At 60.2% G+C, this 56,323-nt stretch carries 56 protein-coding genes (1 of these 56 cut by a window edge); 12 read left to right on the top strand and 44 right to left on the bottom strand.

Features of this window, described 5'->3' with window-relative positions:
- Positions 1-93 precede the first annotated feature (93 nt).
- The 5 genes from araH to ACQY47_RS21925 all read right to left on the bottom strand — a co-directional run bounded on the left by araH (position 94) and on the right by ACQY47_RS21925 (position 5,127).
- On the bottom strand, positions 94-1,059 hold the full coding sequence (gene araH, locus ACQY47_RS21945; RefSeq protein WP_017138344.1) for an L-arabinose ABC transporter permease AraH: 966 nt from the start codon (positions 1,057-1,059) through the stop codon (positions 94-96).
- A gap of 19 nt (positions 1,060-1,078) precedes the next feature.
- A complete protein-coding gene (gene araG, locus ACQY47_RS21940) occupies positions 1,079-2,578 on the bottom strand; it encodes an L-arabinose ABC transporter ATP-binding protein AraG (protein ID WP_428551800.1) in 1,500 nt (499 codons plus the stop codon).
- On the bottom strand, positions 2,575-3,555 hold the full coding sequence (locus ACQY47_RS21935; protein WP_017138346.1) for a substrate-binding domain-containing protein: 981 nt from the start codon (positions 3,553-3,555) through the stop codon (positions 2,575-2,577). Before ACQY47_RS21935 ends, araG begins: the two co-directional genes overlap by 4 nt.
- A 22-nt stretch (positions 3,556-3,577) precedes the next feature.
- Positions 3,578-4,399, bottom strand: a complete 822-nt coding sequence (locus ACQY47_RS21930) for an SDR family oxidoreductase (RefSeq protein WP_428551797.1) — start codon at positions 4,397-4,399, stop codon at positions 3,578-3,580.
- Positions 4,400-4,647: 248 nt separating this feature from the next.
- Positions 4,648-5,127 carry a GNAT family N-acetyltransferase gene (locus tag ACQY47_RS21925; RefSeq protein ID WP_026013792.1) on the bottom strand — a complete coding sequence of 160 codons (480 nt, stop codon included), beginning with the start codon at positions 5,125-5,127 and terminating at the stop codon, positions 4,648-4,650.
- Between the two features lie 189 nt (positions 5,128-5,316).
- On the opposite strand from ACQY47_RS21925, the gene ACQY47_RS21920 reads away from it, so the two are divergent.
- The 3 genes from ACQY47_RS21920 to ACQY47_RS21910 all read left to right on the top strand — a co-directional run bounded on the left by ACQY47_RS21920 (position 5,317) and on the right by ACQY47_RS21910 (position 7,244).
- Complete coding sequence (locus tag ACQY47_RS21920) at positions 5,317-6,513, top strand: MFS transporter (RefSeq protein ID WP_428551794.1); 1,197 nt, start codon at positions 5,317-5,319, stop codon at positions 6,511-6,513.
- A gap of 86 nt (positions 6,514-6,599) precedes the next feature.
- Positions 6,600-6,926 (top strand): hypothetical protein, encoded by a 327-nt coding sequence (locus tag ACQY47_RS21915; protein WP_099486637.1) that lies wholly within the window; start codon positions 6,600-6,602, stop codon positions 6,924-6,926.
- A 51-nt stretch (positions 6,927-6,977) separates the two neighbouring features.
- On the top strand, positions 6,978-7,244 hold the full coding sequence (locus ACQY47_RS21910) for a hypothetical protein (protein ID WP_428551791.1): 267 nt from the start codon (positions 6,978-6,980) through the stop codon (positions 7,242-7,244).
- Between the two features lie 132 nt (positions 7,245-7,376).
- Here the strand turns inward: ACQY47_RS21910 and ACQY47_RS21905 are convergent, their stop codons facing one another.
- The 21 genes from ACQY47_RS21905 to ACQY47_RS21805 form a co-directional block, all read right to left on the bottom strand.
- Positions 7,377-8,105: a class I SAM-dependent methyltransferase gene (locus tag ACQY47_RS21905; RefSeq protein ID WP_017138352.1), complete on the bottom strand. Its 729-nt coding sequence runs from the start codon at positions 8,103-8,105 to the stop codon at positions 7,377-7,379.
- A gap of 25 nt (positions 8,106-8,130) precedes the next feature.
- A complete protein-coding gene (locus ACQY47_RS21900) occupies positions 8,131-9,048 on the bottom strand; it encodes a PfkB family carbohydrate kinase (RefSeq protein ID WP_428551787.1) in 918 nt (305 codons plus the stop codon).
- Entirely contained in the window at positions 9,041-10,507 is a 1,467-nt protein-coding gene (locus ACQY47_RS21895; protein WP_017138354.1) for a purine-cytosine permease family protein, read from the bottom strand. The genes ACQY47_RS21900 and ACQY47_RS21895 overlap by 8 nt, the downstream gene beginning before the upstream one ends.
- A gap of 193 nt (positions 10,508-10,700) precedes the next feature.
- A complete protein-coding gene (locus tag ACQY47_RS21890; RefSeq protein ID WP_099548160.1) occupies positions 10,701-11,702 on the bottom strand; it encodes an ADP-ribosylglycohydrolase family protein in 1,002 nt (333 codons plus the stop codon).
- The gene (locus ACQY47_RS21885; protein ID WP_017138356.1) at positions 11,699-12,412 is read right to left on the bottom strand and encodes a GntR family transcriptional regulator; all 714 of its coding nucleotides are present in this window, start codon (positions 12,410-12,412) and stop codon (positions 11,699-11,701) included. The genes ACQY47_RS21890 and ACQY47_RS21885 overlap by 4 nt, the downstream gene beginning before the upstream one ends.
- A 70-nt stretch (positions 12,413-12,482) precedes the next feature.
- A complete protein-coding gene (locus ACQY47_RS21880) occupies positions 12,483-13,043 on the bottom strand; it encodes a DUF1285 domain-containing protein (protein ID WP_428551782.1) in 561 nt (186 codons plus the stop codon).
- 19 nt (positions 13,044-13,062) lie between these two features.
- Entirely contained in the window at positions 13,063-13,668 is a 606-nt protein-coding gene (locus ACQY47_RS21875; RefSeq protein ID WP_017138358.1) for a DUF4823 domain-containing protein, read from the bottom strand.
- 209 nt (positions 13,669-13,877) lie between these two features.
- Positions 13,878-14,846, bottom strand: a complete 969-nt coding sequence (locus ACQY47_RS21870) for a GTP 3',8-cyclase MoaA (protein WP_017138359.1) — start codon at positions 14,844-14,846, stop codon at positions 13,878-13,880.
- A gap of 140 nt (positions 14,847-14,986) precedes the next feature.
- Positions 14,987-15,655 (bottom strand): TetR/AcrR family transcriptional regulator, encoded by a 669-nt coding sequence (locus tag ACQY47_RS21865; RefSeq protein WP_428551777.1) that lies wholly within the window; start codon positions 15,653-15,655, stop codon positions 14,987-14,989.
- Positions 15,656-16,101: 446 nt separating this feature from the next.
- A complete protein-coding gene (locus ACQY47_RS21860) occupies positions 16,102-16,887 on the bottom strand; it encodes a TatD family hydrolase (protein ID WP_138449119.1) in 786 nt (261 codons plus the stop codon).
- A 63-nt stretch (positions 16,888-16,950) separates the two neighbouring features.
- Entirely contained in the window at positions 16,951-17,940 is a 990-nt protein-coding gene (locus ACQY47_RS21855; RefSeq protein ID WP_428551773.1) for a DNA polymerase III subunit delta', read from the bottom strand.
- Complete coding sequence (gene tmk / locus ACQY47_RS21850) at positions 17,933-18,565, bottom strand: dTMP kinase (RefSeq protein WP_017138363.1); 633 nt, start codon at positions 18,563-18,565, stop codon at positions 17,933-17,935. Before tmk ends, ACQY47_RS21855 begins: the two co-directional genes overlap by 8 nt.
- 19 nt (positions 18,566-18,584) lie before the next feature.
- Complete coding sequence (gene mltG, locus ACQY47_RS21845; protein ID WP_428551769.1) at positions 18,585-19,721, bottom strand: endolytic transglycosylase MltG; 1,137 nt, start codon at positions 19,719-19,721, stop codon at positions 18,585-18,587.
- A 1-nt stretch (position 19,722) separates the two neighbouring features.
- Positions 19,723-20,538 carry an aminodeoxychorismate lyase gene (gene pabC, locus ACQY47_RS21840; protein WP_428551766.1) on the bottom strand — a complete coding sequence of 272 codons (816 nt, stop codon included), beginning with the start codon at positions 20,536-20,538 and terminating at the stop codon, positions 19,723-19,725.
- Complete coding sequence (gene fabF / locus ACQY47_RS21835; RefSeq protein ID WP_428551763.1) at positions 20,538-21,782, bottom strand: beta-ketoacyl-ACP synthase II; 1,245 nt, start codon at positions 21,780-21,782, stop codon at positions 20,538-20,540. The genes pabC and fabF overlap by 1 nt, the downstream gene beginning before the upstream one ends.
- 128 nt (positions 21,783-21,910) lie before the next feature.
- Complete coding sequence (gene acpP / locus ACQY47_RS21830) at positions 21,911-22,147, bottom strand: acyl carrier protein (RefSeq protein ID WP_016973676.1); 237 nt, start codon at positions 22,145-22,147, stop codon at positions 21,911-21,913.
- Between the two features lie 192 nt (positions 22,148-22,339).
- Positions 22,340-23,083 (bottom strand): 3-oxoacyl-ACP reductase FabG, encoded by a 744-nt coding sequence (gene fabG, locus ACQY47_RS21825; RefSeq protein WP_015885432.1) that lies wholly within the window; start codon positions 23,081-23,083, stop codon positions 22,340-22,342.
- A 21-nt stretch (positions 23,084-23,104) separates the two neighbouring features.
- The gene (gene fabD / locus ACQY47_RS21820; RefSeq protein ID WP_099548165.1) at positions 23,105-24,043 is read right to left on the bottom strand and encodes an ACP S-malonyltransferase; all 939 of its coding nucleotides are present in this window, start codon (positions 24,041-24,043) and stop codon (positions 23,105-23,107) included.
- Between the two features lie 126 nt (positions 24,044-24,169).
- Positions 24,170-25,180, bottom strand: a complete 1,011-nt coding sequence (plsX, locus tag ACQY47_RS21815; protein ID WP_428551758.1) for a phosphate acyltransferase PlsX — start codon at positions 25,178-25,180, stop codon at positions 24,170-24,172.
- A 4-nt stretch (positions 25,181-25,184) separates the two neighbouring features.
- Complete coding sequence (gene rpmF, locus ACQY47_RS21810) at positions 25,185-25,367, bottom strand: 50S ribosomal protein L32 (protein ID WP_004371305.1); 183 nt, start codon at positions 25,365-25,367, stop codon at positions 25,185-25,187.
- 13 nt (positions 25,368-25,380) lie between these two features.
- On the bottom strand, positions 25,381-25,911 hold the full coding sequence (locus ACQY47_RS21805; protein ID WP_005790551.1) for a YceD family protein: 531 nt from the start codon (positions 25,909-25,911) through the stop codon (positions 25,381-25,383).
- Between the two features lie 105 nt (positions 25,912-26,016).
- Between ACQY47_RS21805 and ACQY47_RS21800 the strand changes: the two genes are divergently transcribed.
- Positions 26,017-26,595 carry a Maf family protein gene (locus tag ACQY47_RS21800; RefSeq protein WP_017138368.1) on the top strand — a complete coding sequence of 193 codons (579 nt, stop codon included), beginning with the start codon at positions 26,017-26,019 and terminating at the stop codon, positions 26,593-26,595.
- A gap of 133 nt (positions 26,596-26,728) precedes the next feature.
- On the opposite strand, the gene ACQY47_RS21795 is transcribed toward ACQY47_RS21800, so the two are convergent.
- The 3 genes from ACQY47_RS21795 to rluC are packed head-to-tail and all read right to left on the bottom strand — an operon-like array spanning position 26,729 to position 29,342.
- Positions 26,729-27,712 carry a S49 family peptidase gene (locus ACQY47_RS21795; RefSeq protein WP_017138369.1) on the bottom strand — a complete coding sequence of 328 codons (984 nt, stop codon included), beginning with the start codon at positions 27,710-27,712 and terminating at the stop codon, positions 26,729-26,731.
- A 24-nt stretch (positions 27,713-27,736) separates the two neighbouring features.
- Positions 27,737-28,396, bottom strand: coding sequence for an HAD-IA family hydrolase (locus tag ACQY47_RS21790; protein WP_017138370.1), 660 nt, complete (start codon positions 28,394-28,396; stop codon positions 27,737-27,739).
- Positions 28,383-29,342 carry a 23S rRNA pseudouridine(955/2504/2580) synthase RluC gene (rluC, locus tag ACQY47_RS21785; RefSeq protein WP_169985036.1) on the bottom strand — a complete coding sequence of 320 codons (960 nt, stop codon included), beginning with the start codon at positions 29,340-29,342 and terminating at the stop codon, positions 28,383-28,385. Before rluC ends, ACQY47_RS21790 begins: the two co-directional genes overlap by 14 nt.
- Before the next feature lie 756 nt (positions 29,343-30,098).
- Here rluC and rne point away from each other — a divergent pair.
- Entirely contained in the window at positions 30,099-33,275 is a 3,177-nt protein-coding gene (rne, locus tag ACQY47_RS21780; protein ID WP_428551751.1) for a ribonuclease E, read from the top strand.
- Positions 33,276-33,448: 173 nt separating this feature from the next.
- Here rne and ACQY47_RS21775 read toward each other — a convergent pair whose 3' ends face one another.
- From ACQY47_RS21775 to ACQY47_RS21765, 3 genes are all read right to left on the bottom strand, one after another.
- The gene (locus ACQY47_RS21775) at positions 33,449-34,036 is read right to left on the bottom strand and encodes a nucleotidyltransferase family protein (RefSeq protein WP_428551748.1); all 588 of its coding nucleotides are present in this window, start codon (positions 34,034-34,036) and stop codon (positions 33,449-33,451) included.
- Positions 34,036-35,022, bottom strand: a complete 987-nt coding sequence (locus ACQY47_RS21770; RefSeq protein WP_017138373.1) for an XdhC family protein — start codon at positions 35,020-35,022, stop codon at positions 34,036-34,038. Before ACQY47_RS21770 ends, ACQY47_RS21775 begins: the two co-directional genes overlap by 1 nt.
- 138 nt (positions 35,023-35,160) lie before the next feature.
- Positions 35,161-36,492, bottom strand: a complete 1,332-nt coding sequence (locus ACQY47_RS21765) for a dicarboxylate/amino acid:cation symporter (RefSeq protein ID WP_017138374.1) — start codon at positions 36,490-36,492, stop codon at positions 35,161-35,163.
- Between the two features lie 338 nt (positions 36,493-36,830).
- Between ACQY47_RS21765 and ACQY47_RS21760 the strand changes: the two genes are divergently transcribed.
- Positions 36,831-37,829, top strand: coding sequence for an AraC family transcriptional regulator (locus ACQY47_RS21760; protein WP_428551744.1), 999 nt, complete (start codon positions 36,831-36,833; stop codon positions 37,827-37,829).
- Between the two features lie 122 nt (positions 37,830-37,951).
- On the opposite strand, the gene ACQY47_RS21755 is transcribed toward ACQY47_RS21760, so the two are convergent.
- Genes ACQY47_RS21755 through ACQY47_RS21745 form a run of 3 tightly spaced genes read right to left on the bottom strand, consistent with a single transcriptional unit; the run spans position 37,952 to position 40,299 of the window.
- Positions 37,952-39,298, bottom strand: a complete 1,347-nt coding sequence (locus ACQY47_RS21755; RefSeq protein WP_058420767.1) for an ATP-binding protein — start codon at positions 39,296-39,298, stop codon at positions 37,952-37,954.
- Entirely contained in the window at positions 39,295-39,972 is a 678-nt protein-coding gene (locus ACQY47_RS21750; protein WP_017138377.1) for a response regulator, read from the bottom strand. Before ACQY47_RS21750 ends, ACQY47_RS21755 begins: the two co-directional genes overlap by 4 nt.
- An 18-nt stretch (positions 39,973-39,990) precedes the next feature.
- Entirely contained in the window at positions 39,991-40,299 is a 309-nt protein-coding gene (locus tag ACQY47_RS21745; protein ID WP_428551739.1) for a hypothetical protein, read from the bottom strand.
- A 138-nt stretch (positions 40,300-40,437) separates the two neighbouring features.
- Here ACQY47_RS21745 and ACQY47_RS21740 point away from each other — a divergent pair, with 138 nt between their 5' ends.
- On the top strand, positions 40,438-41,154 hold the full coding sequence (locus ACQY47_RS21740; protein ID WP_428551736.1) for a 4'-phosphopantetheinyl transferase family protein: 717 nt from the start codon (positions 40,438-40,440) through the stop codon (positions 41,152-41,154).
- An 89-nt stretch (positions 41,155-41,243) separates the two neighbouring features.
- Here ACQY47_RS21740 and ACQY47_RS21735 read toward each other — a convergent pair whose 3' ends face one another.
- Both ACQY47_RS21735 and ACQY47_RS21730 read right to left on the bottom strand, forming a co-directional pair.
- A complete protein-coding gene (locus ACQY47_RS21735; RefSeq protein ID WP_428551733.1) occupies positions 41,244-42,854 on the bottom strand; it encodes an ATP-binding protein in 1,611 nt (536 codons plus the stop codon).
- Complete coding sequence (locus tag ACQY47_RS21730; protein WP_099548170.1) at positions 42,851-43,576, bottom strand: response regulator; 726 nt, start codon at positions 43,574-43,576, stop codon at positions 42,851-42,853. The genes ACQY47_RS21735 and ACQY47_RS21730 overlap by 4 nt, the downstream gene beginning before the upstream one ends.
- Before the next feature lie 716 nt (positions 43,577-44,292).
- Between ACQY47_RS21730 and ACQY47_RS21725 the strand changes: the two genes are divergently transcribed.
- Positions 44,293-47,187 carry a ribonucleoside-diphosphate reductase subunit alpha gene (locus tag ACQY47_RS21725; protein ID WP_428551729.1) on the top strand — a complete coding sequence of 965 codons (2,895 nt, stop codon included), beginning with the start codon at positions 44,293-44,295 and terminating at the stop codon, positions 47,185-47,187.
- 85 nt (positions 47,188-47,272) lie between these two features.
- Here ACQY47_RS21725 and ACQY47_RS21720 read toward each other — a convergent pair whose 3' ends face one another.
- The 5 genes from ACQY47_RS21720 to flgB all read right to left on the bottom strand — a co-directional run bounded on the left by ACQY47_RS21720 (position 47,273) and on the right by flgB (position 51,498).
- Positions 47,273-48,358: a hypothetical protein gene (locus ACQY47_RS21720; RefSeq protein WP_428551726.1), complete on the bottom strand. Its 1,086-nt coding sequence runs from the start codon at positions 48,356-48,358 to the stop codon at positions 47,273-47,275.
- Positions 48,359-48,544: 186 nt separating this feature from the next.
- Entirely contained in the window at positions 48,545-49,855 is a 1,311-nt protein-coding gene (flgE, locus tag ACQY47_RS21715; protein WP_017138383.1) for a flagellar hook protein FlgE, read from the bottom strand.
- A gap of 31 nt (positions 49,856-49,886) precedes the next feature.
- On the bottom strand, positions 49,887-50,618 hold the full coding sequence (flgD, locus tag ACQY47_RS21710) for a flagellar hook assembly protein FlgD (RefSeq protein ID WP_017138384.1): 732 nt from the start codon (positions 50,616-50,618) through the stop codon (positions 49,887-49,889).
- A 16-nt stretch (positions 50,619-50,634) separates the two neighbouring features.
- Positions 50,635-51,087: a flagellar basal body rod protein FlgC gene (gene flgC, locus ACQY47_RS21705; RefSeq protein ID WP_017138385.1), complete on the bottom strand. Its 453-nt coding sequence runs from the start codon at positions 51,085-51,087 to the stop codon at positions 50,635-50,637.
- Between the two features lie 3 nt (positions 51,088-51,090).
- On the bottom strand, positions 51,091-51,498 hold the full coding sequence (flgB, locus tag ACQY47_RS21700; RefSeq protein ID WP_003214246.1) for a flagellar basal body rod protein FlgB: 408 nt from the start codon (positions 51,496-51,498) through the stop codon (positions 51,091-51,093).
- 325 nt (positions 51,499-51,823) lie between these two features.
- On the opposite strand from flgB, the gene ACQY47_RS21695 reads away from it, so the two are divergent.
- Positions 51,824-52,603, top strand: a complete 780-nt coding sequence (locus ACQY47_RS21695; protein ID WP_428551720.1) for a hypothetical protein — start codon at positions 51,824-51,826, stop codon at positions 52,601-52,603.
- Positions 52,604-52,690: 87 nt separating this feature from the next.
- Here ACQY47_RS21695 and cheR read toward each other — a convergent pair whose 3' ends face one another.
- Positions 52,691-53,518 (bottom strand): protein-glutamate O-methyltransferase CheR, encoded by an 828-nt coding sequence (cheR, locus tag ACQY47_RS21690; protein WP_017138387.1) that lies wholly within the window; start codon positions 53,516-53,518, stop codon positions 52,691-52,693.
- Positions 53,519-53,562: 44 nt separating this feature from the next.
- Complete coding sequence (locus ACQY47_RS21685) at positions 53,563-54,495, bottom strand: chemotaxis protein CheV (RefSeq protein WP_017138388.1); 933 nt, start codon at positions 54,493-54,495, stop codon at positions 53,563-53,565.
- Between the two features lie 95 nt (positions 54,496-54,590).
- Between ACQY47_RS21685 and flgA the strand changes: the two genes are divergently transcribed.
- From flgA to ACQY47_RS21670, 3 genes are all read left to right on the top strand, one after another.
- The gene (gene flgA / locus ACQY47_RS21680) at positions 54,591-55,349 is read left to right on the top strand and encodes a flagellar basal body P-ring formation chaperone FlgA (protein ID WP_428551716.1); all 759 of its coding nucleotides are present in this window, start codon (positions 54,591-54,593) and stop codon (positions 55,347-55,349) included.
- A 159-nt stretch (positions 55,350-55,508) separates the two neighbouring features.
- Complete coding sequence (gene flgM / locus ACQY47_RS21675) at positions 55,509-55,835, top strand: flagellar biosynthesis anti-sigma factor FlgM (RefSeq protein ID WP_017138390.1); 327 nt, start codon at positions 55,509-55,511, stop codon at positions 55,833-55,835.
- Between the two features lie 48 nt (positions 55,836-55,883).
- Positions 55,884-56,323, top strand: the 5' portion of a protein-coding gene (locus ACQY47_RS21670) for a flagella synthesis protein FlgN (protein WP_017138391.1). The gene runs 31 nt beyond the window's last position; only the first 440 of its 471 coding nucleotides appear in the window; the start codon lies at positions 55,884-55,886; its stop codon lies beyond the right edge, outside the window.

Genomic DNA, 56,323 nt, shown 5'->3' with positions numbered 1-56,323 from the left:
CGATGGCGGTGGGTCAGCCAACGAATATTAAGCTGACCCACCGCCATCGCAGGCAAGCCAGCTCCCACATTTGGATCTTCACAGCGCTAGGGTTCAGCGTTGCTTCATGCGGTCGATGATGACCGCCAAGAGCAGGATCGAGCCCCGGATCACATACTGGTAAAACGTGTCGATGTTCTTCAGGTTCATCGCGTTCTCGATGATCGCCAGAATCAACACCCCGGCAATCACATGGCGGATCATGCCGATACCGCCGCTCAACGACACACCGCCCAACACACACGCCGAGATTACCGTCAGCTCGAAGCCCTGGCCGATCATTGGCTGGCCCGAGGTCATGCGCGAGGCGAGGATCACCCCGGCCAATGCGCCGATCAAGCCGTGCACGGCAAAGATGATGATCTTGGTGCGGTCGACATTCACCCCGGCCAGCAACGCCGCTTCCTGGTTGCCGCCGATGGCCATGGTGTTGCGCCCGTAGGTGGTGTAGTTGAGCAGCCAGCCGAAGAACACAAAGCACAACACGGTGATGATAATCGGCACCGGCACGCCCATCAGTTGGCCGTTGCCGAACACGAAGAAGCGTTCGTCCATCACGCCGACCGCCTTGCCGTTGGAAAAGATATAGGCCAGGCCGCGCACGATCTGCATGGTCGCCAAGGTTGCGATCAACGCGTTGATGCGCAGCTTGGCGATCACGATGCCATTGATCAGCCCCACTACCAGGCCCATGGCCAACGCAGCGGACACGCCGAGTACCACGCTGTCGGTGTCACGAATCACAATCCCCGCGACCACACCGGCACAGGCGATCACCGAGCCGACTGACAAGTCGAAATGCCCCGACGCCAGGCAGAACAGCATGGTGCACGCAGCGATGCCCACCGTCGAAATCGCCAGGCCCAGCCCGCGCATATTCAGCGGCGAGAGGAAGTTGTCGATAAACAGCGCGCTGAGCACAAAGATGCTCAATGCCGCGAGCAGCATCACCCAGTCATCGAGAAATTTGCGTTGGTTGAAGCCCGGCCAAAAGCCCTTTGCAGTTTTTACCTGTGACATACCTATACCCTCGAATTCTTCAAGCCCGCGAACGCGGGAGAGCCAGTTGCAACAGCTTCGCTTCATCCGCCTGGTCGCGGGTCAACTCGCCAGTCAGCGCGCCTTCACTCAACACCAGGATGCGATCAGAGATGCCCATCACTTCCATCAGGTCGCTGGACACCACAATCACCGCAATGCCGCTGGCCGCAAGGTTATGAATGATCTGGTAGATCTCCGACTTGGCGCCGATATCGATGCCGCGTGTGGGCTCATCCAGCAGCAACACTTTCATCGGCATCGACAGCCAGCGGCCAAGAATGGCCTTCTGTTGATTGCCGCCGGACAGGTACATGATTTTCTGCTCGGCGTTCGGCGTTTTGACTTTCATCGCCTTGATCTGCTTATCGGCGTTGCCCTTCTCCCAGCCTTCACGCAACAGCCAGCCAAAGGTCGAATGCGCGCCACGCGCACTGATGTTGATGTTCTCGGCCACGCTGGACAGCGGGATGATGCCTTCCTTTTTGCGGTCCTCCGGGCACAGCAGCACACCGGCGGCGATGGCATCGCGTGGTGAATGTAATGGCAGGGCTTGCCCAAACAATTCCAACTGCCCGGCCGTTGCGCGTTCCAGGCCACTGAGCAAACGAAACAGCTCGGTACGCCCGGCGCCCACCAGCCCGAAAAGGCCGAGAATCTCGCCCTTGTGCACCTGCAGGCTGACCGCTTCGCGCAGGCCAGGCCCAAGCAAACCGTTAACCTTGAGCGCCACCTCACCGCGTTCGCGCGGGCGGTAATCGTAGATATCCTGGATATCGCGCCCGACCATGCAGGTCACCAACTGGTCGTGAGTCAGTGTGGCCATGTCGTCAAAAGTGCGCACATAACGGCCGTCCTTGAACACCGTCACCGCATCGCAAATACGGAACACTTCTTCCATGCGATGCGACACATACAGCACCACTTTGCCCTCATCGCGCAGGCGCGTGATGATCGCCATCAGGCGGTCGATTTCCCGCGCCGACAGGCTGCTGGTGGGTTCGTCAAAAGCAATCACATGGGCACCACGGGACAACGCCTTGGCGATTTCCACCAGTTGGCGCTGGCCGAGGGACAAACGCCCAAGCTTCTCTTGCGGATCGATTTCATCGGCCAGGCCTTTAAGGCACGCCAACGCCTGCTTGCGCAGCTGGCCGCCGTTGACCACGCCGAAACGCGACGGCAAATGCCCGAGAAACAGGTTCTCGGCCACGGTCATTTCCGGCACCAGATGCAGCTCCTGGTGAATCACCGCCACGCCGTTGGCGATGCTGTCGGCGGCGTTCTTGAACGCCATGACCTGCTCGCCGATCTGCACCGTGCCGCTGCTGGGCGTGTAGGCACCGCCGAGGATCTTGAGCAGCGTGGACTTGCCCGCGCCGTTCTCGCCCATCAGCGCATGCACCGAGTGCGGCCGCGCTTCAAAGCTGATTTGCGCCAGCGCCTTGACCCCGGGAAACTCCTTGCCGATGCCGTTGAAACGCAAGGCCGCGCCGGTCATTTCCACAGACCGATTTTGCTCAACTCTTCCTTGAAGTTGGCGCGGGTGATGAGGGTTACGTTATCCAGGGCGGTGAACTTGGCAGGCTCGGTGCCTTTAGTGACCCACTCGAACATCGCTGTGGCGGTTTTGTAGCCGGATGCATCGGGGCTGAGCAGCATTGAGCCGTAGAAGCCGGTGTCGGTTTTCTTCAACTCTTCAATCGCATCAGTGCCATTGATGCCCACGCCAATCACATTGGCCGCCTTGAAGCCGGCGCTTTCGGTGGCGCGCACGCCGCCCAGCACGGTGCTGTCGTTCATGCCGCCGATGATCAGGTTTTTCGCGGTGCCCGGCAGCTTTACCAGCGCCGAGTTGGTGGAATCCATGCTGCCTGGCACGTCGAGGGTTTTCTGCGCGCTGAACAGGATGTGGTCAGCGGGCAAGCCGGCGGCCTTGAGGCCTTCGACCGAACCGTCGGTGCGTTTTTTGCCGGTTTCCAGCTCGTCAAAGGTGTTGATGACGGCGTAGGTGTCCTTCCAGTCCCAGTTACGATGCTTGGCTTCGGCGGCCATGGCCTCGCCTTGCTTCTGGCCGATCTTGTAGGCATCCAGGCCCACATAAGGCACGTCTTCCATGGGCTTGCCCTTGGCATCGACGAAGCGGTCATCCACCGCCAGCACTTTCAAGCCGTTGAGCTTGGCCTTGGCCATGATCGCTGGGCCGAGGGACACGTCCGGCGGGCAGATCACAAACCCCTTGGCGCCGTTGGCGGCGAGGGTGTCGATGGCGGACAAGGTTTTCTCGCCGTCAGGCACGGCGATCTTGATCACGGTGAAGCCCTGGTCCTTACCGGCCTTTTCGGCAAAGGCCCATTCGGTCTGGAACCAAGGCTCTTCGGCCTGCTTGACCAGGAAGCCGATCTTCACTTCTTCGGCCGCGGCAAAACCGCTGAAGGCCATCGCCAGCGCCACGGCGCCTAACGTCTTCTTGAACATGAACCACCTCTCTTGATTGTTGTTAGTCGTGGTACATCACGGAACGCCCGCCATCGATCATCAGGCAGGTTGCGTTGATAAAGGGCGCCTCGTCGGTGGCCAGAAACAGCGCCGTCATCGCCACCTCGACCGGTTGGCCGATGCGCTTGGGCGGGTGCAAATCGAAGGCGCGCTGGCGCTCGGCATGCGGGTCAGGGAACCCGTTCCAGTAATCGACGTTGAGCTGGGTTTCGATGTAGCCCGGCGCAATGGCATTCACGCGGATGCCTTTGGGCGCATATTCAATGCCCAGGGCGCGGGTCAAGCCGAGCAGGCCATGCTTGGCAACCGGATAGGGAAAGCAGCCGGGAATAATGTGGCTGGAATGGGTGGAGGCGATGTTGATGATGTTGCCGATGCCCTGCTCGATCATGTGCGGCAGCACGGTGCGGCAGCCGAACCAGGCACCGTCGAGGTCGATGGCGAAGCAGCGGCGCCAATCGTCGTCGGTCATCTCCAGCGGGTCACGGAACACGTTGACGCCCGCGCAGTTGATCAACACATCCACACGGCCAAAGCGCTCGACAGCCAGGTTGACCAGCGACTGCCATTGCTCTTTGGAGGTTATATCGACGGCCTGCGCGACAATCTCAGCGCCGCGTTCGCGCCAGTGGGCGGCGACTTGCTCAACCTTTTCGGCCTGGATATCCGCAATCACCAGCCGTGCCTGCTGGGCCTGGAAGCAGGCGACGATCGCCTCGCCTATCCCTTGAGCGGCACCGGTGATGATCACCACTTTGTTTTTCAGCCGCTCGCCATAGGTGGGTTCGGGCACGGCGGGTAATGACAACGGTTGGGGCTGCATCGCTTCACCTGTTTTATTTTTGGTAGTGAGTGCTGATGCCGCCGACTATAAACCCATCTTTTGAAATATCTCAATATATAAATTTGCATCCCATATTGTGAGACTTAACACAAAAAAAGTGGGAGCTGGCTTGCCTGCGATACAAGCACCTCGGTACAACTGAAATACCGAGGTGCTTGTATCGCAGGCAAGCCAGCTCCCACCCAAGCCCTCACACATTGGGCCTTCAGTGTTTTTGAAAGAGGGTTTCAGCCCTGGGCAAAGTCGCGCAGTGCATTACCCTCCATGCGATAGCGCACCCACTCCTCCTGCGGCTGGGCGCCGATGGACTTGTAGAAGGCAATCGCCGGCTCGTTCCAGTCCAGCACGCTCCACTCGAAACGCCCGCAACCGTTGTCGCAGGCGATCTTGGCCAGGTGCCGCAAGAGCTTCTTGCCCGCCCCGCCGCCACGTTGCTCGGGGTTGATGTAGAGGTCTTCGAGGTACAGGCAGTTGCTGCCCAGCCAGGTGGAGTAACTGAAAAAGAACACCGCAAAGCCAATCGGCAGGCCATCCCGCGAACAGATCAGGCCATGGGCGGTGGCGCCCTCGCTGAACAGGCTGCGCTCGATATCCACCACACTGGCGATCACTTCGTGCCGGGCCTTTTCGTACTCGGCAAGTTCAGTGATGAAAGTCAGGATCTGCGCAGCATCGCTGGGCACGGCAGGGCGAATCTCGATGGTCATGGGCGGGCCTTGGGCAATGTCAAAGGCCACATACTAAGGCGCTTTGATGACTGATTGCAGTGCAATTTGTTTACTCCGGCCACGCGTAAAGCAAGTACCACCAACCACGCAACATTCGCCATGCACGGGCATGGTAAACAGTCGGGCATAACGCTAATAACTGCATGCTGATAACTGCAAGGTCGCCCGATGCCTTCCACACCCGCCGTGAATACCAAACTGTTCGCCTTTTTCTGCCTCGCCAGCTTCTTGCTGTCACTGTCCTATGGCTCGACGTTTTTGCTGTCGCTGCTGATCCACTCGCGCGGCGGCAATGAACACGACGCCGGCAGCGTGATCTCCATGGCGATGCTCAGTACGTTCGTGGCAGTGCTGTTCTGCGGGCACTTGGCCGATGCGGTCGGTGCGGCGCGCGCCATTGCGGGCATGGGCGTATTGTTGGTGGTGGCGTGCCTGGGGTTTGCCCTGACACCCGGGTTTGGCCAGGGCTTGATGCTGTTCGGTCTGTCGCTTGGGTTGGGCTGGGGCGTGTTCTACACCTTGGGGCCGATCATCGTGACGCTGTTGGTGCAATCGGCGCAGCGGGCCAAATATTTTGCGCTGCTGTCGGGCAGTATGTTGAGCGGGATCGGCTCCGGCCCTTTGCTCGGCCGTGCCGCCGACGCGCTGGGCCTGCCGCTGACAGCAGCCTTCTATATCGCCGGCCTGGCCAGTCTGGTCGGCGTCCTGATGTTCTGGCGAATGGGCGCACAACTTAACCATCACGCGAATGCGCCCACCTCGAAGATTTCCTGGGCGTCCAGCCGCCGCGTGCTGTCATCCAAAGCCGCGTTTGCGATCCTGATGGTCGGCCTGGGCGGCTGTGTGTTTGGTGGGCTTTCATCGTTTCAGACCAGCTATGCCGCCGCGCATGGGTTGGACTATTCGCTGTTCTTCGGCGGCTTCCTGAGCGCCGCCATTACCAGCCGGCTATTGATCGCGGGCTACGTGGTCAAGCGCGATGCGTACCGGGCCGCGTGCGCGCTGTCCGGGATCATGCTCGGCTCGATCGCGCTGTTTGCGTTTGGCGTGAGTGGCAACCTCAGTTACCTGTTGGCAGCCGCCACGCTGGGCGTGGGTTATGGCCTGACGTATTCGGTGATCAATGGGCTGGTGGCCAATGAGGCGCCGCCCGGTACGACGTCACAAGCCTTGCTGCTGTTCAGCCTGGCGTACTTTGTCGGGGTGTTCGGCTTTCCGCTGCTGGCGGGCAAAATCATTGTCGACTCTGGGCTGCCGACGCTGCTGGCGAGTGTGTTGGCCGTGGCCTTATTCAACTGGTTGATCACGGTGGCGCGACTGATCTGGCGCCAGCGTTCGGCTAACAAAATCTTACAGGTGAATTAGCACCGTTCGTCGCCATCAAGGCACGAACCGCAAACTGGGGCGGACCAATAAGGGGTAAGGACATTAATCATATGGAGACACCCCTCATGAAGAATTCCAAATTTGCTGCCCTCGCCCTCACCGGCCTGCTGTCCGCCGCCTCATTGAGTGCCGTTGCCGCCACCTCATCCACCGGCACCACCAACCCTGCTACCAAGGAGTCTCAGGATTCGATGGGCACAGGGATGGAAACCAACGGTGGCGCGATTATCGATAACGGCGCAGACCCTCGCACCAAAGGCGCCGATACCCAACGTCAGGCACCGGCTGCAGTCGGTAACGGCAAAATGGGCCCTGGCGTCAATGAAGAACCCAAAATCAACAAAGGCGATGACAGCAACATCCCGGGCGCCCCGAAACAACCTGCGCCTTGATGCATCGATAGCCGCACCGACACCCGATCATTTCCCAGTGAAGAGGTACGCATGAACGTCGATAGAAACCTTGAAAAAGAAGTCCTCACCCGCCTGCTGCACGCCCACCCCAACGGCCTGGGCAAGGAGGTGCTGGATAACTACCGCGGCGAAAAGGTGGTGGCCAGTGTGCTGGCATTTCTGCAAGACCGCGGGTTTATCAAGGATGGGCATGTGACCACCGACGACGCCGGTGAATATTCGTTGAACCTGCCGATCAAGCTGACCGCCTCGGGCGTTGACGAGGCGCGCAAGCTGGAAAGCGAAGGCATCGTTTGAACTAGACGAAGATCAAATGTGGGAGCGGGCTTGCCCGCGATGGCGTCGCATCAGTCACTCTTTTTGTGGCTGATCTACCGTCATCGCGGGCAAGTCCGCTCCCACACTTTGATGTGCAGTGCACAGCGCACATCAGCACTGAGCCGACACTAGCAGCATCATTGGACGCTCTTGTTCTTCTGCCAGTTCGGGCCTCGCCATCAGGTCCGCTTTGCTCGGCCCCCATTCTTCAATGTGGTTGAGCGTAAACCCCGCCTGTATCAGCAGATTGAGCAACGTGCCCAAGGTGCGGTGCTGCTTGATCACGCCATCGGCCAGCCAATGGGTCACCCGTGGCCCTTCCAATTGATAGCCGTCCACCGGCCAACTTTTGCGCCCCTGGTCATCAACCAGCCACCCCGGATTACGCGGCGCCATGAAGATCGGGTGCTCGATGGAAAACACCAGGCGCCCGCCCGGTACCAGGGCCTGGTGGATGCGCGCAAATAGCCCCTGGAGGTCGACGATGTAATGGAACGCCAGGGAGCTGTAGGCCAGGTCGAATGCGCCCGCCGGCAGGTCGAGCTGTTCCAGGTCGGCGATTGCATAGGTGATGGTCGCCGCCGAAGTCATTTCAGTGGCCCGCGCCAGCATCTTCTGCGACACGTCCAACCCCAGCACCTGCGCAGCGCCCTGTTCCTCGGCCCAGCGGCTGAACCAGCCATAGCCACAGCCCAGGTCCACCACCTGCAAGCCACGCATCGGCGGTAGCAAAGCCTGCAAGGCAGGCCACTCCGGCGCACCGGCCAGGCCTTCGACCGAGCGGCCCATCTTGCTGTAGCCCTCGAAGAAGGCCGGGGTGTCGTAGATATTCTGGGTCATGGGCTTATTCCGTGCGGGTAAGCGCCTATTTTGCCAACAACGCATCCACTTCGTCAGTACCGGGTGAAGTCGCCGGCCCCCAACGCGTTACCGCCAAAGCGGCTGCCGCATTCGCGCGACGCGCTGCTTGCGAGGGTTGCAAGCCCTTGGCCAGCCCCGCCAGAAACACACCAGCATGGGCATCGCCCGCGCCGTTGCTGTCCACCGCCTGCACCTTGAAACCCGGCACATGCTCGGCCTTGCCCTGGCGACTCACCCAGCAGCCATTCGGCCCATCACGCACCACCAATAATGCTTCGGCCGGCAAGTGACGGTTGAGTTCGCGCAGCGCTTGGGCCAGCGTACTGGCGCCGCTAAACGCCAGGGCTTCCGGGCCATTGCTGGTCCAGATATCGATGCGCGGCAGCAAGGCAACCATCAAGGCCGAGTCCGGCGCCTTGACCAACGGCCCCGGGTCGAACACCACGGTGATTTCACCCGGCAGCACCAGCAGCCAATCGAGCAATGCCTGGGCCTTGCCTTCGAGCAACAGGCTGTAGCCGCTGACGTACACATAGTCGTCCGCGCGCGGCACCACGCCCGCCAGGTCCTCTGCGCTCAAATCCCCTTCAGCGCCGATATGCGAAATGAACGTGCGCTCGGTACTGGCCTCGGTCAGCGACACACACAAACCGGTGTCCTTGCCCTCGCTGGCCGGCTGGGCCATTTCCACGCCTTCGGCCTGCATCGCGGCGCGCGCCAGGTCGCCGAAGCGCCCGTGGCCATGGCGGCCGAGGTAAACCACCGGCAAACCATTGCGCCGGGCGGCAGCCATCACGTTGAAGCCCCCGCCGGCTTCGAAACTGGCCGATTGCGCCAGCACATCGCCGCCGGTTGCAGGCAGTGTGTCGAGGGCCATGACCAGGTCGACGATGACCTGGCCGGTGTGCAGCAATCTAGACATTAGCGCGCTCTACCAAAGCCGGGCGACGGTCAGCTGCGCCGCCCAGTACTGCATAAATCCCACCGGCCACCAGGAAGGTGACGATCCAACCCAGGCCATTGTGGCCCAGCCAGGAGTCGGACAAAGGCCCGGCGAACCAGATATTTTCGGCGGTGGTGCCGATGGTGGTGAAGCTGAAACCCAGCACAATCGCCACAGCCCAGGCGCCGAATGCACGCCATTCCACGCCGCCGCGATACCAGTAGGCGCTGCTTGGGCTTACGTCCAGCAGGTCTTTGGGGCTGTAGTAGTGACGGTGAATCAGGTCGACCACAAAGATCCCGACCCAGGCAGTGATGGGCACGGCCAGTAGCGAGATGAAGGTGATGAACGGGCCGTAGAAACTGTCGGCGATCAGCATGAAGTAAATAGAGCCGGCGAAGATCGCCACGATATCGACGATCACCGCGTGCACGCGCTTGACCTTAAGACCCAAGGTCAAGGTGGTGAGACCGGCCGAGTACACCGAGAGGTTATTGGAGAGCAACAGCCCGCCGAACGCGGTGATCAAGTACGGCACGGCCATCCAGGTCGGCAGCATGTCGCGGATCGCGATGATCGGGTCGGTGGCCGACGCCAGGTCGTTGTTGCCCACCGACAGCAGGCCGCCGAGGGTGATCAACAGCACCAGCGGAATGCCCGCACCAAATGCGGCAGACGCCACCAGACGCACGGCCTTGACGCTGCGGTGCTGGTAGCGCGACATGTCGGCACCGGCGTTGGCCCAGCCGATACCGGTACCGGCGGCCATGGTGCCGACGCCAATGATCATGGCGCTCAGCGGCGCCGGGGTGGCGTTGAACACCGCGCTCCAGTCGATGGTGGCGCAGAGGAAGCCGCCCACCAGGATATTCAACGCGCCGAACACGTAGGTGGCCCACTTCTGGATCACCAGCAAGGTGGCGTGGCCGAGGCCGGATACCGACAGGGTCAGCAGCACGAAAATCGCGATGAAGATCAGTGTGAGTACTGGCGCACTTTTGGCTTCGACCGGCGAGCCGAACAGGATCGAACACAACGACAGCAGCACAAAGGCGGCCGTGGTGGTGTTGACGGTTTCCCAACCCAGGCGCGACATCAGCGAGACCAGCGTGGGGCCGATATTGCCGCGCACACCGAAGATCGCGCGCGACAGCGTCAGGCTCGGCGCGCGGCCGCGACGGCCGGCAATCGAGATGATGCCGACCACTGCGAAAGAGCCGGCGGCGCCGAGAATCGCCACAATGATCGCCTGCCAGATCGCCAGGCCACGAAACGCCACCAGGGTCGCGCCGAGCGGCAAGCCGAGGATGCTGATATTAGCCGCGAACCACACCCAGAACAGTTGCAGCGGATGGCCATTGCACTCGCCTTCGGGGACCGGTTCGATTCCGCGTGTTTCCAATTGCCCGGCACTTTGGCCGGAAGAAGTGCTGCTCATGAGGGGTGCTCCTGGTGCCTGTATTGTTGTGGTTGTGGCAGATAGTCAAAGCTTAAAGCGGTCGTCCTGACTCAAACACGATTTAAGGTGGGGGCTGGCTTGCCTGCGATAGCGGTCTTTCAGTGAGTGCATCAGTGGCTGGCACACCGTTATCGCAGGCAAGCCAGCTCCCACATTTTTTGATCGGTGGTGATCAGCGCAATTGCAGCAGCCCCTGCACCAGTGGTTGCAAATCCAAACCATTGACCTGCTTGACCTGCTCAATCATCGCCTCAGGCCAGCACTGCATCCCAAGACACGCGCCCAACATCGCGCCCAACATGGCGGCAATGGTGTCGGTATCGCCGCCAAGGCTGGCCGCCAGGCACAGCGCCTCGACGGCATTCATGTCGCCCACCGCCACTTGCTGGGCGAGGGCAAACGACACCACCACCGATTCCTGAGAAGCGACCGAGGTGCCGATCAGTTCGTAAAGCAGGTCGGCAAACAGGGCTTTGTCGCCGCTGCCGACGCTCAAGGTGCGTGCCCAACTGATGCGCGTGGAAATCCGCCCACCGGCGATCCAGTGGCCATGGCCTTCGGCCTGCTGCGCGAGCTGGGTGCCAATGTTCAGGGCTTCACCCAAATCCACACCGTTGATACCTGCCGAAACCACTGCCGCCACCGCCGCCGCGCTGGAAATGCCCAGGTTGGTGTTATGGGTGACCTGGCAGGCCTGGATCACCGCCTGGATAAACTGCGCCGGGTCGCTGACGTCGGCGGCAATGCCGACCGGCGTGATGCGCATCGCGGCGCCATTGGTGGTGCCGTAGCGCCCGGATTCTTCCGGGGTGTGGCCGGCGAGGATCATGTCGATGGCGCGCTTGGTCGACGGCCCGAGCAAGTCCTGGGAACCTTTGGCACGCATCGCCGCCTCCCACTCGATCAGGCGTTGGGCGAGTACCGTGGGCTCGATCTTGCCCTGCCCTTGCACCAGCAACTCACCGACCAGGATCGCCTGCTCGGTGTCGTCGGTGATGGAGCCTGCCGGCATGTTCGGCGCGATGGGTTGATCGGCGCCAGCATCTTGCAGAGCGGTGATCGCCCCGAAGCGCTGTTGCACCTGCTCGCGACTCAATGACTGGGTGGGCATGCCCAATGCATCGCCCAGGGCCAGGCCGTAGAAGGCACCGAGGGCGCGATTTTGCGCGGTCATTTCGAAGCTCCAAACTGCAGGTGCAGGCGAAAGTGCAAAGGGTCGAGCAAGCTTTCGACATACTCCATGAGACGCTCGCGGCGGTCGTAGGTAGTGCGCGAGGCTTTGAGAAACACCGTACCGGCTGGGCGGCCGAGCAACTCGGCGTCTTCATCGCTCAAGGGCTCGGCACCGATCCACTGATCCCCTTCGGCGCCCACGTAGCCGTAAGCGGCCAGGGTGATGGTGAGGGAGTTGTCGATCAGGCCGACACGGGGCAGGCTTTCCAGGCCACCGGTAGCAGGCATCAACGAACGCTCCAGAGAAACGGCGGTGCCATCGGTGGTGCGCCGACGGCGGTCGAGGGCAATAAATTGGTCGCTGCCAAAACGGCTGAGCAGGTCCGGTCGGGTCACGGCTTCCAGCCGCAGGATGTCGGTGGTGACCAGTGCGCCGGTATCAGCCAGCGCCTGTGCCCAGCCACTGCGTTGGTCGAGCACCATGCCATCAAAGGTGACGATGGAGCCTACGCCGCTTTGCGTGGCGATGTAGTTGCGCCGTTTGAGCTCAGCCAGGGCTTCGCGCAAGGTGCCACGGCTGACCGCAAACTCCTCGGCCAGTTGATGTTCGCCCGGCAACAGGAAACCGTCGGCCATCACTCCACCTTCGATACGGCGGATGAGTTCGTCGACGACGCGTTTTTTCTTATCAAATCGGACATGTCTAATCATGTACAAATTGATAACCGAAAGCGCCCGACAACAGCAAGCGAATTATTTCAGGGTGATGAAAAAGCCAGTCTCAGGGTTCGAGGCCAATGCGGAAAAATTCCCCGCCGCTCCAGACACCAAGCCAGTTCTGACCGTTGATCGGACGGCTGACCGCCAGTTCGACCAACTGGTAAAACACGTTGCGATGCACCAGAGCTTCAAGGTTGGTGCGCACTCGCAGGTAGGGCGCGGGTTCTTGGGTGATCGGGTCGATTACCACGCGCAAGGGGTGTTCAAGGCCCGCTTCAATGTCCTCGTCGACATTGGTGGTGAAGCGCAGCACCTGGCTTTCGCCCTGCCCTTCGACTTCCAGCGTTACCGCGACAAAGGGCGCATCATCGACGCTGATACCGACCTTTTCCACGGGAGTGACCAGGAAATACTCATCGCCATCGCGGCGAATGATGTTGGAGAACAACTTGACCATCGGCTTACGCCCGATCGGCGTGCCTTGGTGAAACCAAGTGCCGTCACGGGCGATGCGCATGTCGATGTTGCCGCAGAAATCCGGGTTCCACAGGTGTACCGGCGCCGGCCCCTTGCCCTTGGGCAGTTGGGCCAATAGATCATTGGCCTTGGCGGAATCGGTCATAGGGTTCTCCTCTGGATTTTTATTGATCACCCATCCCCAACAGGCCACGGGCGTATTGGGCCAGCGGGCGGGCAATCAAGTCTTCTGGCTTGTTGTCGTGGAACGTCAGTAAACCGCCACGACTGCGAATGCGTGCAGTATCAATCAAATACTGGGTGCTGGTCTCGATCAACATGATCTGGATCACGCCGCTGTCCAGGCCGACACGGTCCAACGCTTGCTGGTCGGTCCACTCATCGGCATTGCCAATACGGTCATCGGCTGCCGCAAAGCGGCAATAGAGCAGGTAGTGAGCGCCTGCCGCACGGGCTTCGGCCATGGCTTGTTCGAGGCCTTCCGGCTTACGGGCGCGGCGCACCATCGGGAAATATTCGACAAAGCCGTTGAAGGCTTCTTCGGCCACCACGTTGGGACGCGGGTAGGCGCTGCCAGGCGGCACAAAGGCGCCCTGGGCGATGAATACAAAGGAGTCCGGCTGTATGCGCACCGAGGCGGTACGGCGGGTATCACTGTGGTCCAGCAGCCCGGCGTCGCTCATCTGATAGCGGGTGCCTTCGGCCATATCGCTGACGGTCATGCAGCCACTCAGCGCCACTGACGCCAGCAACAAAACCAGACTACGCATCCTAATCCTCCAGAAGCCGGTGACGGAAAACCGGCGAATGGGCACTTAATGCAGAATCCGCGCCATTCAAGAACGATGCATAACCAAATGTGGGAGCTGGCTTGCCTGCGATGCAGACACCCAGGTACATCAAGTACACCGAGGTGATGCAATCGCAGGCAAGCCAGCTCCCACAAAAAGCCTGCTCCTACATTCGATTGTGTGCGGTGTTAGCCGCCGATGATCTTCATGACCGTGGCACCGCCAGAGAAGGCCACTTCCTGCTTGTCACCCAGCGCTTTCATCAGCAACCCTTGCAATGCCGGCAGCGCCTGATGGCGCGGTTGGTCCAGCAGGTCGCCCACATAGTGGCGGTTACTCGACGACAAACAGCCATGCAACCAACCGGTAGACGACAAGCGCAGGCGCGAGCAGGTGCGGCAGAACGGCACGCTTTCATTTGCGATCACGCCAAAGAAGCCCTTGCCCGGCACTTCATAGCGCACCGCCGTGGCATCAATCGGCGCGTTGGCTTGCAGGTATTCGTGATGTTCGCCGATCAGGCTGAGCAGTTGCTGCAAGCTGACGAACTGCTGCAGGAACGCATTGGAATCCTTGGCCAGGTGGCCCATGCGCATCAGTTCGATAAAGCGCAGCTCGTAGCCACGTTCCAGGCAGTAATCGAGCAGCGGCATCACCTGGTCGAGGTTCTGCCCGCGCAACGGCACCATATTGACTTTGATCTTGATGCCGGCGGCGCGGGCCTGGTCCATGCCATCGAGCACGGTGGCCAGGTCGCCGCCACGGGCGATGCTGCGGAAAGCGTCAGCATCCAGGGTATCGAGGGACACGTTGATGCGCCGAATACCGGCGTCGACCAGCAGTGGCAACTTGCGCGCCAGCAGTTGGCCGTTAGTGGTCAGGCTGATATCACTGAGGCCCATGCCGCCCACGGCGCCCATGAAGGCTTCCAGCTTGGGGCTGACCAGCGGTTCACCGCCGGTGATGCGCAAACGCTCAATGCCGGCAGCTTCGATCAGATAGGCAACGCCACGCGCCATGGCCTCGGCCGAGAGTTCGTCCTGGGCAGCCACCAGCCGCTTGCCGTTTGGCACGCAGTAGGTACACGCGTAATTGCAGGCTGAGGTCAGGCTGATCCGCAAATTGCGAAATCGCCTGCCTTGACGATCAACGATCATGGAACACTCCGGCAGAGGATGGTTCAGGCGCGCTAAAAGCTGACTGAAAAATCAGCTTTTAGCAAGCGTCCTTGCCTGAGTATATTCCTGGGGTACTGCAAGCGGCAGCAAATCATTGCGCCATCACTGTCGGGAATAGCTTAAACAGCGGGAGCGTCGCCGCTCTTGGGCTCAGCGCTCGGCAGCTCATTGCTGTGCTTGCGCTTGTTGCCCATGCGTACGCCGATGTCCATCAGGAACTGGAAGAAACCTTCCTGATCTTCCAGCACATTGCTCCAGAACGGCGAGTGGTACAGCGCAACGGCGCCATGTACCAATGCCCAGGCGGCGCAGTAGTGGAAATACGGCGGTACGTCTTCCAGCTTGCCTTCGCTGATGCGGCCCTTGATCAGCAGGGTGAGGCGCTCGAAGTTCGAGGCGCGGATCTTGTGCAGCTCCTCGACCATTTCCGGCACCTGATGCCCCTTGACCACCTTTTCTTCCAGGCGGTCAAACAGGCGGTAGCGCTGCGGGTCACGCATGCGGAACTCGAAATAGGCGCGTGACAGCGCCTCCTTGTCCTTGTCCACATCAGCCGAATGCAACAGCTCGTTCAAATCGCGCTCGTAGTCGAGCATCAGCCGCAGGTAGATCTCGGCCTTGGATTTGAAGTGTTTGTAGATCGTGCCTTTGCCGATACCCACGGCATCCGCAATCATCTCGACGGTGACGCTGTCTTCACCTTGTTCGAGGAACAACTTGAGCGCGGTGTCGAGAATTTCCTGCTCACGGCGGCGAAACTCACGGACCTTACGGGGTTCTTTGTGCATGAGGAAGAGGTCTGCAGAGGTCGGAATTAGGGAGGGTTACGCAGGGCCACGGATACGTGGCGATACGATTTACCCGATGCGAGGGATTATCCCGACTGAACGGTCGTTGGGCAACGCCTATGTGAACCCACCGCGCACTTTAGTTTCAGCGCGCCAACGAATGGCCGGGTATCAGTCAGAAATAATACGCAACAACTGCAGCCGTGCATCCGTTCAATGAGAACTCAAGCGAAGCGCGCGTATTCCAAATCTGTTTAAAAAACGACCAATCGCGACTGGACTGAATCGGATACTGATCAATACTTGAACTGTCGGCGTGACATCTCCCCCAAGTGACGCGTCGACCTGGGTACCGACGGACTGTGTGCCCTTGTTTTACTCCTAATGGTCTTAGCCCGGATTCACCCCCCAGAACCCGGGTTTTTTTTGCCTGCGATTTGGTCGCCTCAACCGGCCACGTGCGCCAGCGGAAACAGACGCTTGAAGTTCTCGGTGGTCTGCTCGGCAAAGCGCTCAACGGATTCGCCGCGCAGCATCGCCAGGTAATCGGCTACATCACGCACGTATTCCGGCAGGTTTGGCTTGCCGCGATGGGGAATCGGCGCAAGATAAGGCGAATCCGTTTCCACCAGCAGGCGGTCGGCCGGCACCTGACGCGCCACGTCACGCAAGGCGTCGGCGTTGCGGAAGGTGACGATGCCCGACAGGGAGATATAGAAACCCAGGTCCAGCGCGGCCTTGGCCATGTCCCAGTCTTCGGTAAAGCAATGCAGCACGCCAGCCTGGGGCAAGGCAGCTTCGCGCAACAGCGTGAGGGTGTCAGCGCGAGCGCCTCGGGTGTGGACGATCACGGGTTTGCCAGTCTGCCGGGCCGCTTGCAGGTGCAGGCGGAAGGAGGCTTGCTGCAGCTCGGCGGCTTCAGGCTCGTAGTGGTAATCCAGGCCGGTTTCGCCAATCGCCACCACGCGTGGGTGGTTGAGCTCGTTCAAGAGCCAATCCAGGGCCGGCGCTTCACCCGGCTTGAGGTCCAGCGGGTGGATACCGACCGAACAATCGACATCGGCATATCGATCAGCCAAGGCTTTGACGTCGGCGGCATTCTCCGCGCTCACGCCGATGCACAGGAAGTGCCCTACCCCACGCTGGCGTGCCGCTTCCAGGGCGGCGTCGAGGGAGCCGCCGTGTTGGGCGAGGTCGAGGCGATCAAGGTGGCAGTGGGAATCTACGAGCATAGGAAAGTACGACTTAATTCATGGAAAGTGTCTGACCAACGATACACCCGTCGGCCACGGAAATTAACGCCGGCCGAGCAAGCCAACCCATTGCACCAGCAGTGCTTCGAGCAACAGCACGCGGTTGAGGTTGGCCTTGCCGAGGACTTTCTGGCGCTGGGCCAAAATCCAGTCCTGGATGTTCAGCACCTTGTCCTGGGCGCTTTTTTGCGCCAGGTACTGCACCACTTTGCGCATGTCCGGCAGGCCGAGGCCATTTTCGTCCTGGGTTAACTGGTAGCGCAGGATCAGGCTCGACCAGTCACAGAACCAGTCGAACAGCAGCAGCAACGGGACATCTTTCCAGGCGCCTTCGGCCAGCTGCGTGGCGGACTGTTCCTGCTTGAGCAGCTTCTTGACGCCATCCACCACCAGTGCGCGTTGCTCACGCACGCCTTGGGCCTGCAGCTTAACCGCCGCCAAGGGTGAACCGGCAGCCAGGGTCAGCAACTCGACACGCTCGTCGGCAGAACATTCCGGCAGCGCCTGCGCCAGCCATTGCAGGCTCATGGCCTCGCTCGGCAGCGGGCAGGCCTGCTGCACGCAACGGCTGCGGATGGTTGGCAACAAGCGGCTGGACTGGTGGCTCACCAGCAGCAGCACAGTGTCGCCCGACGGCTCTTCCAGGCTCTTGAGCAAGGCATTGGCGGCGTTGATGTTCATCGCCTCCACCGGCTCGATCAGTACTACTTTGCGCCCGCCCATTTGTGCGGTCTGCACCACAAAGCTGACAAGGTCACGCACCTGGTCGACCTTGATCGCCTTATCGGCCTCTTCAGGTTCGAGCAGGTAGTTGTCGGGGTGGCTACCGGCCTTGAGCAACAGACAGGATTTGCACTCGCCGCAGGCTTCCAGGTTGATCGGTTGCTTGCACAGCAGGCTGGCCATCAGGCGCTCGGCCAGGGCGCGCTTGCCAATACCGATGGGGCCGTGCAGCAAATAGGCATGGGCATGCTGGGCGCGCCCGGCCAATTGCTGCCAGAGGCTGTCCTGCCACGGGTAGGCTTCAGCCACGGGCGCGCTCCAGAAGTTCGGGCAGCAGAGCATCGATGGCCTGCTGTACCTGCGCCAGTGGCTGGGCTGCGTCCAGTAAGGAGTAACGCGCAGGCTCAGCCTTGGCGCGCTGCAGGAACGCGCTACGGACCGCATTGAAGAATGTCGAACCTTCCAGCTCGAACCGATCCAAGCGCCCACGGGCACTGGCGCGAGCCATGCCGACTTCGATCGGCAGGTCGAACAGCAGGGTCAGGTCGGGGCGCAAGTCGCCTTGGACGAAAGCCTCCAGACTGGCGATGCGCTCAAGGGACAAGCCGCGCCCGCCGCCCTGGTAAGCATAAGTGGAGTCGGTAAAACGGTCGCAAATCACCACCGCGCCCCGTGCCAGGGCCGGGCGAATCACTTCGGCCAAATGCTGGGCGCGGGCGGCAAACACCAACAGCAGCTCAGTGTCCGGGTTCATCTGTTCTTCACCCGTTGCCAGCAACACTTCACGAATGCGCTCGGCCAGCGGCGTACCGCCTGGCTCACGGGTCAACAGCACCTCGATGCCTTCAGCGCGCAAACGCTCGGCCAGGTAATCGCGGTTGGTGCTTTTGCCGGCGCCTTCCGGGCCTTCCAGGGTAATAAACAAGCCAGTCACAGGCAGTCCTTAGTCAGAGTCATTGCGGGCTTTGCGGCGCAGCGGCGTCCGGCGCTGGCTCGGCGTTTTTTTCAACCGGCGCGGCATCGGCCGGTGGTGTCGCGTCTTCCGGCGGTTTTACCGCCGGTGCCGGGCTGGACCGGTAATCGGCGCGGCGCTTGAGCTGGAACTCACGCACGGCGGCATTATGCGCATCCAGGTCATCGGAGAAAATATGGCTGCCATCGCCCCGGGCGACGAAGTACAGGCTGCTGCCGGCCACCGGGTTCAAGGCGGCATGGATCGCCTCGCGGCCGACCATGGCGATCGGCGTCGGCGGCAGGCCGGCAATCATATAGGTGTTATAGGGGTTGGCTTCCTTGAGGTGCGCGCGGGTCAGCTTACCGGTGTAGCGCTCGCCCAGGCCGTAGATCACCGTAGGGTCGGTCTGCAGCAGCATGCCGATTTTCAGGCGGCGCACGAACACCCCGGCGATCTGGCCGCGCTCTTGCGGCACACCGGTTTCCTTTTCTACCAGGGAGGCCATGATCAGCGCCTGGTAAGGGTCGGTATACGGTGCATCGGCGGCGCGTTGGCTCCATTCCTGGGCCAGTACATCATCCAGGCGGTTGTAGGCTTTTTTCAGGAATTCGACATCGGTCATGCCGCGCACGAAGCGGTAGGTGTCAGGAAAGAATCGCCCTTCGGGAAACACGCCAGGGTGGCCGAGCTTGTCCATCACTTCGTTGTCGCTCAGCCCCGACAGGGTCTGCACGATCTTTTCGTGTTTGGCCAGCGCTGAACGCACCTGGCGGAAGTTCCAGCCTTCCACCAATGTCAGGCTGTATTGCACCACTTCACCACGCTGCCACAAGCCGATCAGGCCTTCGGCCGTCAGGCCTGGGGTCATGCGGTATTCGCCGCTGTGCAGCGGCTGGCCTTCGAGGTTGAAGCGCCAGTACAGGCGCAACCAGAAGGCGTCATCCAGCACACCTTCGGTTTCAAGGCGATTGAAGGTGCCCGTCGGGGTTGCCCCGGCGGGTACATCCAGCAATTGTTCCTGGGTCAGATTCAGGGGCTGCTTCAGCGCAGAGTCGAGCTTCCAGGCCGAGAAGCCCAGCAGCAAGCCTGCCGAGACCAGGCTGATCTGCAGCAGTAAAACCAGTTTTCGTATCAACTCAAATTTCCAATAGCGCGCGAACAATGCCCTGCAGTTTACGGGTGAGCGGCCCAACCGACCAGCTCATCCCGGCGCAACCACGTACGGGCCAAATGCCATAAACGCTGTTGCACACGAAAACTTCGTCGGCCTGTTGCAACTGGTCCATGCTGATGTCGGCCACGGCCACCGGGATGCCCAGGGTTTGCGCCTGCGCCAGAATCTCCGCGCGCATGACACCGGCAACCCCGCAACGATTCAGATCAGCGGTTAGTAACAAGCCATTGCGCACCATAAACAGATTGCTGAACACCCCTTCGATGACGCGGCCGGACATATCCAGCATCAAACCCTCGGCATGTTCGGCGTCCTGCCATTCGGCGCGGGCGATCACCTGTTCAAGACGATTAAGGTGCTTGAGACCGGCCAGCAACGGCTGCTCGGCCAAGCGAGTGGCGCACGCAAACAGGCGGATGCCATCGGTTGCATGGGCCAGGGGATAACCCGCGGGCGGATTGCCCTGCAAGATACGGCGCACCGGAGCGCCAGGAGTGATGCCATACCCGCGCAGGCTGTTGCCACGGGTGAGGATCAATTTGAGTACACCATTGCCCAAGGCTGCGGCATAGGCCAGCACTTCGCTGCGGATCAGCGTGTGGTCCGCAACCAGGGCCAGGCGCCTGCAACCCGCCTCCAGGCGTTGCAGGTGGCGGTCGAGCAGCACCGGCTGCCCGGCCTTGACGGCGATGGTCTCGAACAGGCCATCGCCATACGCCAGGCCACGGTCTTTCAGGGGCACGTTGTCCGCTGGCTGACCGTCGACCCAGCTGTGCATCACTCGGCGAACCGGCGGAACACCAGTGAACCGTTGGTGCCACCGAAACCGAACGAGTTGGAGATCACCACGTCGATCGGCATCGGCTGCGCTTCGTGAGGCACGAAGTTGAGGTCGCAGCCTTCGTCCGGCTCATCAAGGTTGATGGTCGGCGGAGCGACCTGATCCTTGATGGCCATGACGCTGAAGATCGCCTCGACCGCGCCCGCCGCACCCAACAGGTGGCCGGTCATGGACTTGGTGGAGCTGACCGCCAGCTTGTAGGCGTGCTCACCGAACACCGACTTGATGGCTTCGGCTTCCGCCAGGTCGCCCGTCGGGGTCGAAGTGCCGTGGGCATTGATGTACTGCACCTGGTCGGGGTTGACCTTCGCATCGCGCAACGCGTTGGTGATGCAACGTGCAGCACCGGCACCGTCGGACGGCGGCGAGGTCATGTGGTACGCGTCACCGCTCATACCGAAGCCGATAAGCTCGGCGTAGATAGTGGCACCGCGCGCCTTGGCGTGCTCCAACTCTTCCAGCACCAGGGCACCCGCGCCGTCAGCCAGTACAAAGCCATCACGGCCCTTGTCCCACGGACGGCTGGCACGGGTCGGCTCGTCATTGCGCGTCGACAGCGCACGGGACGCGCCGAAGCCGCCCATGCCGAGGCCGCAGGCAGCCATTTCGGCGCCACCGGCGATCATCACGTCGGCTTCGTCATAGGCGATGTTACGCGCCGCCATGCCGATGCAATGCGTGCCGGTGGTGCACGCCGTGGCAATGGCGTAGTTGGGGCCCTGTGCGCCCAGATGGATCGACAGGAAACCGGAAATCATATTGATGATCGAGCCCGGCACGAAGAACGGCGAAATTCGACGGGGGCCGGAATCGTGCAGCGTGCGGCTGGTTTCTTCGATATTGGTCAAACCGCCAATACCCGAACCCATGGCCACGCCGATGCGCTCACGGTTGGCGTCGGTGACTTCCAGGCCGGCATTACGCACCGCCTGAAAACCGGCTGCCAGGCCGTATTGAATGAACAGGTCGAGCTTGCGGGATTCTTTGATCGAGAGATATTCCTCGACATTGAAGCCCTTTACCGAGCCGCCAAAACGGGTGGAATAGGCTGAAAGGTCCGTGTGTTCGATCAGACCGATACCACTGTGGCCAGCCAGAATGCCCTGCCAACTGCTCGGCACATCCGTACCCAGTGGCGACAACATACCCATACCGGTGACTACGACGCGTCTACGCGACACAGCACTCTCCTTTTTCTAATGACGACACTTTGCTTCGCAGCTTACTTTTCATCACCGCTTAAAGAAAAAACCGCACGCCGTTACAGCAGTGCGGTTTTTCCCTGACAGCAAGCGACGACTACAAACTATTACGCCTGGTGGGCAGTAACGTAGTCGATAGCAGCTTGAACAGTAGTGATTTTTTCAGCTTCTTCGTCCGGGATTTCGGTCTCGAATTCCTCTTCCAGAGCCATCACCAGCTCAACGGTGTCAAGGGAATCGGCACCCAGGTCTTCAACGAAGGAAGCGGAGTTGGTCACTTCTTCTTCTTTAACGCCCAGTTGCTCGGCAACGATTTTCTTGACGCGCTCTTCGATGGTGCTCATACCTTGTTTAACTCCTAATGGACAAATTCAGGCAGCTGGCCAGTGGGTAAGTGTATAGAAAGCCTTTTCAGCTTTTCAACTGAAAGCTTCACCCTCGTACCCGACCGACCACCTGCCTATAAATTAAGTTGCAGCTTTATAACGGATTTTAGACAGCTCGTATGACATTTTTTTGAAGCGATCCGTCACAATTTAACTCATGTACATCCCGCCGTTCACCGGGATTGTAGCCCCAGTCACGTATGCCGCACCGTCGGATGCCAGGAAAGTGACCACATTTGCGATCTCTTGAGCCTGGCCCAGACGGCCCAGCGGAATCTGGGTCAGCAACGCTTCACGCTGTGCTTCCGGCAGTTCGCGGGTCATATCGGTGTCGATGAACCCTGGGGCCACCGAGTTGACCGTAATCGAACGCGAACCGACTTCACGGGCCAATGCACGGCTGAAACCTTCCAGACCGGCCTTGGCCGCGGCATAGTTTACTTGGCCTGCGTTGCCCATGGCACCCACTACGGAGCCAATATTGATAATTCGGCCCCAACGCGCCTTGGTCATGCCGCGCAAAACGCCCTTGGACAGGCGAAACAGACTGTTCAAGTTGGTATCGACCACGTCGTACCACTCGTCGTCTTTCATGCGCATCATCAGGTTGTCACGGGTAATACCGGCGTTGTTCACCAGAATAGCCGGTGCGCCGAACTGTGCAGTGATTTCAGCCAGCACAGCAGCAACAGACTCGTCGCTGGTCACATTCAGCTCAAGACCGGTGCCCTGCACGCCGTTTTCCTTCAAGGTCGCAGCAATACGCTCAGCGCCCGAAGCGGAAGTGGCGGTGCCGATCACAACGGCGCCTTGACGGCCCAGTTCCAGGGCGATCGCCTGGCCAATGCCACGGCTTGCGCCAGTAACCAGTGCAACTTTACCTTGCAGACTCATGCAGGCTTCTCCTAAAGGGTTTCAGGCCAGTGCCGCGCGCGCGGCAGCGAAGGCATCCGGGGTATTGAGGTTGGCAGTCGACACGCCATCGGCGCAGCGCTTGTTCAGGCCGGCCAGGACTTTGCCCGGGCCGCACTCGACCAACTCAGTGGCACCATTGGCAGCCAGGGTCTGTACCGACTCAACCCAGCGTACCGGCTTGTAAAGCTGCTCCAGCAGGTCGCGCTTGAGGGTGTCGAGGTCGGCGGCAACGGCCGCACTGACGTTCTGCACCAGCGGGATCTGCGGCGCTTGCCAATTGATGGCGGCGATGGACTCGGCAAAACGCTCGGCAGCCGGGCGCATCAGCTCGCAGTGGGACGGCACGCTCACCGGCAACGGCAAGGCGCGCTTGGCACCACGGGCCTTGCAGCCTTCAATGGCGCGCTCGACAGCGGCCTTGGCGCCAGCGATGACCACCTGGCCAGGGGAGTTGAAGTTCACCGCGCTGACCACTTCGCCCTGGGCCGCTTCGGCACAGGCTTCGATCACCACAGCATCGTCCAGGCCGAGGATAGCGGCCATGCCGCCCTGCCCGGCCGGAACAGCTTCTTGCATCAGCTGACCACGACGCTCGACCAGCTTGACCGCTTCAGAGAGGGTCAGGCTGCCGGCGGCCACCAAGGCGCTGTACTCGCCCAGGCTGTGACCGGCCACGTAGGCCGGGCGCGCGCCGCCTTCGGCCAGCCACAAGCGCCACAGGGCGATCGAGGCGGTCAGGATCGCCGGCTGGGTTTTATCGGTTTGATTGAGTTGCTCTTCCGGCCCTTGCTGGGTCAGTGCCCACAGGTCGTAACCCAGGGCATCGGAAGCTTCCTTGAAAGTTTCCAGGATCAGTGGATGTTGCGCGCCCAGCTCGGCCAACATACCGAGGGACTGCGAACCCTGCCCTGGAAAGACGAATGCGAGGGATGTAGACATGTAACAAGCCCCTAATGATCTGGTCGTCAAAAATGCTCGCACCGACGGTGGGCGCGAACGAAACTGACAGATTGGATGGTCAATTGAACTGGCCGGTCACATTTAAGCACTCCCGGGCCGATTCGCCTAAGGCAACAGATCCTCAAGACGCCCGTGCAAGCGTTGCGGCAGGTTTTCCTGGATCTCGATCAATGCCCGCGCAATCGCACTTTGAAAGCCCTGCACACCTGCAGAGCCGTGGCTTTTTACCACAATGCCCTGCAGCCCCAGAAAACTCGCGCCATTATGCCGTGCCGGTGCCAGGTCGGCCTGCAGGCGGCGCATCAACGGTAACGCCAGCGCGCCGACCATGCGTGAGGCCAGGTTCTGCTTGAACAAGGCCTCGATACGCGTGGCAATCATGGTCGCCAGGCCTTCGCTGGACTTAAGCAGGATATTGCCGACAAAACCGTCGCACACCACCACATCCGCCTCGCCTCGGTACAAGCCGTCACCTTCGACAAAACCGATGTAGTTCAAGCCCCGTGCGCCCTGCAACAAAGTCGCAGCCAGCTTGACCTGCTGATTGCCCTTGATGTCCTCGGTGCCGATATTGAGTAACGCCACACGTGGCCGGACCACACCCAACGCCTCAGCGGCCACCGAGCCCATCACCGCGAACTGGAGCAGGTGCTCGGCACTGCAATCGACGTTTGCACCCAGGTCCAGCAGCTGGCAATAGCCTTTCTGCGTCGGAATCGCCGCCACCATCGCTGGCCGATCAATCCCCGGCAACGTCTTGAGCACATGCCGCGACAACGCCATCAACGCCCCCGTATTGCCGGCACTGACACAGGCTTGCACCTTGCCATCACGCAACAACTCAAGGGCCACCCGCATTGAAGAGTCGGGCTTGCCACGCAAGGCAGCCGCGGGCTTTTCATCCATGCTGATGGTTTCGCTGGCCGCAGTAACTGTCAGGCGCGCGCGATCCACCGCCGGATGGCTGGCAATCAGTTCTTCAAGTAGGGAATGTTGACCGACGAGGGTCAGGTGCAGCGAGGGCGTAGCGGACAGGCTGGCAACGCAGGCCTGAACAATGCTGCGGGGACCGAAGTCCCCGCCCATTGCGTCAATCGCGATGACTTGAGCAGACAAGTGATTACTCGTCAGCGCCCTTGTCGATCACTTTACGGCCACGGTATACGCCTTCTGGCGATACGTGGTGACGCAGGTGAACTTCACCGGTGGTTTTTTCTACGGACAGAGTGCTTGCCGTCAGGGCATCGTGCGAACGACGCATGTCACGGGCAGAGCGGGATTTTTTGTTCTGCTGAACAGCCATAATTGATTAACTCCTAAACGTTTGGGTCACGCTTTAACTGCGCCAATACACTGAACGGGTTGGACCGCGTTACCTCGTCCTCGCTCGGCTCGGCCTCGTCATCAAGGCCCTCCGGCTGCTGGCATTCTTCCGGATGATGAGCAGGCACAATGGGCAAGGCGAGCAAAAGCTCCTCCTCGATCAGTGCATGCAGATCCAAAGGATCTTCGCCCAGTTCCAGCACGTCATAACCTTTCGGCAACGACTGGGTATTCGCACCCTCTTTCACCACAGCATAACTGCATTCGCTGTGGATCGGCAGGGTGACCAGCTCAAGACAACGCTGGCAAACCATTTTGACTTCGGTGTCGATAAAGCTGTGGATTACCACAGACTTACGTTCATCTCGTTCAAAAACGAATTTAGCCTGCACCGTACCGACAGTGTCGGAAAGCGGGTCGCAGAGTCTCTCCAAATCGGCCAGCAGCACTTCACCTTGAAGGGTGGTGCCACGATCAGCCAATTTGCGCGGGTCAACGTGAGGTGGAATCGGGTCATTCAACATAGGCGCAGCATTATAGGGATGCACCCAGCCATGTCAAAGGAAATTCAGCCCTGTGCGTCAGCTGGTCGCCCCGCTAGAATCGGCGGCTGCCTCGAGGAGACACCCATGCTGCCTTTATTACTCGCTTCCAGCTCGGTTTATCGCCGGGAATTGCTGGCCCGCCTGCACCTACCGTTCATCTGCAGCTCGCCGGATATCGACGAAAGCCATCGCGCAAATGAATCGGCCATTGAGCTGGTCAAGCGCCTGGCGCAAGAGAAAGCCCGCGCCCTCGCCGCCAGTCATCCAGGGCATCTGATTATCGGCTCGGATCAGGTGGCCGCGCTCGATGGCCGCATTATCGGCAAACCTCATACCTTTGAAAACGCCCGCGAGCAATTGCTGGCAGCCAGCGGCAAACGCGTGAGTTTTTTAACTGGCCTGGCGCTGCTCAACAGTGAGACGGGCCACTGCCAGGTAGATTGCGTGCCGTTTACCGTGCAGATGCGCGAACTGGATGTAGAACGCATCGAGCGTTATTTGCGTGTGGAACAGCCTTATGACTGCGCAGGCAGCTTCAAGGCCGAAGGGCTGGGTGTGAGCCTGTTTCAGAGTACCGAAGGGCCGGATGCGACCAGCCTGATCGGCCTGCCGCTGATTCGACTGGTGGACATGCTCCTGGCTGAAGGCGTGCAAATCCCCTAGGCCCACCCCAAAACCACTGTGGGAGCTGGCTTGCCTGCGATAGCGGTGGGCCAGTCACTTTCAATGTCGACTGACCCGGCGCTATCGCGGGCAAGCCCGCTCCCACATTTTGAACTACGACGAAGCTGATATTTCAGCGCAGCGTCGGGCCCTGGAAGCCCATGTAGTAGGCCAGCTTCTGCGCCACACTGGCGCCGAGTTTCTTGGAGAAGCGATCAAACGGCGATTCCTGAACAGTGAAGTCCACCAGCTCCTTCTCGCCAATCACATCGCGCGCCACCGAACTGGCACTGCCCAAGCCATCGATCAAACCCAATGGCAACGCTTGCTCACCGGACCACACCAGGCCGGAGAACAGCTCCGGATGGTCTTTGTCTTTCAGACGATCGCCGCGCCCCTGCTTCACGCTGGCAATGAACTGACGATGGGTGGTGTCGAGCACGCCCTGCCAGAACTGGGTTTCATCGGCCTTTTGTGGCTGGAACGGATCCAGGAAAGACTTGTGCTCACCCGAGGTGTAGGTGCGACGCTCCACCCCCAACTTCTCCATGGTGCCGACAAAGCCGTAACCGGCCGCTGTCACACCAATGGAACCGACGAGGCTGGCCTTGTCGGCATAGATCTGGTCAGCGGCGCTGGCGATGTAATAGGCACCCGAGGCGCCCAGATCGGAAATCACCGCGTACAGTTTGATGTCCGGGTGCAGCCCGCGCAGGCGGCGAATCTCGTCATACACATAGCCAGACTGCACAGGGCTACCGCCTGGGCTGTTGATGCGCAGGATCACGCCCTTGACCTTGGGATCTTCGAAGGCTGCACGCAGGCCGCCGACGATATTATCGGCGCTGGCGGACTCCTTATCGGCAATCACCCCGTTCACGTCGATTAAGGCGGTGTAGTTGTTGCCACGGGTGGCGCTTTTTTCCATGTCCATCAGCGGGCTGAACAACGCCAGCATGGCGATAAGCCAGATAAACGTCAGCAGCTTGAAGAAAATCCCCCAACGCCGTGCACGGCGCTGTTCCTGAACACTGGCCAGCAGGGTCTTCTCCAACAACTTCCAGCTTTTATCATCACCGCTTTCGGCCTTTTCGGGCGCTTTCCACTCGTCACTCATGCCATTAACCCCAGCAAAGACTTATCAGGCCCGGCTGAGCCAGGCTTGCAGTTCAGAAAAATGATCAATCGTCAGCCTGGGCTCGTATGCCTGCAAGGCTTCGGCTGCCTGAGCACCGTAGCTGACCGCCACGCTGTCCATGCCAGCATTGCGTGCCATCATCAGGTCGAAGGAAGCGTCACCCACCATCAACGCCTGACGCGGCGCTACGCCGCAATGCGCCAGGATCTGCTCCAGCATCAGAGGGTGAGGTTTGCTGGCGGTTTCATCCGCTGCACGGGTGATACTGAAATAATCTTCAAACCCGTGAGCCTTGAGCACCCGATCCAGCCCGCGACGGGCCTTGCCGGTGGCCACGGCCAAGTGATAACCCTCGGCGCGAAACGCTTCCAGGGATTGCCTTACGCCGTCAAACAGCGGCGAAGGCGTGGCCTCCAGCGCGATGTAGTGATCGGCGTAATGATCACGAAAGGTCACCAGCTGCGCATCGCTGATCCGGGGGTACAAGGTACGGATCGCCTCGGGCAGACCCAGGCCGATAATGCCTTTTACCGCCAGATCAGTGCATAACTCGAAACCCGAACGGGTCGACGCCGCGTGCATTGAGTCGACGATGCGCCCAATGGAATTGCACAGCGTGCCGTCCCAATCAAAAATCAGCAGCTTGTAGTCAGGGTGCGACACTCAAACGCTCCACGGTCTTGGCCCACATCTCATCGACCGGCGCCTGCAACTTCAGCTCGCCGCCATCGGGCAGCGGTACGGTGAGCATGTAGGCGTGCAGGAACAGGCGTTTGCCGCCCAGGTCACGAATTTCCCTGGAGAAATCCTCATCGCCGTACTTGGTGTCACCGGCGATGCAGTGGCCCGCATGCAGGGTGTGCACGCGAATCTGGTGGGTACGCCCGGTCACCGGCTTGGCCTCAACCATCGTGGCGAAGTCACCGAAGCGGCGCAGCACCTTGAACAGGGTCAGGGCTTCTTTGCCCTCCTCGTCCACTTCGACCATGCGCTCGCCGGAGCGCAGGTTGCTCTTCTGCAACGGCGCACGCACGCTCTTGATGGAGCTGGCCCAGTTGCCACGCACCAATGCCATGTAGCGCTTGTCCACGCCATCGCCACGCAAGGCGGTGTGCAGGTGACGCAACATGCTGCGTTTTTTGGCGATCATCAGCAGGCCGGAGGTGTCGCGGTCCAGGCGGTGGACCAACTCCAGCTCCTTGGCATCCGGGCGCAACTGACGAAAGGCTTCGATCACCCCGAACGTCAGGCCACTGCCGCCGTGAACCGCAATGCCGCAAGGCTTGTTGATCACGATCAGCTTGTTGTCTTCGAAGACAATCGACGCTTCCAGGCGCTGCAACAGGCCCTGGGCCAATGGCACCGGCTCGTCACGCTCAGGCACGCGCACCGGCGGCACACGGACGATATCGCCCGCCTGCAGCTTGTACTCGGGCTTGATCCGGCCTTTGTTCACGCGCACTTCACCTTTACGCAAGATGCGGTAAATCAAGGTCTTGGGCACGCCTTTGAGCCTGGCCAGGAGAAAATTGTCGATGCGTTGGCCGGCATATTCCGGCGAGACCTCGAGCAGCTGGACGCTGGGGGTCTGGGGGGCGGTATTCGTCATGGCGGCGATGATAACAATTTTTTATGGAATTGAAGCACTTAATCATTGCTGCTATAGTCGCGAACGCCGCCAAAAGCGGCCTGGACAGAGGACTTGCGGCAAACTGCCGGCCCTGACCATCGCAATTCATCAGGACGCGAGGCCGTCCTACGGGGCTTTTGCCACCCTGGAAGGCTCAGGATTGTAACAAGCGCAGGTGACATGAGGCCTGAAGCGAGTGCAGAAAGCAGAGTGAATACTCGCGTTCTGCGCCGATATTTACGGCCAGTTCACAAAGTGCAGTCAGTCTTGAGCCAGACCACGGCGAATGCTTCGGAAACAACGCCTGTTAAGAGCTGAGTGAGAGCGCAGTCGCCCACACCTAGTCTTGTTTAGCCATGAGCGTGGACTCCCCATTGGAGTACACGGTAAATGCCAACCCGCTGCGGATTCTGCGCGCGGCAGCACCCGAATTATCAGGGATACGTGTAGGGTGGAGATGCACAACCGTCGGACCGTGTAGCATTAGGCTTATAAGACGCTTCATCTCGTCCACAGTCGCCGGTTGATTCCTCCTCCTGACCTTAGCTTTTGTTGAAGTGGTGCCTTTGTCACCACCGCTAACAAGCAGGACGCGTCCGTCGCGATACCGGCCCAATTGGCTCGTTATTGCTGGACACTGGAGTGGCCAACCACTCTTGACGCACCTGACACCGACCGTGAGAAGTCGTGTGTGCCGAACGCCGTTTCCGGCAGCCCGGAAACCGACGGTACAACATGAAAAGAATGCTGATTAACGCAACTCAACCCGAAGAGTTGCGTGTTGCACTGGTAGATGGCCAACGCCTCTATGACCTGGACATCGAATCCGGTGCGCGCGAGCAAAAGAAGGCCAACATCTATAAAGGCCGTATTACTCGCATCGAACCAAGCCTTGAGGCTGCCTTTGTCGATTTCGGCTCCGAGCGCCACGGCTTCCTGCCCCTCAAAGAAATCTCCCGCGAATACTTCAAGAAAGCCCCCGAAGGCCGCGTGAACATCAAGGACGTCCTGAGCGAAGGCCAGGAAGTCATCGTTCAGGTCGAAAAAGAAGAACGTGGCAACAAGGGCGCTGCCCTGACCACCTTCATCTCCCTGGCCGGCCGTTACCTGGTGCTGATGCCGAACAACCCGCGTGCCGGCGGCATTTCCCGTCGCATTGAAGGCGAAGAGCGCAACGAACTGCGTGAAGCGCTGAACGGCTTGATCGCTCCTGCCGACATGGGCCTGATCGTGCGCACTGCAGGCCTGGGCCGCAGCAGCGAAGAAATGCAGTGGGACCTCGACTACCTGCTGCAACTCTGGACCGCCATCAAAGAAGCCTCCCTGGATCGTTCCGCGCCGTTCCTGATCTACCAGGAAAGCAACGTGATAATCCGCGCCATCCGCGATTACCTGCGCCAGGACATCGGCGAAGTGCTGATCGACAGCGTTGAAGCCCAGGACGAAGCCCTGACCTTCATTCGCCAGGTGATGCCGCAGTACGCCAGCAAGATCAAGCTGTACGAAGACAGCGTTCCGCTGTTCAACCGTTTCCAGATCGAAAGCCAGATCGAGACCGCCTTCCAGCGCGTGGTCGAACTGCCTTCCGGCGGCTCCATCGTGATCGACCCGACCGAAGCCCTGGTGTCCATCGACATCAACTCGGCGCGCGCCACCAAAGGCAGCGACATCGAAGAAACCGCCCTGCAGACCAACCTGGAAGCGGCTGAAGAAATCGCCCGCCAGTTGCGCCTGCGTGACATCGGCGGCCTGATCGTGATCGACTTCATCGACATGACCCCGGCCAAGAATCAGCGCGCCGTGGAAGAAAAAGTCCGCGAATGCCTGGAAGCTGACCGTGCCCGCGTACAGGTCGGCCGTATCTCGCGCTTCGGCCTGCTGGAAATGTCCCGTCAGCGCCTGCGCCCCTCCCTGGGCGAGAGCAGCGGCATCGTCTGCCCGCGTTGCAACGGCACCGGCATCATTCGTGACGTTGAATCGCTGTCGCTGGCTATCCTGCGCCTGATCGAAGAAGAAGCCCTGAAAGACCGCACCGCCGAAGTTCGCGCGCAAGTGCCGATCCCGGTGGCCGCTTTCCTGCTTAACGAAAAACGCAACTCGATCACCAAGATCGAACTGCGCACCCGTGCCCGCATCGTCATCCTGCCGAACGATCACCTCGAGACGCCGCACTTCGAAGTGCAACGCCTGCGTGATGACAGCCCGGAAGCCCACAGCGGCCAGTCCAGCTACGAAATCGCTGCTGCCGCTGCTGAAGTGGAAGAAGTCCAGCCAGCCGCCGCGACCCGCACCCTGGTTCGCCAGGAAGCGGCCGTTAAGACAGCACCGGCACGTGCCAACGCTCCGGTACCGACCGAAGTGGCTGCACCGGTTGCCGCGCCGGCCGCCATGCCTGAGCCAAGCCTGTTCAAAGGCCTGGTGAAGTCACTGGTCAGCCTGTTCGCCAGTAAAGAAGAGCCTGCTGCGCCGGTTGTGGTTGAAAAACCGGCCACCGAGCGCCCGGCCCGCAACGAAGAACGTCGCAACGGCCGTCAACAGAGCCGTAACCGCAACGGTCGCCGTGACGAAGAGCGCAAGCCCCGCGAAGAACGTGCACCGCGTGAAGAACGCGCACCACGTGAAGAGCGTGCACCTCGCGAAGCCCGTGAAGAGACCCCGACTGTAGCCCGTGAAGAACGTGCACCGCGCGAAGAGCGCGCGCCACGTACTCCGCGCGCCCCACGTGAAGACCGCAAGCCACGTGGCGAGCGTGAAGAACGTGTGCGTGAACTGCGCGAGCCGCTGGACGCCGCACCAGCGGTAGCTGCCGTCGCTGCCGAAGCCGCCAGCGAAGAACGCCCGGCTCGCCAGCCGCGTGAAGAACGCGCCCCACGTGAAGAGCGCCAGCCGCGCCCACCGCGTGAAGAGCGTCAACCACGTGCCGAGCAAGCCGCTGCCACCAGCGAAGAAGAAGTGCTGACCGGTGAAGAGCAACTGCAGGAAGACGGTCAGGACAACGCCGAAGGCGATCGTCCACGCCGCCGCTCCCGTGGCCAGCGTCGCCGCAGCAACCGCCGTGAGCGTCAGCGTGATGCCAACGGCAATGTGATCGAAGGCTCGGAAGAGACCGGCGAGAACGGCGAAGCTGCAACCGCAGAACCGACGGGCGCCGAACTGGCTGCCGGCCTGGCTGTGACCGCCGCAGTTGCCAGCACCGTGATCAGCGCACCGGCTGAAGCCCAGGCGCATGAGCAAGCTGAACGCGCTACCGCTGCTGTTGAAGAAACGGCTGCTGCAGAAGCACCGGTTGCCGAGACGCCAGCGGTTGAAGCGCCGGTTGTTGAAGCGCCAGTCGTCGAAGCCACTGCCCCGATCGAAGCCCCAGTGGTTCCGGAAGTGGAAGTTGCCTCGCCAGTGCGCGACGTTCAACCAGAAGTCGAAGTGACTGCTGTCGAGCCTGCACCGGTAGTCGAGCCTCAGCCAGTGGTTGAAGCCGTCGTTGAAGCGCCGGTTGTCGAGGAAGCAGCCCCGGCAGTGCGTGAAGTTCGCGAAGAACAGACCGCCTTCCAGTGGACTGCCGAACCAGCTGCAACGGTTGAAGCGCCAGCACCTGCCCCTGTGGTGGAAGAAGCGCCTGCACCGGTTGCCGAAGTGGTTGCCGAGCCCGCCCCAGTGGTTGAGCCTGCACCCGTGGTTGAAGCGCCAGTGGTTGCCGAAGTCGCAGCGCCCGTGGTTGAAGCCGCGCCTGCCAGCGCCCTGACCGAAAACGGCCGTGCGCCAAACGACCCACGTGAAGTGCGTCGTCGCCGCAAGGAAGCTGAAGCCGCCGCTGCTGCAGCCGCTGCCGCACCGGCTGCCGAAGCGATCGAGGCTCCAGCCCCGGTTGAGCACAAGGCCTTGGAAACAGAGCACGAGCCTAAACCTCTCGTCTGATTCCATCCGCCACTAAAAAGCCCCGCCTGAGTGATCAGGCGGGGCTTTTTTATGGGCGTTCAACTTTTGCCTTGTGGAGATCAAAGGTGGGAGCTGGCTTGCCTGCGATAGCATCACCGCAGCGTGTCTGACACACCGAGGTGCCTGCATCGCGAGCAAGCCCGCTCCCACAGTTAGTCCGCGCTGAAACTCAATGCTTGCGGCAGGTCCACATCCCACAGCACACCGGGATCTTCCACTCGCACCTCCTGCACACTCGCCTGGGCAAATAACGGCTTTGCGCCACGATCACCGCTCAATGCCATCATTCGCGGCCCAAGCGCCCGGCCAAAAGCCACCGGATGCCCGTATTTACCCGCCTGCACCGGCACACTGATGCCATCGTCCTGGACCGCATCAACCACCCGTTCAATGGTCGACGGCTGAATAAACGGCATATCCCCCAACACCACCAACCAGCCATCGGCCTCACCACTGGCTGCGACAGCCGCCGCGATGCTGTCACCCATACCGGCCGATTCGAGCAGCAAGACTTCACAGCCATACGCCTTGGCCAAGCGAATAACGGCCAGGCGGTCCGGCGAAGTGACCAGCCAACGCCTTACAACGCGCCCTGGCAAATTCATCAACACCTGCTCAATCACTGGCCGCGTTACGCCGTCAAGCCCGATGCAATCAGCCAGCAGCTTGTCTTGATCAGCACCGGCCGCAGCACGAAAGCGACTGCCCTGCCCCGCCGCCAGCACAATCGCCGTCACCATTACTCAGCCTCCACCGGCAACGGTTTCTTCTGCATCGGTGCCACGCCATTCTTGATCGCGACAATTTCCGCCATCAATGACAGAGCAATTTCGGCCGGCGTATGACTACCGATATGCAGTCCGATCGGCCCATGCAGACGCGCGATCGCCTCCGCCGACAACCCCAGCGCCGCCAGGGTTTCCCGGCGCTTCTGCGTATTGACCCGCGAACCGAGGGCGCCAATGTAGAACGCCGATGAGTTCAGCGCCGTCAGCAGCGCCATATCGTCCAATCGAGGGTCGTGCGTCAGGCAGACGATGGCCGTGCGCTCATCCGTCTGGATATTCAGCACCGCCTCATCCGGCATGCCGGGCACAAAGCGGCCATGCTGCTCTTCCCAGCCGTAGACGAATTCTTCGCGCGGGTCGCAGATCAGCACTTCGAAATCCAGCAGGCGCGCCATTTCAGCCACGTAGCGCGAGAGCTGCCCGGCGCCGATCAGCAGCAAACGCCAACGCGGGCCGTAGATAGCCCGCAGGCGCTCGCCATCAAAGGTCACGACGTCGGTCTTGGCCGCGCCGCTCAGGGTCACCGTGCCACTGCTCAGGTCCAGTTCACGCGCGACGATCTGATGGTCTTCGCAGCGCGCCAGCAGCTGCGAGACCCAGCCAAATTCATCCACGCGTTCCTCAGTCAGGCGCAACGTGCCGCCGCACGGCAGGCCGAAACGCGCCGCCTCATCGCGGGTGACTCCGTAGGTCACCAACTGCACCGGCGGGCCATCCTCCGGCAAGCGGCCATCCTGCAAGCGCGCGATCAAGTCGTCCTCGATGCAACCACCCGACACCGAGCCGATCACCACGCCATCGCCACGCAAGGCCAACATCGCCCCCGGCGGGCGTGGGGCGCTGCCCCAGGTCTGGACCACGCTGTACAAAACTACTCGGTGCCCGGCACGGCGCCATTCGAGCACGCTGCGCAGGACATTCAGATCCACACTGTCCATCAGGTCTCCTACGGCGAATGAAGTATTCACTTACTGTAAAGCAAGCAAAACCCAAAGCGCCACGCCAGAAACGCAAACGCCCCGAACCAGTCGGGGCGTTTGCAGGCTTTGGGTGTTGTTCACACCTTGGGCAATTTTTTACTTGATAGCAGGAGCAGGGCCTTCAGCCACGCCCAGGTCATCTTCCGGGCGGGTGTCGGAGATGCCAGTGCCGCCGGACGCCAGCTCGCTGTGCAGCTTGTCGGTGTCCAGCTCTTTAACCCACTTGGCCACAACGATGGTGGCAACGGCGTTACCGACCAGGTTGGTCAGTGCGCGGGCTTCGGACATGAAGCGGTCGATACCCAGGATCAGCGCCAGGCCGGCAACCGGCAGGTGGCCTACGGCCGACAGGGTCGCAGCCAGCACGATGAAGCCCGAACCGGTCACGCCTGCAGCGCCTTTGGAGGACAACAGCAGCACCAGCAGCAAGGTGATCTGGTGGGTGATGTCCATGTGGGTGTCAGTCGCCTGGGCGATGAACACGGCAGCCATGGTCAGGTAGATCGACGTACCGTCGAGGTTGAAGGAGTAGCCGGTCGGGATCACCAGGCCTACTACGGATTTCTTCGCGCCCAGACGCTCCATCTTGATCAGCATGCGTGGCAGTGCGGATTCGGAGGAGGAAGTACCCAGAACGATCAGCAGCTCTTCACGGATGTAGCGAACCAGCTTCAACACGCTGAAACCGTGCGCACGGCAGATGGCGCCCAGCACCACCACCACGAACAGGATGCAGGTGATGTAGAAGCAGATCATCAGTTGGCCCAACTGCACCAGGGAACCTACGCCGTAGGCACCGATGGTGAACGCCATGGCGCCCAGGGCACCGATTGGCGCGAGCTTCATGATCATGTTGATGATGTTGAACATCACGTGGGCGAAGCGATCGATAAAGTCCAGCACCGGCTTGCCGTAGGCACCCAGGCGATGCAGGGCGAAACCAAAGATCACCGAGAACATCAGCACTTGCAGGATGTCGCCGTTGGCGAAGGCACCGACGATGGTGTTCGGGATCACATTGAGGATAAAGCCAACCACGCTCTGGTCTGCACCAGCGGTCACGTAGGCCGCGACTTTAGAGGCGTCCAGGGTCGCCACGTCGATGTGCATGCCGGCGCCCGGTTGCACAACGTTAACGACGATCAGGCCGATCAGCAGGGCAATGGTGGAAACAACTTCGAAGTACAGCAGCGCGTAGCCGCCGGTTTTGCCCACCGATTTCATGCTTTGCATGCCAGCGATGCCGCTGACAACGGTGCAGAAGATGATCGGGGCAATGACCATTTTGATCAGCTTGATAAAGCCGTCACCCAGTGGCTTGAGGGCCACACCGGTCTGCGGGTAGAAGTGACCGAGCAAAATACCGATAACGATTGCGACGATCACCTGGAAATACAGGGATTTGTAGATTGGCTGACGAGTCGTCATTGCAAAGTTCCTCAATCGCACCGTGTGACAAAGATCCGCCATTGCCCACGACACTTGAATTGCGAACCCTCCTGCACTGGAGGGATTTGTTGTTTGCGAGGTCTGTAGGAATAAACCTGCGCTGTAATCCTTATCGCAAACGCCGTGCCACTTTGCTGAAAACCGCTGACGGCCTTTAGACATCAGGGCCGAGATCAGTCAATACGCCATCGACACTGGGGCCAGGTGGCGGAATTCCGCCCACTCATCCCCTCTCGTCCTACAATTTGGCGGATATCCGCCTTGTCGCCCCACCCGGTGATGGCTAACATCCGCCACTCCATGGACGAGGCCCTCACATGCGTGAACGTACCATCGCCAGTCACTACGCCCGCGCCGCCCTGGGCGGTGCGCGCCGCGCGGGTTACGACTATTCGGGCCTGCTGCTGCAAGTGGGCATCACCCCGGAACTGCTGAGCGAACCCCGCGCCCGCATCGCCCCCGAGCAATTTACCCGGCTGTTGCAAATGCTGTGGCTGGGGCTGGACGACGAATACCTGGGGTTTGCCGAAGGCCCGAGCAAGCGTGGCACCTTCGCCATGATGTGCCACGCGCTGATTCACTGCCGCACCCTGGAGAAGGCTCTGGAACGCGGCTTATTATTTTATAGCCTATTCCCGCAGGGTCCGCGCTGGCAGCTGACCAGAGAAGGCGACATGGCCCGCTTGAGCCTGGACGATTCGCAGCTGTGGGACCCGGACCACTTTCTCAGCGAGTGCCTGCTGGTGATCTGGCATCGCCTGGGCAGCTGGCTGATCGGCCAGCGCATCCGGCTACAGCAAGCCACGTTCAGCTATCCGATGCCGGCCCATGCGGGCGAATATGACCTGCTGTTCCCCTGCCCTCAGGTATTTGGCGCGCCGAACAGCAGCCTGGTGTTTCCCGCCCGTTACCTGAGCCTGCCGTTGTTGCAGGACGAGCGCACCCTCAAGCACTTTCTCGAGCGCTCGCCCGCTGACCTGTTGTCGCGACCGGATGAGGGCGACAGTTTAAGCAGCCAACTGCGCCGCTTGCTCAGCCGCGACCGCACGCCCTGGCCGGACCTGGAGGCCGTCGCCCAGCACCTGCACATCAGCCCGCAAACCCTGCGCCGGCATTTGCGTGAGGAAGGCACCAGTTTTCAGGCGCTCAAGGATGAGTTGCGGCGGGACATCGCCATTTACCACTTGGGGCGGGCGGATTTGTCGTTGCAGGAAATTGCCGAGCAGTTGGGGTTTTCTGAGCCGTCGGCGTTTCATCGGGCGTTCAAGAAGTGGACCGGATTGACGCCGGGGGCTTACCGGGCACAGGAGAGTTAGAGGTGCAGTGCCTGGGCGGGCCTCATCGCGGGCAAGCCCGGCTCCCACAGTTGATCGGATTCACACAATCAAAAAGGTGGGAGCTGGCTTGCCTGCGATGGGGCCTGTAAGGGCAATAAAGATCACGCCGCCGGAAAGTGAATCTTGAACGCCGCGCCACCCAAAGGCGAATCCCCAAGGGTCAACCGCGCGCTGTAGCTTTCAATGATGTCCTTGACCACCGCCAGGCCAATGCCCTGCCCCGGATGCTGGCGGTCCAGCCGCTCGCCCCTTTGCAGAATCCGCGCACGCTGATCGGGCGGTACCCCAGGGCCGTCATCTTCGATGCACAGCTCAGTGCCTTCAAGGTTCTCCGTCAGGCTGATGCGCACTTCACTCAGGCACAGGCGATAGGCGTTTTCCAGCAGGTTGCCGAGCATTTCCAGCAAGGCGCCCTTCTCGATCGGCACATCGCACTCGGGCGGTAATTCAAAGGTCACGGTCACGCGCTTGTCGCGGTAAACCTTGTCCAACGTGTCGCACAGGCTTTGCAACACCGGTTCCAGGCGCACCTGGTGCCGCACCAGGCCGCTTTTTCGCAGGCTGGCGCGCTGCAATTGGTAGCCGATCTGCTGGCTCATGCGTTCGATCTGCGATTGCAGCACCCAGGCCTGGCCGCGTTCTTCCGGGCGCTGGGCCATGTCTTCGCTCACGCCCTGCAACACCGCCAGCGGGGTTTTCAGGCTGTGGGCCAGGTCGTCGAGGGAATCGCGGTAGCGCGCCCGTTGCTCGCGTTCGCTGTGGAGCAAACGGTTGAGCGAGCCGGTCAGGCGCAACAGTTCGCGTGGGTGTTCCTCGGTGAGGCTTTCGCGGGTGCCGCCTTCGATCTGGTCTAGCTCCTGGCTCAAGCGCCGCAACGCTTGCAAGCCCCAGGTCAGGCCCAGCCACAACAACGTCAACAATACGAGCAAGGCCGCGCCGAAGCCCAGGTAGAGGTTTTCCTGCAGGCCTTCGAGGGTCAGTTGGTATTCACGCACCGGTTGCAGTGCCACGATACTGAACGCCGCGCTCTTGCCGCCCAGCAACTTGACCTCGACGTCGTACACGAAAAACTCCTGGCCATTGGCTTCGCGAATCCGCGCAAATTCATTACCGCGCCCGTCGTAGCGCGGCTTGTAGTTGATGTTTTCTTCCTGGGTCGCCCGCGAGCGCCACACCAGATGCCCCTCACGGTCGTAGATGTAACCGAGCAGGCGACTGTCAGTGAGGTTGAAGCGTTCGTCCGGCAACTGCGCCGGCATCAGCAGGCGGTTGTTTTCGACCCGCGCGGCGGAAATCAGCGTGGTGACATCCGAGGCCAGGCGCTGCTCGATGGAATCCTGCAGCGCCAGGCTGAACGCGCCTTGCATGGCGGGCAACAAGCCCAGCATAAACAGCACGGCCAGGGTGGTGGCCGCGAGCATCAAGCGCACACGTAGCGAGCGAATCAACGGCAGCGCTCATTGAACAGGTAGCCCAGGCCACGCACGGTGTCGATCGGTTTGAACCCGGCCGGGCCTTCCAGCTTGCGGCGCAGGCGACCCACCAACACTTCGATCACGTTCGGATCCCGCTCGTCGTCATCAGGGTAGAGCTGTTCCATCAAGCGGTCTTTGGCGACCACCTGCTGATGGTGACGCATCAGGTATTCGAGAATCCGGTACTCGTAGGCCGTCAGCGCCAACGGTTGCTCATCCAGCGACGCCTGCTTGCGATTGAGGTCGAGCAGCAAAGGCCCGGCGACGATGGTCGACTGGGTGAACCCGCTGGAGCGGCGCAGCAAGGCGTTCATGCGCGCCTCCAGCTCTTCGAACTGGAACGGCTTGACCACGTAATCGTCGGCACCGGCAGCCAGGCCTTCGACCTTGTCTTGCCAGTTGCCGCGCGCGGTGAGGATCAGGATCGGGAAAGTCTTGGCCTGGCTGCGCAGTTGGCGGATCAGGTCCAGGCCGCCCATGCCGGGCAGGCCCAGGTCGATAATCGCCAGGTCATGGTTGAATTGGCCGGTCTGGTAAAGGGCTTCCTCGGCATTGGCCACGGCTTCGACCACATGGCCGCTGTCGGTCAGGCGGGTGAACAGGTGATGACGCAGCAGCGCCTCATCTTCCACGACCAGCAATTTCATAAGGCTCTCCAAGGCGATTCAACTGTCCGACAGGGGGATATCATAGCGGCCCTGCAAGTCTTGCGGGCGCAGTTTAATGCCATTGTATTGGCCCATCAGGTGTTCGTAGCCGGTGCGGTAGGCCGGTTGCGGCGTGGTCATGCCCAAAGACTGGCCCCACGGCGCCGCCTGGCCAGCCACCTCTTCGAAGCTCACACGCTGGATCAGGTTGCTGGATTTCCTGGTTTTCTCGCTGCCGAAAGTGGCAAACGCACCGTCCGAAGCCTGAACCCCGGCAGTGGCGCCGAGCATGCTTAAGGCCAGAATCAGCTTTTTGATCGCAGTCATGGGGCTTACCTCTACGCGTTTTGGCTGTTGAAGCCAGACTACGCAGGCGCCCCTGAACTCCCCCTGAACGGGCTCTGAACCAGGCCTGAACCGTTACGGACTATCCACCGGCGCGCCAACTGACGCAAAATACCGCGCATGACGCCTCTACCCGCTTGCTGCACCCCGCTCGATGCCCATTGGCCACTGCCCATCCCGCTGCCGGGCACGGTGTTCTTGAGTACGCGATTCGACCCGGCCTTGTTGCTCGCCGATGACTTCCAGCGCAGCGCCGTGCCGCCTCCGGCCAGCATCCAGCGCTCGGTGGCCAAACGCCAGGCGGAGTTCCTTGCCGGTCGCCTGTGCGCACGGGCGGCGTTGCAACAGCTTGATCAACTCGATTGCGTACCGGCCATCGGTGACGACCGTGCGCCGGTGTGGCCTGGGCATATCAGCGGTTCCATTACCCACAGCACCGGCCACGCGGCGGCCATTGTCGGGCACAAGGCGCAATGGCGCGGTTTGGGGATGGACCTTGAAAATCTGCTGTCACTGGAGCGAGCCGAACGTTTGGCTGGAGAGATTCTGACGGCCGACGAATTGCAGCGCATGTCACTGGGGCCGCGCGAGCAGAATGCCCTGCTGGTGACGCTGACGTTTTCGGTCAAGGAGAGCCTGTTCAAAGCGCTGTATCCGATTGTGCACAAGCGTTTCTACTTTGAGCACGCCGAGGTGCTTGAGTGGTCGCAGGCAGGCCATGTGCGGTTGCGGTTGCTGACGGAGCTGTCTGCTGAGTGGTGTTATGGCACTGAGTTGGAGGGGCAGTTTGCGGTGGAGGGGGAGCAGTTGTTGAGTCTGGTGGCTGTCGGCGCCTGATAGATCGCTATCGTGGGCAAGCCCGGCTCCCACCTTTGATGTGCGAGTACATTCAAAATGTGGGAGCTGGCTTGCCTGCGATAGCGGTCTTAAGTCTTGTCCTGATCCCTGGGCCAACTCAAACTGAAACACGCCCCACCCAGGTTGTTGCTCTTGCTGATCAACGCCCGCCCGCCGTGCCAATAGATAATCCGCCGCACAATCGACAAACCCAGACCATGTCCGCCTGAAGCTCGCGTGCGGCTGTCGTCCAAACGCAGGAACGGCGTAAAGATCCGCTCCCAGGCGCTTTCCGGCACCCCCGGCCCGTCATCTTCCACATCAATGCGGCAACGCACCTGCCCCACTTGATAGCTGATCAGCACCCGGCCCTGGGCATGGCGCATGGCATTGCCCACCAGATTTTGCAGGGCGCGGTGCAAGTAGCGCGGCTCGGCGTCGACCCAGGCATCATCCCAGTGTGCCGAAGACAGGCAGATGCCACGGGCAACATTGACCTGCGGGCGCAGTGGCGATAATTCGCCGATCACCTGATCGAGCAAGGCGCTGAGGTCTACCCGCTGGAAATTCAGTTCCGGCGCGCCTTGCTCCAGGCGGGCGTAGGTGAGCATTTCGTCGACCAGGCCGTCGAGGTCCTGGATATCGCTGTCCATGCCGTCCATATATTTACGCCGCGCCTCTGGGGTGGCGGCGTCGCCGATCATCTCCAGGCCGAAACGCAGGCGCGCCACCGGGGTGCGCAATTCGTGGGAGACGGCGCGCACCAGTTCGCGCTGGATCGCCAGCAATTGCTGCAAGTGCTCGGCCATGCCATTAAAGGCGGCGGCCAAACGCCCCACCGAATCGGCGCCCCGGGCCGGTACGCGCACTTCCAGGTTGCCTTTGGCAATGCGCGTGGCCGCCGCCTCCAGGCCTTTGAGGCGGCGCTCAAGCTGGCGCACCAATAAATAGACGATCAAACCGATCAGCGTGAGGCTGATCAACGCGATCAGGATCAGCCACTGCGGCGGGTACGGGTTCATTTGATACAAGGGGCCGATTTCCAGCACCCACGGCGTGCCGACCATGCCGGCGAATACGCGGATGGAGTCGCCGCCCTTGCCCAGGGCCATCACCGTGTCGCCTTCCGCAACCCGGCGGCGCTGGTCATCATCCATATCCGCCTGATCCAGCGTCATCAGGTGCATCTCAAAACCAAAGCCCTTGGCCTCTTTTATGTCCGCCAGGCGTTGCGGCTGCTCGGCCACCGGGAAACGCACCAGTTCGTCAGCCAACAGGTAAATCGTCGCACGCGCCAGCTGCTCGCTGATCTGCTGCACTTCACCGGTGAGCACAAGCTGCGACTGTTCACTGACCAGGCGCAGCACGCGCGCGGCATGCGGGCCGGTCTGCTCCACCAGCACCTGGCCACGCTGCAGGCGGTTGCGCTGGGTCAGGTCCAACTGCGCGTCCGCCAACGGACGCAGTTCCAGGGGAATGCCGAGCAAGCGCTCCCACACCGCCAGGGCGCGCTGGCGCTCGATCGCGCTCATCGGTTGCAGGTTGTCGCCCATCAGCGCAAAGGTGCCGTGGGCCAGGCGCTCACGGTACTGGCCGCTGCGCACTTCATTGAGCAGGTGCAGGGCCAGCACTCCGAGCAACGCCACCAGGATCAGCGCCGCGCACATGCCGCCGTAGATGCGCAGGAAGATCGAGTTCACAGCGGCATGTCGGCGGCAGCTTCGGGGACGAACAAGTAGCCTTTGCTGCGAATGGTTTTGATCAGGCGCGGGTGAATCGGGTCGTCGCCGATCTTGGGTCGAATACGCGAGATGCGCACATCAATAGAGCGGTCCTGGCCGTCGTAGCCAATCCCGCGCAAGGCAATAAAGATTTCTTCGCGGGACAGGATACGCCCGGCATTCGCCACCAGCAGCCACAGCAGGTCGAACTCGGCACTGGTCAGCTCGATGCCGCCCTCATGCAGCCAGGCTTCGCGCAGGGCGTTGTCCACCACCAGCGGGCCGAATTGCAGGCGCCGCTGGCTTTCCACGGCGGCGGGTAGTACCGGCTCGCTGCGCCGCAACAATGCCTGGATACGCGCCAGCAACAAGCGCGGGCGCACGGGTTTGCACACGTAGTCGTCGGCGCCCATGTCCAGGCCCTGCACCTGGTCCATGTCATCGGTGCGGGCGGTGAGCATCAGGATCACGCCGTCGTAGCGTTCGCGGACTTTGCGGCAGATGCTCAGGCCGTCTTCGCCGGGCAGCATCAGGTCGAGGATCACGAGGTCCGGTTGTTCGGCGACAATGCGCGCCGCCGCCTGGGCGCCGTCGCTCTCCACCGACACCTGCAAGCCGTTGCTCTCCAGGTAATCACGGGTCAACTCGGCCAGTCGCTCGTCGTCCTCGACGATCAATATCTGCCAGGCTTCTTGCTCCATGCGCTACCTCGGTTCTCATTATTGTCATGTGCAGCAAACACACTGCTGCCTCTATATGAAGGCCGATTGTAGCCATGGGCCAACCCTTAAACACAAGCCGGGAAATCCATTCGGTGATCACGTTTTTTTGTGATAGGGTTCGCGCCCTCAAAAAACCAACAGACGGTTTTTGCCTTGGAATATTCGGTGACAAACGGCGTAATCCAGCAGTACTGCGGCCTACACGGGTGTTCCACGTTTCATACACATTTTACCCACAGCGTTATCCACAGGTAGTGCGTTGCTAAGCCCCCCAAAACGCATTATCTTGTACCTCGGCGCTAAAAAAACCCTACATGTAGGGTTTTAAGCAAAAAACCAAACACAAATCAGACAAGAAACTCAAGCGCTTTCTTGCTCCTGTTTGGTTGAACCAAAGCATTTTTTAAAAGCCCAAACCGCGCACGCGGATGGCAACCGTTTTCCAGCCCGATTGGCAGAAAACGGTACGGGTGTTGCAGTGCTTGCAGCGAGCAACTGTCACCCGGCAGGAATACGGCCAAGGGCTCTTTCAAGCCCCGAACCGAAGACTTCGGCATGGAAGCGGCGCGAATAGCTCCCTTCCTCCTGTCCCGAAGTTGTTATGCCAGGCCCAGGCCTGTTGTAAGTGCTTCAGGACGGAACGGTGGGCACCGTGATGGTGCCCAAATAAATATAGAATGTGGAGACAACCCCCCATGCAAACCGACACAACTCGCGAGAACCCGCAAGGCTCCGTGCCGCAGGCCGCTGATTCGAACCTGGATCTGTCCGCCACTGCACCTGGCCAACTGCGTGTGATCAAGCGTAACGGCACTGTCGTTCCTTATACCGATGACAAAATCACCGTCGCCATCACCAAAGCGTTTCTTGCAGTTGAAGGCGGCACCGCTGCTGCCTCGTCGCGCATCCACGACACCGTTGCCCGCCTGACCGAACAGGTTACCGCGACCTTCAAACGTCGCATGCCGTCGGGCGGCACCATCCACATCGAAGAAATCCAGGACCAGGTCGAACTGGCCCTGATGCGTGCCGGCGAGCAGAAAGTGGCACGCGACTACGTGATCTACCGTGACGCCCGTTCCAAGGAACGTGCCGTGCGCTCCCCGGCTGAAGAAGCGGCCGTGCAAGCTCACCCGTCGATCCGCATCACCCTGGCCGACGGCAGCTTTGCTCCGCTGGACCTGGGCCGCCTGAACACCATCATCACCGAGGCCTGCGAAGGCCTGGAAGAAGTCGACGGTGACCTGATCCAGCGCGAAACCCTGAAGAACCTGTACGACGGCGTGGCCCTGACCGACGTCAACACCGCCCTGGTGATGACCGCCCGTACCCTGGTTGAACGTGAGCCGAACTACTCGTTCGTGACCGCGCGCCTGCTGATGGACACCCTGCGTGCCGAAGGCCTGGGCTTCCTGGGCGTGGCCGACAGCGCCACCCACCACGAAATGGCTGACCTGTACGCCAAGGCCCTGCCGGCCTACATCGCCAAGGGCATCGAATTCGAATTGCTGAACCCGATCCTGGCCACCTTCGACCTGGAAAAACTCGGCAAGGCGATCAACCACGAGCGCGACCAGCAGTTCACCTACCTGGGCCTGCAAACCCTGTACGACCGTTACTTCATCCACAAGGACGGCGTGCGCTTCGAACTGCCGCAAGTGTTCTTCATGCGCGTGGCCATGGGCCTGGCGATTGAAGAGAAGCAAAAAGAAGACCGCGCGATTGAGTTCTACAACCTGTTGTCGTCCTTCGACTACATGTCGTCGACCCCAACCCTGTTCAACGCCGGCACCCTGCGTCCACAGCTGTCGAGCTGCTACCTGACCACCGTGCCGGATGACCTGTCGGGCATCTACCACGCGATCCACGACAACGCCATGTTGTCCAAATTCGCCGGCGGCCTGGGTAACGACTGGACGCCGGTGCGTGCACTGGGTTCTTACATCAAGGGCACCAACGGCAAGTCCCAAGGCGTTGTACCGTTCCTCAAAGTAGTGAACGACACCGCTGTAGCCGTGAACCAGGGTGGCAAGCGCAAAGGCGCCGTGTGTGCCTACCTGGAAACCTGGCACATGGACATTGAAGAGTTCATCGAGCTGCGCAAGAACACCGGTGATGACCGTCGTCGTACCCACGACATGAACACCGCCAACTGGATCCCTGACCTGTTCATGAAGCGCGTCTTCGATGACGGCCCGTGGACCCTGTTCTCGCCGTCCGAAGTGCCGGACCTGCACGACCTGACCGGCAAGGCCTTCGAAGAGCGTTACGAGTACTACGAAGCCCTGTCCCAGTACCCAGGCAAGATCAAGCTGTTCAAGACCATCCAGGCCAAAGACCTGTGGCGCAAAATGCTGTCCATGCTGTTTGAAACCGGTCACCCATGGCTGACCTTCAAAGACCCGTGCAACCTGCGCAGCCCGCAGCAGCACGTGGGCGTGGTCCACAGCTCGAACCTGTGCACCGAGATCACCTTGAACACCAACAAGGACGAGATCGCCGTTTGCAACCTGGGCTCGATCAACCTGCCGAACCACATCGTCAACGGCAAGCTGGACACCGCCAAGCTGGAACGCACCGTGAACACCGCCGTTCGCATGCTCGATAACGTTATCGACATCAACTACTACTCGGTGCCACAGGCGCAGAACTCCAACTTCAAGCACCGTCCGGTCGGCCTGGGCATCATGGGCTTCCAGGACGCGCTGTACCTGCAGCACATTCCTTACGGTTCGGACGCTGCCGTCGAGTTCGCCGACAAGTCCATGGAAGCGGTCAGCTACTACGCGATCCAGGCTTCCTGCGACCTGGCCGACGAGCGCGGCGCCTACGAGACGTTCCAGGGCTCGCTGTGGTCCAAAGGCATCCTGCCGCTGGATTCGCAACAGATCCTGATTGAGCAGCGTGGCCAGAAGTACATCGACGTTGACCTGAACGAAACCCTGGACTGGGCGCCGGTACGTGCCCGTGTGCAGAAAGGCATTCGCAACTCCAACATCATGGCCATCGCACCGACCGCAACCATCGCCAACATCACTGGCGTATCGCAGTCGATCGAACCGACTTACCAGAACCTGTATGTGAAATCGAACCTGTCGGGCGAATTCACCGTGATCAACCCGTACCTGGTTCGCGACCTCAAGGCCCGCGGCCTGTGGGACTCGGTCATGATCAACGACCTGAAGTACTACGACGGTTCGGTGCAGCAGATCGAGCGCATCCCGCAAGAACTCAAAGAGCTCTACGCGACCGCCTTCGAAGTGGACACCAAGTGGATCGTTGACGCCGCCAGTCGTCGCCAGAAGTGGATTGACCAGGCTCAGTCGCTGAACCTGTACATCGCCGGTGCATCGGGCAAGAAGCTCGACGTGACCTACCGCATGGCCTGGTACCGTGGCCTGAAAACCACTTACTACCTCCGTGCCCTGGCCGCGACCAGCACCGAGAAGTCGACCATCAACACCGGTAAGCTCAACGCTGTTTCCAGCGGCAACCACGGTGATGATTCGGTGCTGGCTGCTCCAGCCGGCCCGGCACCCGTGCCAAAGGCTTGCGCGATTGATGAGCCGGATTGCGAAGCTTGCCAATAAGCTGAGTGAGTCCCGGGCTTGAACGCCCGGGATGTAAAAAAACCGATAAACCTGAATGCATTTGGGTTTATCGGTTTTTTTTGCGCTACACGAATGCGTAGGCGTTGCCTTCCTGGGGCCCTTCACCGCGCCCACCCCACAATTCAATGCGCCCGCCAATCACCGCCATTGAATGGTGGCCATAATCCACAACACCCAGCTTGCCACTTGCCAGCTCGGAACTCGAAGACCGCCTATAGAGGTCTTTCAGGCCAAGCCGGTCCAGCGCTTCCCAACCCATTTCGCCATTGTTCAAACTTTGCATCGCATGAGCGAAACTCTGTTTTGCAGCATTGGGGTTGTCATCGTAGCCATTGCCCTCCATTTGAGCCCGCTTGGCGCTCGCGGCATACATGAAGTTTGCGTCGGTAATCATGCCCGGATTATCGCCCTTGAACTGCGCGTAAGCGGCTGCATGCCTTAACTCACCCTTAGATAAAGTAAGCTCGAAACCGTCTCGCATTTTTACGTAGTAACCCCCTCCCGTCTCCTTCACATCCTTGAAGACGTCGGTAGGCTTTTGACCAAACTTCATCATCGCTCCCTTTATCGCGGAAACGGTGACGCAATTGCCGTCAGGGCCTTGGCTGAAACCACTCCAGATATTGTCCGGCTTTTTACCTGGGTTGCTTGCATCTGGCTTGTAGTTGAAATGCTTGGAACCGTCGGTAATCGGTAGATTACTCATGGGTTCGCTACCGCCGAAATTCTTCGGATTTACCCTGCCACCACCACCACCACCACCACCACCACCACCACCTGGTGACGGTCCAGGAGCTGGCGCTGGAGACGGCTCATCCGCAAATAAATCCGGAAACAGCCTCTTCAACAACGCGAGCAAATCGGTGGACGCGTCCTTCTTCAACTGCTCAAGGATCTCCTTGAACTTCTCCTCCCCCAGCGCTTTGCGCTTTTGATTGAGCTTGTCCCGCAAGTCCTGGGCGGTTTGGTTTTTGTTGCCCTTTTCGGCGTCATCCAGCTGTTTGAGCATTTGGGCGACGGTTTTTTTATCGGCCTCTATGTCATCCTTTTTTTCCTCTGTAGGGTTAGCGCCCCACAGGTTTTGCCCCGCGCCACTGACGTCATAATGCACACTTCCAGCCCCAGGGCCAGACACCGACAAATTCCACATACCCCGCCCCCTAAGATCCAGCACCTTTAAGTCCGATAAGTGGAAAGAACGGCGAGGTCGGTTCCACAAAGGCCTGTCAGTTCGCAATTGAGCAAAGGGTGGGAATGGTTGCTGATCCAAATAGCAGGCAAAAAAAAGCCCCTCGCTAGAGGGGCTTTCATTCACAGCAGTGTCAGGCCAACCGCATCAGGTCATCTGAATAATGGTCTGCATGATGGTGCTCTGGGTGGAGATGGTCTTGGCGTTCGCCTGGTAGTTGCTCTGGGCCTTGATCAGGTCCACCAGCTCGTTGGTCAGGTTGACGTTGGAGTTTTCCAGGGACTTGGACACGATCGAACCCAAGGTGCCGGATTGCGGGGCGTCATAACCCGGCTGGCCCGAGGCGAAGGTCTCTTTCCAAGTGGTGCCACCCGACGGCTGCAGACCCTGCTCGTTGTTAAAGCTGGCCAGGGAGAGCTGACCGATGGCCTTGCTCTGCTGGTTGCTGAAGGTGGCGAACAGCACGCCGTTACCGTCGATATTCAGACCGGTGATCTGGCCGGTGGCATAGCCATCGGTGACCGGTGGGTTACGATAGGTGGCCGAGTTGTACTGGGTGATGTTGCCCATATTGATGGCAATACCGCCAGGGTTGGCATTCGCGCCGTTTTTAGTCCACACGCCATTGGTTACTGTACCCGGCACCCAGCCAGTCAGCTGCAAGGTAGTACTGGAGGTGCCCCCGGTGACAATCCCGGTGAGCTTGCCGGCACCGTCAAAGCTCAACGTCGATGCCACCGGTGGCGTCGAGCCTGTGCCGGTAGGCGCCGAACCGTCTGGGTTACGGCCGTCGATCAGGGTGTAGGACTTCCAGGTATTGGAATCCGTTTTGACCAGGTACTGCACCATCGGGTGCGCGTTACCCTGGGTGTCGTACAGCGTAGTGTTGTACTGGGTGCTGAACGAGCTGGACTCGGTTGGATCGAACGGGTGCGCCGCCTGATCGATCACCGGCGAGGAAGAGTTCAGGTTACTGGTGGAGTCCACTTTGGTGGACGCCTTGGGCGGCAGGTTCGACAGGTTCAATTGCAGGTCGGTCAGCGCGCCCTTGATGATGTTGCCATCGGCGTCCGCGGCGTAGCCTTGCAGGCGCGAGGTGCCGGTGTTGTTGGTGATGTAGCCGTCTTTGTCCGAACGGAAGGTGCCGCTACGGGTGTATTCCAGCGAACCGTCACTGCCCTTCTGCACGAAGAAGCCACCGCCCTGGATCGCCATGTCCAGCAAGCCGCCGGTGTTGTTGACGTCACCTTGGGTGAATTGCTGGGACACCGCCGCCAGGTTCACGCCGCTGCCGACACTGTTCTGGCCAGTGCCCAGTTTGGACGCCGCGTAGATGTCGGAAAACTCCGCACGGGACGATTTGAAACCGGTGGTCGCAACGTTGGCAATGTTGTTGCCCGTCACGTCCAGTTGTTTGTTGGCCGCATAGAGGCCGCTAAGGCCGATGTTAAAAGACATGTTTCTCTCCTTCTGCCGTATTTAGCCGGCTCTATGTACCGATAGTCTGAATTTGCGACAGCTTGACGCTGCCCATGCCGCCTGCAAGGTTGAGCAGCATTTCGCCGCCGGTCTTGCTCAACGTCACGCTGGTGACCGTTGCCGGCAGCGACGTCAACAGGGCAACCGAGTCGCCTTTGTCATTCTTGGTGCTGGCCGCGAAGGTATAAGTGCCGGCGGGGGCGACTTCACCTTTGTCGTTCTTGCCATCCCATATAAAGCTTGAATTGCCGGCGCTTTGGGCGCCCATGTCGATAGTGCGCACCACGTTGCCGTCTTTGTCGGTGATTTTTACCGAGACGTTGCCTGTCGCTGCCGTCACCGCCACCGAGCCGGTCATGCTCTTGCTGGTATCAACCATGGCCTTGTCGGTCTGGGTGATGATCGAACGCCCGACCAGTGACGAGGCCTGCAACGCTTGCGAAGAACTGAAGTTGCTGGAGATCGCATTCACCGAGTCGTTCAGGGTGTTGATGCCTTCCAGGCTGCTGAACTGCGCCAGCTGCGCCACGAACGCGCCGTTGTCTTGAGGCGACAGCGGATTCTGGTTTTTCAGCTGGGTCACCAGCAGTTGCAGGAACGCATCCTTGCCCAGCGCCTGGTTGCCCGTGGCCGCCTTGGCGGCACCATCAAGGCCGCTGTTGTCTGTGGCAGTCTTGACCTTGGAGTTGAACAGGTCCTGAACCGCCGTGTTGGGTGTAGAAGTGGTATCAACAATGGCCATTATTTGGCGCCCCTTATCACTGACCCAGGGTCAGGACCTTCTGCATCATGGTTTTGGCGGTGTTCATCATTTCCGCGTTGGTCTGGAACGAGCGGCTGGCGGAAATCATGTCGGCCATTTCCTCGACCACGTTGACGTTGGGGTAGTACACGTAACCCTTTTCGTTCGCGGCCGGATGGTTAGGCTCGTAGCGGGCTTCCAGGTTGCTCTGGTCTTCGACCACGCCGAGCACCTGCACGCCTTGGCCCGCCGCATCCTGGTTCTGGAACAGCGAATCACCGCTGCCGCTCTGGCCGGCCTGGCCACCCTGGAACATGGTGGCGAACACCGGGTGACGGGCGCGGTAGGTCTGGTCAATGCTCGAAGACACGGTCTCGGCGTTGGCGATGTTACTGGCGACGGTGTTCAAACGCGTGGTCTGCGCGCTCATGCCACTGCCGGCAATATTGAAAACACTGGCGAGGGACATGGCTTACTCTCCGCGCAGGGCTGACATCAGCCCTTTGAATTTGCTGTTAAGCAGGGTGAAGCTGGCCTGAAAATTCACCGAGTTCTCGGCGTAGGCCGATTGCTCCAGCTGGGCGTCGACGGTGTTCTGATCGATCGACGGCTGCATCGGCGTGCGATACAGCAGCGACTCGTCACCATTGCCCAGGCCTTGCGCTTCGATATGACGGCTGTTGGTCATGTTCAAGGCAAAGGTGCCGTTCTTGGTCTTGTCCTGCTGTGCGGCGAGCACGGCGGAGAAGTCCAAATCCCGAGCCTTGTAGTTCGGGGTGTCGGCGTTGGCAATGTTGTTGGCCAGGACTTCGGCACGTTGGGCGCGAAAGCCCAGGGCTTGTTCGTGGATACCGAGCGCTTTATCGAAGCTGATGCTCATGGCGGAAACCTTTAGGCTGACCTGCTTTTCGTATCTGGGTTATAGCAAGGCCCATGCCAATTCGCCGAAGGCCCGTATTACAAGGGTTTGCGCAAGGTTTGCCGGCGGCAATGCCAGAAAAGCGGCAATGGGCTTCCGCGTGGCGCCAGTAAAGCGGCAATGGCGGTTGCCGCTTTTACACCCGGTGGCAATCCTTCAACAGGCTGCCCCAGTGCGCCAGATACCTTGACCGCTCGTCTGCACTGTCATTTCTGACAGTTGTTGCGCCTACGTCTTTGCGTGCCTCATCGGGTGACCCCCTACATGCATAAAGCAGAGGCACACCATGCTGACTATTCCCCCCCTCAGATTCGTCCTGCAGGACAACGCGCTACCCATTCCAAACCTCTCGACCAGACTGCTGATCGGCAATGCGGTTGAATTGGTTTGCCCCTTTGCCGTCATGCAGGGTGATTTCGTCAACGCAAATTTGATCGGCGAAAGAGGCAGAACGTACAACCTGAGCTTTGAGGTGGAGAAAGACGAGGCCGAGCTCAACTTTTTGACTCACCGTTCAATCATTGTCGGTAAGTCAGGCACCAATGTTGTTTTAATATTACGCGTTCGACGTGGCAGCGACGTGTACTTTGCGCCGAACGCAACCGTGTCCATCGATGCCGGCGGCATCGTTGTGCCTGTTCCTGGCACAGTGTGGGATTTCGCCGATGGCACCTTCCAAGGCTGGGTACCTCCGACAATTTATGCAGGCGGGAAGCTGCACGTCGTCAACGGCAGCGTGGTCGTTGACCTGCCCAGCAGCCAGGTCACCGCCGCTCACATCATCACTCGACCCATATCGGTCATCGCTGGGGTCACCTACGATTTCAGCTTTGATGCCCGTGGTGGTTCACCCGCTGGAGATGGCTCGACGCTGCAACTGAGGATTAACGGCAGCCCAATCGGCGCCTATGTACAAAACATAACCAACGCATCAACACAAACCGGAACCGGGACATTTACCGCAGCTAGAACAGAAACTGTGCATTTGGGTATTTTCAACGGGAGCATCCCCGGCAAGGACAATCTTCTCTTCCTGGGCAATATCCGAATGACACCCAGGCCCTAACCACCGCACGTAAAAAACTGACGCTTGGCGCACATAAAAAACGGGAAGCCTTTGCGGGGCTTCCCGTTTTTTATGCTCAAGCCGCCATTACTTGGCCTGATAAATGATCCCAGGGCTGCATTGCACCATCTGGTAATGGTCCGGGAGCCCGTTGAGCGCTTCGGACGCGCCAAGAAAAAGGTAGCCCCCGCGCTTGAGCGTACCGTGAATACGCAACAGGATGTCTTTCTTCACCTCTGCCGAGAAGTAGATCAACACATTGCGGCAGAACACCATGTCGAACTTGCCCAGGCTGGCATAGCTGTCGAGCAGGTTGAACGAGCGAAATTCCACCCGGCTCTTGATCGGCGCCTTGACCGCCCAGCGTCCTGCCCCTTTGGGGTCGAAGAAACGTTGCAAGCGTTCCTGGGACAAACCGCGGCCCAGGGCCAGGCTGTCGTACTCGCCGGTCTTGCAGTTGGTGAGCATGGTGCCGGACAGGTCGGTGGCGACAATTTGCGCACCGGCCTTCAATTGGCCCATGTTCGTACGCTCGAACTCATCGATGGACATCGAGATCGAGTACGGCTCCTGCCCAGACGAACAGGCAGCCGACCAGATGCGCAGGCGCTGGCCCGGGCTGGCCTTGATGGCCTCCGGCAGCACTTTGTTCTTGAGCACCTCAAAGGGGTAGGTATCACGAAACCACAAGGTTTCGTTGGTGGTCATGGCATCTACCACCATTTCCTTAAGCCCACTGCGCGGCTGGCCCTGGATGCGCTGGACCAACTCGCCCAGCGACTTGATGCCCTGCTGCTCCATCAGTTTATTGAGACGGCTGGATACCAGGTACTGCTTGTTTTCACCGAGCAATATGCCACAGGCTTTTTCCAGGAAGACCCGGAACTGTTCGAAATCCAAATTACCCGTAGACAATGATACCGCCTCTTAAATCGTGTGACCGCCAGGAGGAAATCCCCCTAGCCGTGATCTGCTGCCTTGATCCGGTCGACTACCCGGGATGCCAGGTCATCAGGGCGGAATTTGGCCAGGAAGTCATCAGCACCGACCTTCTTGACCATCGCCTGATTGAATACGCCCGACAAGGAAGTATGCAGGATGATATGCAATTTTTGCATGCGTGGATCGTTACGTATCTCGGCCGTGAGGGTATAGCCGTCCATTTCCGGCATTTCAATGTCGGAGATCATCATCAGGAACTCTTCTTCCGGCTTCTTGCCTTCGTCCACCAGCTTGCGCAGGTAATCCAGGGCTTGGCGACCATCGTTCAAGGCCACCACTTCCACGCCGACCGTTTGCAGGCAGCGGCTGACTTGCTTGCGCGCCACCGAGGAGTCATCCACCGTCAGCACACGCAGTGACACTGCCTTGTGCGCGGTTTCGGCGTCTACCACGCCAACCGAAATGGTTTCCGAGGTGGGTGCGACTTCGGCGAGGATCTTTTCCACGTCGATGATTTCGACCAACTGGTTGTCGACCCGCGTCACCGCCGTGAGGTAGTGATCGCGCCCGGTGCCCTTGGGCGGCGGATGGATCTCCTCCCAGTTCATGTTGACGATGCGCTCCACCGAGCGCACCAGGAAACCCTGGGTCTTGGTGTTGTATTCGGTGATGATCACAAAGGGGCTTTCGCGGTCCTGCAACCCCGAGGAACCGGTGGCCATGGCCAGGTCGAGAATCGGGATGGTCGCGCCTCGGATATTCGCTACGCCGCAGACCACCGGGCTGGATTTGGGCAATATGGTCAGCTTGGGGCACTGCAGCACTTCCCGCACTTTAAACACATTGATGCCGTACAGCTGCTTGCCGTCCAGGCGGAAAAGCAACAGTTCCAGGCGATTCTGCCCTACCAGCTGTGTGCGCTGGTTTACTGAGTCCATTACTCCTGCCATGCCTTGACTCCTACGCTAAAACCTTTGGCTATACCTACAAGGGCAACGACGCTCACCCAACACTAAACGGCACGGGCTTTGCTATTTATTGGTCTATGAACCTTAAAACGACAGTTTTCCGACGCATCCCACGGTATCGCAGATTGCTCTGCGCAACGATGGCTTTGTTTGCCTTGGGCTCGGGCACCACGGCTCGCGCAGATAATGTCACCTTGCCTGATCTCCTTATCGGCGTCACCCAAGGCTTTCTTGAGTTCACTGTAGAAGATTATCTGGCGACCACCCAAACGCCGGGGCGTTACGAAATCCAGGTCAACCAACTGGACCCGCGCCTGCGCATGCCCATGTGCGACAAGGAATTGACGGCCAGCCTCGAAAGCCCGGCCCAGCCCATCGGCCGCGTGACGGTAAAAGTGCGCTGCGAGGGCGCCTCACCCTGGACCGTGTTTGTGCCGGCGCAGGTCAAACTGTTCCGCGATGTGGTTGTGGTCACACGCCCGCTCAAACGCACCGGCATCATTGGTTTTGAAGACGTGGCCCTGCGTGAACGCGACATCAGCCTGATCAACCAGGGTTACCTCACCGCTGTGGACCAAGCGATCGGGCAGAAACTGACCCGACCAATGGTTACCGACCAGGTCATCACGCTAGTACATCTGGAACAGGCTGAAGTGATTCGCAAGGGCGACCAGGTGGTGATTTCCGCCAGCAGCGGCGGGCTGATGGTAAAAATGCCGGGGGAGGCGCTGTCCAACGGCGGGATGAGCGAGCAGATCCGGGTCAAGAACCTCAATTCCAACCGTGTGATCAAGGCGCAGGTGACCGCGCCGGGCCAGGTTGAGGTGGCGCTATAGAAGATCACCGCTGTGAGATCACTGGTGTGAAACGCCAGGTTTTCCTACACTGTGCGTGGGATGTCGACCTGTACAGGTTTATTGTCAAACGAGCCTAAAGTTTGTCCGGGTATGGCCGAAAACATGGCAAGCGTCCAAATACCCAGAGGTTTTTTTAACATGGTCATTGATTTCAGTCGTTTAAATAACACCCAGGCTTTGCCGGGCAATACGCGCACCAGCGGGGCAAAGGACGGCGTAGAAGCCAAGTCCCAGCCAGCACCTGCCGCCAAGGCAGAACAGGCCAGCGCCAGCCAGAGCGGGGAATCGGTACACCTGAGCAATGAGGCTCAACAGTTGCAGAAGGTCACTGACTCGCTGCGCGATCAACCCGTTGTCAATAAAGCCCGTGTGGCCGAATTGAAACAGGCAATCGCTGATGGCAGCTATAAAGTCGACAGCAACCGTGTCGCCAGCAAGCTGCTTAACTTCGAAGCCGAGCGCTAGGCAAAGGCCTGCGCAGGGCTTGTGGACGCTTAAAACCCAAGGCCAGCCATGCACCACGACGAACATTTGCTTGAACTGATCATTGATGATCTGGCGCCGACGCAACTTCTGCTCGAGCTGCTCAAAGAAGAATCCCTGGCCCTCTATGGCCGGGACATGCGCTTGCTGGAGGAAATCCTGGCGCGCAAACAGTCGCTGATCGTGCTGCTGGAGCAGCATGGCAAGAAGCGCAGCGAAATTCTGATCAGCCTCGGCCTGCCGGCTGATCATGATGGCCTGGCACAACTGGCCAGCCACTCCTCGGTAGGCGATCAGTTGCTGGCGCAGAGCACCGCACTCAATCAATTGCTGGCCCAGTGCCAGGAAGCCAACCTGCTCAACGGCCAGTCGATCCAGCTGCAGCAGGCTACGACCGCCAACCAGTTGCGCATACTCCACGGCGGAGAGCCTCCGGCGCTGTACAACGCCCAAGGGTCGACCTCGCGCCT

This window comes from Pseudomonas edaphica (assembly GCF_965277385.1).
Taxonomy (GTDB): domain Bacteria; phylum Pseudomonadota; class Gammaproteobacteria; order Pseudomonadales; family Pseudomonadaceae; genus Aquipseudomonas; species Aquipseudomonas edaphica.
Note: the sequence above shows the minus strand (reverse complement) of the source record. Positions and strands in the feature narration are given on the sequence as shown.

Excerpts from the sequence above, each read along its gene's own strand:
- flgE (WP_017138383.1), bottom strand. The coding sequence starts at position 49,855 with ATGTCTTTTAACATCGGCCTTAGCGGCCTCTATGCGGCCAACAAACAA.
- fabG (WP_015885432.1), bottom strand. The coding sequence starts at position 23,083 with ATGAGTCTGCAAGGTAAAGTTGCACTGGTTACTGGCGCAAGCCGTGGC.
- ACQY47_RS21875 (WP_017138358.1), bottom strand. The coding sequence starts at position 13,668 with ATGCGTAGTCTGGTTTTGTTGCTGGCGTCAGTGGCGCTGAGTGGCTGC.
- flgC (WP_017138385.1), bottom strand. The coding sequence starts at position 51,087 with ATGTCCCTCGCCAGTGTTTTCAATATTGCCGGCAGTGGCATGAGCGCG.
- ACQY47_RS21805 (WP_005790551.1), bottom strand. The coding sequence starts at position 25,911 with ATGTTGAATGACCCGATTCCACCTCACGTTGACCCGCGCAAATTGGCT.
- fabD (WP_099548165.1), bottom strand. The coding sequence starts at position 24,043 with ATGTCTACATCCCTCGCATTCGTCTTTCCAGGGCAGGGTTCGCAGTCC.
- flgM (WP_017138390.1), top strand. The coding sequence starts at position 55,509 with ATGGTCATTGATTTCAGTCGTTTAAATAACACCCAGGCTTTGCCGGGC.
- ACQY47_RS21685 (WP_017138388.1), bottom strand. The coding sequence starts at position 54,495 with ATGGCAGGAGTAATGGACTCAGTAAACCAGCGCACACAGCTGGTAGGG.
- ACQY47_RS21910 (WP_428551791.1), top strand. The coding sequence starts at position 6,978 with ATGAACGTCGATAGAAACCTTGAAAAAGAAGTCCTCACCCGCCTGCTG.
- ACQY47_RS21925 (WP_026013792.1), bottom strand. The coding sequence starts at position 5,127 with ATGACCATCGAGATTCGCCCTGCCGTGCCCAGCGATGCTGCGCAGATC.
- ACQY47_RS21860 (WP_138449119.1), bottom strand. The coding sequence starts at position 16,887 with ATGCTCGTAGATTCCCACTGCCACCTTGATCGCCTCGACCTCGCCCAA.
- ACQY47_RS21905 (WP_017138352.1), bottom strand. The coding sequence starts at position 8,105 with ATGACCCAGAATATCTACGACACCCCGGCCTTCTTCGAGGGCTACAGC.
- ACQY47_RS21885 (WP_017138356.1), bottom strand. The coding sequence starts at position 12,412 with ATGATTAGACATGTCCGATTTGATAAGAAAAAACGCGTCGTCGACGAA.
- ACQY47_RS21920 (WP_428551794.1), top strand. The coding sequence starts at position 5,317 with ATGCCTTCCACACCCGCCGTGAATACCAAACTGTTCGCCTTTTTCTGC.
- ACQY47_RS21880 (WP_428551782.1), bottom strand. The coding sequence starts at position 13,043 with ATGACCGATTCCGCCAAGGCCAATGATCTATTGGCCCAACTGCCCAAG.
- flgA (WP_428551716.1), top strand. The coding sequence starts at position 54,591 with ATGAACCTTAAAACGACAGTTTTCCGACGCATCCCACGGTATCGCAGA.
- flgB (WP_003214246.1), bottom strand. The coding sequence starts at position 51,498 with ATGAGCATCAGCTTCGATAAAGCGCTCGGTATCCACGAACAAGCCCTG.
- ACQY47_RS21750 (WP_017138377.1), bottom strand. The coding sequence starts at position 39,972 with ATGAAATTGCTGGTCGTGGAAGATGAGGCGCTGCTGCGTCATCACCTG.
- ACQY47_RS21765 (WP_017138374.1), bottom strand. The coding sequence starts at position 36,492 with ATGACGACTCGTCAGCCAATCTACAAATCCCTGTATTTCCAGGTGATC.
- ACQY47_RS21915 (WP_099486637.1), top strand. The coding sequence starts at position 6,600 with ATGAAGAATTCCAAATTTGCTGCCCTCGCCCTCACCGGCCTGCTGTCC.
- pabC (WP_428551766.1), bottom strand. The coding sequence starts at position 20,538 with ATGCACAGCTGGGTCGACGGTCAGCCAGCGGACAACGTGCCCCTGAAA.
- ACQY47_RS21795 (WP_017138369.1), bottom strand. The coding sequence starts at position 27,712 with ATGAGTGACGAGTGGAAAGCGCCCGAAAAGGCCGAAAGCGGTGATGAT.
- ACQY47_RS21775 (WP_428551748.1), bottom strand. The coding sequence starts at position 34,036 with ATGGTGACGGCGATTGTGCTGGCGGCGGGGCAGGGCAGTCGCTTTCGT.
- flgD (WP_017138384.1), bottom strand. The coding sequence starts at position 50,618 with ATGGCCATTGTTGATACCACTTCTACACCCAACACGGCGGTTCAGGAC.
- ACQY47_RS21695 (WP_428551720.1), top strand. The coding sequence starts at position 51,824 with ATGCTGACTATTCCCCCCCTCAGATTCGTCCTGCAGGACAACGCGCTA.
- ACQY47_RS21895 (WP_017138354.1), bottom strand. The coding sequence starts at position 10,507 with ATGAGCAGCACTTCTTCCGGCCAAAGTGCCGGGCAATTGGAAACACGC.
- ACQY47_RS21800 (WP_017138368.1), top strand. The coding sequence starts at position 26,017 with ATGCTGCCTTTATTACTCGCTTCCAGCTCGGTTTATCGCCGGGAATTG.
- ACQY47_RS21740 (WP_428551736.1), top strand. The coding sequence starts at position 40,438 with ATGACGCCTCTACCCGCTTGCTGCACCCCGCTCGATGCCCATTGGCCA.
- rne (WP_428551751.1), top strand. The coding sequence starts at position 30,099 with ATGAAAAGAATGCTGATTAACGCAACTCAACCCGAAGAGTTGCGTGTT.
- ACQY47_RS21760 (WP_428551744.1), top strand. The coding sequence starts at position 36,831 with ATGCGTGAACGTACCATCGCCAGTCACTACGCCCGCGCCGCCCTGGGC.
- ACQY47_RS21720 (WP_428551726.1), bottom strand. The coding sequence starts at position 48,358 with ATGTGGAATTTGTCGGTGTCTGGCCCTGGGGCTGGAAGTGTGCATTAT.
- rpmF (WP_004371305.1), bottom strand. The coding sequence starts at position 25,367 with ATGGCTGTTCAGCAGAACAAAAAATCCCGCTCTGCCCGTGACATGCGT.
- ACQY47_RS21890 (WP_099548160.1), bottom strand. The coding sequence starts at position 11,702 with ATGACCGCGCAAAATCGCGCCCTCGGTGCCTTCTACGGCCTGGCCCTG.
- araH (WP_017138344.1), bottom strand. The coding sequence starts at position 1,059 with ATGTCACAGGTAAAAACTGCAAAGGGCTTTTGGCCGGGCTTCAACCAA.
- rluC (WP_169985036.1), bottom strand. The coding sequence starts at position 29,342 with ATGACGAATACCGCCCCCCAGACCCCCAGCGTCCAGCTGCTCGAGGTC.
- acpP (WP_016973676.1), bottom strand. The coding sequence starts at position 22,147 with ATGAGCACCATCGAAGAGCGCGTCAAGAAAATCGTTGCCGAGCAACTG.
- ACQY47_RS21730 (WP_099548170.1), bottom strand. The coding sequence starts at position 43,576 with ATGGAGCAAGAAGCCTGGCAGATATTGATCGTCGAGGACGACGAGCGA.
- ACQY47_RS21770 (WP_017138373.1), bottom strand. The coding sequence starts at position 35,022 with ATGGACAGTGTGGATCTGAATGTCCTGCGCAGCGTGCTCGAATGGCGC.
- ACQY47_RS21900 (WP_428551787.1), bottom strand. The coding sequence starts at position 9,048 with ATGTCTAGATTGCTGCACACCGGCCAGGTCATCGTCGACCTGGTCATG.
- ACQY47_RS21725 (WP_428551729.1), top strand. The coding sequence starts at position 44,293 with ATGCAAACCGACACAACTCGCGAGAACCCGCAAGGCTCCGTGCCGCAG.
- ACQY47_RS21870 (WP_017138359.1), bottom strand. The coding sequence starts at position 14,846 with ATGATCGTTGATCGTCAAGGCAGGCGATTTCGCAATTTGCGGATCAGC.
- ACQY47_RS21745 (WP_428551739.1), bottom strand. The coding sequence starts at position 40,299 with ATGACTGCGATCAAAAAGCTGATTCTGGCCTTAAGCATGCTCGGCGCC.
- ACQY47_RS21935 (WP_017138346.1), bottom strand. The coding sequence starts at position 3,555 with ATGTTCAAGAAGACGTTAGGCGCCGTGGCGCTGGCGATGGCCTTCAGC.
- araG (WP_428551800.1), bottom strand. The coding sequence starts at position 2,578 with ATGACCGGCGCGGCCTTGCGTTTCAACGGCATCGGCAAGGAGTTTCCC.
- ACQY47_RS21930 (WP_428551797.1), bottom strand. The coding sequence starts at position 4,399 with ATGCAGCCCCAACCGTTGTCATTACCCGCCGTGCCCGAACCCACCTAT.
- ACQY47_RS21865 (WP_428551777.1), bottom strand. The coding sequence starts at position 15,655 with ATGCACAAAGAACCCCGTAAGGTCCGTGAGTTTCGCCGCCGTGAGCAG.